The 48,586-nt window shown below is 42.8% G+C and carries 23 protein-coding genes (1 of these 23 running past the window's edge); 12 read left to right on the top strand and 11 right to left on the bottom strand.

Translation table 11 applies throughout. The features are described 5' to 3' along the window. The first annotated feature begins 295 nt into the window (after positions 1-295). Both EAE90_RS23820 and EAE90_RS12555 read left to right on the top strand, forming a co-directional pair. Complete coding sequence (locus EAE90_RS23820; protein WP_246550665.1) at positions 296-1,195, top strand: hypothetical protein; 900 nt, start codon at positions 296-298, stop codon at positions 1,193-1,195. Further along, positions 1,192-1,707 (top strand): DUF2247 family protein, encoded by a 516-nt coding sequence (locus EAE90_RS12555; RefSeq protein ID WP_105399873.1) that lies wholly within the window; start codon positions 1,192-1,194, stop codon positions 1,705-1,707. Before EAE90_RS23820 ends, EAE90_RS12555 begins: the two co-directional genes overlap by 4 nt. A gap of 47 nt (positions 1,708-1,754) precedes the next feature. On the opposite strand, the gene EAE90_RS12550 is transcribed toward EAE90_RS12555, so the two are convergent. Next, a complete protein-coding gene (locus tag EAE90_RS12550; RefSeq protein ID WP_339921358.1) occupies positions 1,755-1,865 on the bottom strand; it encodes a SymE family type I addiction module toxin in 111 nt (36 codons plus the stop codon). 423 nt (positions 1,866-2,288) lie between these two features. Between EAE90_RS12550 and EAE90_RS12545 the strand changes: the two genes are divergently transcribed. Further along, on the top strand, positions 2,289-2,735 hold the full coding sequence (locus EAE90_RS12545) for a hypothetical protein (RefSeq protein WP_214053780.1): 447 nt from the start codon (positions 2,289-2,291) through the stop codon (positions 2,733-2,735). Between the two features lie 136 nt (positions 2,736-2,871). Beyond that, positions 2,872-3,216 carry a DUF7957 family protein gene (locus EAE90_RS12540; RefSeq protein ID WP_214053779.1) on the top strand — a complete coding sequence of 115 codons (345 nt, stop codon included), beginning with the start codon at positions 2,872-2,874 and terminating at the stop codon, positions 3,214-3,216. 765 nt (positions 3,217-3,981) lie between these two features. Here EAE90_RS12540 and rtxA (EAE90_RS12535) read toward each other — a convergent pair. The 4 genes from rtxA (EAE90_RS12535) to rtxH all read right to left on the bottom strand — a co-directional run bounded on the left by rtxA (EAE90_RS12535) (position 3,982) and on the right by rtxH (position 31,612). After that, entirely contained in the window at positions 3,982-16,203 is a 12,222-nt protein-coding gene (gene rtxA, locus EAE90_RS12535; protein WP_214053778.1) for an MARTX multifunctional-autoprocessing repeats-in-toxin holotoxin RtxA, read from the bottom strand. A 687-nt stretch (positions 16,204-16,890) separates the two neighbouring features. Further along, a complete protein-coding gene (gene rtxA / locus EAE90_RS12530; RefSeq protein ID WP_214053777.1) occupies positions 16,891-30,741 on the bottom strand; it encodes an MARTX multifunctional-autoprocessing repeats-in-toxin holotoxin RtxA in 13,851 nt (4,616 codons plus the stop codon). A gap of 38 nt (positions 30,742-30,779) precedes the next feature. Beyond that, the gene (rtxC, locus tag EAE90_RS12525; protein ID WP_214053776.1) at positions 30,780-31,241 is read right to left on the bottom strand and encodes an RTX toxin-activating lysine-acyltransferase RtxC; all 462 of its coding nucleotides are present in this window, start codon (positions 31,239-31,241) and stop codon (positions 30,780-30,782) included. A 20-nt stretch (positions 31,242-31,261) separates the two neighbouring features. Next, positions 31,262-31,612 (bottom strand): protein RtxH, encoded by a 351-nt coding sequence (rtxH, locus tag EAE90_RS12520; protein WP_214053775.1) that lies wholly within the window; start codon positions 31,610-31,612, stop codon positions 31,262-31,264. 323 nt (positions 31,613-31,935) lie between these two features. On the opposite strand from rtxH, the gene EAE90_RS12515 reads away from it, so the two are divergent. The 6 genes from EAE90_RS12515 to fldA all read left to right on the top strand — a co-directional run bounded on the left by EAE90_RS12515 (position 31,936) and on the right by fldA (position 39,826). Then, on the top strand, positions 31,936-34,041 hold the full coding sequence (locus tag EAE90_RS12515; protein ID WP_214053774.1) for a peptidase domain-containing ABC transporter: 2,106 nt from the start codon (positions 31,936-31,938) through the stop codon (positions 34,039-34,041). Next, positions 34,034-35,389, top strand: a complete 1,356-nt coding sequence (locus tag EAE90_RS12510; RefSeq protein ID WP_214053773.1) for an HlyD family type I secretion periplasmic adaptor subunit — start codon at positions 34,034-34,036, stop codon at positions 35,387-35,389. Before EAE90_RS12515 ends, EAE90_RS12510 begins: the two co-directional genes overlap by 8 nt. Before the next feature lie 2 nt (positions 35,390-35,391). Then, positions 35,392-37,536, top strand: coding sequence for a type I secretion system permease/ATPase (locus EAE90_RS12505; protein ID WP_214053772.1), 2,145 nt, complete (start codon positions 35,392-35,394; stop codon positions 37,534-37,536). Positions 37,537-37,726: 190 nt separating this feature from the next. Next, complete coding sequence (locus EAE90_RS12500) at positions 37,727-38,695, top strand: GlxA family transcriptional regulator (RefSeq protein ID WP_214053771.1); 969 nt, start codon at positions 37,727-37,729, stop codon at positions 38,693-38,695. Positions 38,696-38,833: 138 nt separating this feature from the next. Beyond that, positions 38,834-39,121 (top strand): LexA regulated protein, encoded by a 288-nt coding sequence (ybfE, locus tag EAE90_RS12495; RefSeq protein WP_049583800.1) that lies wholly within the window; start codon positions 38,834-38,836, stop codon positions 39,119-39,121. A 174-nt stretch (positions 39,122-39,295) separates the two neighbouring features. Beyond that, positions 39,296-39,826: a flavodoxin FldA gene (gene fldA / locus EAE90_RS12490; RefSeq protein WP_036776677.1), complete on the top strand. Its 531-nt coding sequence runs from the start codon at positions 39,296-39,298 to the stop codon at positions 39,824-39,826. Between the two features lie 4 nt (positions 39,827-39,830). Here fldA and EAE90_RS24270 read toward each other — a convergent pair whose 3' ends face one another. Beyond that, a complete protein-coding gene (locus EAE90_RS24270) occupies positions 39,831-39,953 on the bottom strand; it encodes a hypothetical protein (RefSeq protein WP_281422337.1) in 123 nt (40 codons plus the stop codon). A 239-nt stretch (positions 39,954-40,192) separates the two neighbouring features. Between EAE90_RS24270 and fur the strand changes: the two genes are divergently transcribed. Beyond that, positions 40,193-40,639, top strand: a complete 447-nt coding sequence (gene fur / locus EAE90_RS12485) for a ferric iron uptake transcriptional regulator (RefSeq protein ID WP_036776678.1) — start codon at positions 40,193-40,195, stop codon at positions 40,637-40,639. Positions 40,640-40,713: 74 nt separating this feature from the next. Here the strand turns inward: fur and EAE90_RS12480 are convergent, their stop codons facing one another. The 4 genes from EAE90_RS12480 to EAE90_RS12465 form a co-directional block, all read right to left on the bottom strand. Continuing rightward, a complete protein-coding gene (locus EAE90_RS12480; protein WP_214053770.1) occupies positions 40,714-43,389 on the bottom strand; it encodes a beta-N-acetylhexosaminidase in 2,676 nt (891 codons plus the stop codon). Positions 43,390-44,271: 882 nt separating this feature from the next. Further along, the gene (locus EAE90_RS12475) at positions 44,272-44,721 is read right to left on the bottom strand and encodes a cupin domain-containing protein (protein WP_214053769.1); all 450 of its coding nucleotides are present in this window, start codon (positions 44,719-44,721) and stop codon (positions 44,272-44,274) included. Between the two features lie 454 nt (positions 44,722-45,175). Continuing rightward, the gene (locus EAE90_RS12470; protein WP_214053768.1) at positions 45,176-45,496 is read right to left on the bottom strand and encodes a hypothetical protein; all 321 of its coding nucleotides are present in this window, start codon (positions 45,494-45,496) and stop codon (positions 45,176-45,178) included. 542 nt (positions 45,497-46,038) lie between these two features. Beyond that, positions 46,039-46,803 carry an iron-containing redox enzyme family protein gene (locus EAE90_RS12465; RefSeq protein WP_214053767.1) on the bottom strand — a complete coding sequence of 255 codons (765 nt, stop codon included), beginning with the start codon at positions 46,801-46,803 and terminating at the stop codon, positions 46,039-46,041. 446 nt (positions 46,804-47,249) lie between these two features. Here EAE90_RS12465 and EAE90_RS12460 point away from each other — a divergent pair, with 446 nt between their 5' ends. Continuing rightward, positions 47,250-48,143, top strand: a complete 894-nt coding sequence (locus EAE90_RS12460; RefSeq protein ID WP_214053766.1) for a LysR family transcriptional regulator — start codon at positions 47,250-47,252, stop codon at positions 48,141-48,143. Between the two features lie 258 nt (positions 48,144-48,401). On the opposite strand, the gene glnS is transcribed toward EAE90_RS12460, so the two are convergent. Beyond that, a protein-coding gene (glnS, locus tag EAE90_RS12455; RefSeq protein ID WP_214053765.1) for a glutamine--tRNA ligase crosses the window boundary here: on the bottom strand, positions 48,402-48,586 show its 3' end. The gene runs 1,483 nt beyond the window's last position; only the last 185 of its 1,668 coding nucleotides appear in the window; its start codon lies beyond the right edge, outside the window; its stop codon occupies positions 48,402-48,404.

Here is a 48,586-nt window from a genome sequence, read left to right as displayed (position 1 = left end):
TATTATTTTAGAAAAAGAAACAGTGAAAAACATTGTCACTTCGACAATAAATTATTATTACTGCCTAAAGTAAAATCCCATCCATGTGAACTGTACCCCAAATGTTAGACAATCATCCGGCATTTAAGAGGGGGCAGTTCATTACGTCTGGGAAAAGTAGCTTACAGGCTGAAAAGTCGCGTCGGGGCGTTGTGGGTCGAGCTTCAAACACCACTGGAAAAAACGGGTTGTAACCGACTGAGTGCGCAGGGAAAATCGGTGTTCGGTAATCAACTTCGCAATGGAATGCGTTGTTGTGGAGAATAATGCTTTGAGCTTGCCAAAAGGCATGGCGGAATACGGTCGGGCACAGAGTTCACTCGCCATGCAAATGCTCAGGGAAGGGGCGACCCCGGATGAATTGTCGGAAGCGTTGGCGAAACAAGCGAGAGGCACGCACCCGGAAGGGCAAGATCCGGCTAGAGGGCTGATTGTGGCGTGGGGGAACTTCTTCGGTGTGCCGTTAGATGTGGTGATGTCCAATGAAAAAATGACGCCGGAGAAAGCGGCTGAAATTGTGGCCAGCGGTGTGCCGACCAGTGAAGCGAAGGTGATGCAGTATGTGGCGGCTAAGGCATTCTTGGCACTGGCTAAAAATCCTGTTTCGGGTAGCAAAGCAGAAGGTTCATCACCGCAATGGAAAGTAGGAGAAGGGAAATTTAGTCCGAAGGATAAGGGCACGGTGACGAATGTTGAGCATCCGGTTGGTAAGTTTGATGGAAAGTCACTACCTAATGGAAAAGAAAACATTACAAGTGACAAGACAATCAAAAATGACGTATTAGAGCATCAAAGGGTTGGGAGTGGCGAGAAAGGAACTGGTAGTGGAAATAAAGTAGATCAACTACCTAATAAAACTGTTGTTGATATTGATGGGAAAGAAATATCTGTTTATCCGAATAGAAGTAAGCCAACAGCGACACAAGAATTTCCTTCAGTAACTAAGGCTCATGGTTTCAATGATATTGTTGACAATTATGCTGGCTTAGCAACACAAACGAAATTGAAAAATGGAGCCACTCTTTATCAATTGCCAGGAAAATTAAATGGGGTTGAAGGACGATTTGAGTGGATAGTAGATCCAAAATTAGGTGGTGTAAGCCATAGAATGTTTGTTACTGGCGGAACAGTGAATGGAGTGCCATCAAAACCATGATGAATGATATGTACTTGTTAGCTAAAAAAATGGAATTACTTGATTGGGGAATGATTTTTCTTGGAGCCAAGGGAAACCCTGTTGGTCGTTTATCTGCTCCTAATATAAGTGAGTTTGCATGTAATGAATTAACAAAACTTGATCTGTCTGATTCAATTCTGGTCGAGGTGTCTGAAGCTGCATTTTGCACAGAAATCAATCGTGAAGTGATCGATAGCTTAGAAGTCATATGTGATAAAAAAAATATAAATATACAGTTATCAGAAAGGAAATGGAGATATGTCGCTTTATATATCCTATTACTTAATGAATTGCCTGATGATTACGTATATGGTCTTCTCAAATTAAACGAGTTTTGGAACCTTTGGGGAGATAGTGTTGATTCACCGAATATAGTCCAAGGTGTTGGTAATAATCTTTCACCAACAGAGTACTATTCGGACGAGAATTACCACCTATTAATAGAAAAGCATCGTAACTGGTTAGATAGAGAGATTAAGCAATTGCAATAGAGTTGATACAGATCCCAGCCTAAGCGCTGGGATCTTCCCTTTAGCCGTCAATTATTCTCAACAAGCCGGATAATCAACTGCCCGTGCTCAACACTGACCTGTACCGGCTGCCCGGTGGCAAAGCCCGCTTCTTCCAGCCAGTTGCTTTTAAGGTGCACACTGACAATGGCCCGGCGGGAAAAACTGGCCTTCGGGGGCGAAAAGCGTGTCAGGGAGTTTTAGGTTCGGCGACAAAGCAGCACTGGAAAAAATGGGTTGTAACTGACTGAGGGCATTAAGAAAATCGTCGTTCGGCGGTCAACTTCGCAATGGAATGCGTTGTTGTGGACAATAATCATCTAAGCGTTGACCAAAATCGTTCAAGGAGTTAGGAACTGGTCAACTATCAGGAGGATACCAGTTGTCGTTCTGTTGTCAGGGATAAGTATCGCCAAGAGGTAACTCTTTTTACTCAGAACATTGGTATCTTGGTGAAGTAGACAATAGATGCTAATACCTCATCGATGATGAAAGTTATCTTGAAAAATGCCGTTAAAGAGCTAGCTTCTTCACGGTAATACGCAGTTTAAGGATAAGTGAGCATGATTGTATATATTCCGTTGATTTTGATGGTTTTGAGTCTGTTGGGGTTTCTTGCCTGCTTCATCTGTTTTGGCTTGAGCAGGAAAGTTTCACTAAGAAGTGTAAAATCTCCATTGCTCTTTTTTGATTTTTGTTTTTTTAATAAAAACAAACTTACTAATTTTTCCATGATAATATTATTTGTTATTTATATATCTGGAATTTGGTTTGAATTTATTAAAAATGGAAACTTAATTTCCTTTGCTGGCTATTTTATTGGAGTATTTGCAATTCTTATTTTTCTTATTCATTGCAGGTTTTTCTCAAAAAGAAAATTTGCACATAGAAATAATATTGAATTCATAAAAGAGTTTGTTTTTGAAATGGAAATAAGCCTTCAAAATACGTCATTATGGTTATCTAGGTTATTTTATATTGTTTGGCTTTATTTATTTTTTTCTACGTAATTGTTGTAGACAGTAATGCATTTAATATGGGAAGTCTGTTTGGTTATAAAGGAGGAGAAACTCAGTTTAATCTTATAGAGCAAAGGATAGGTACATTTACTAATGAACGGGCTATTCAAAAAAATAGGAGAACAAAATGGTTATCTTAGCTAACAATAACAAGATTGATATCAATGGATACCTAGTTATATTTAATCAAAAAATCATTAAAGCGATAGAAATCGATAATGGTTCTGTTCTTGTCTTAATTGATATTCCTATAGGAGATGATGGACTAAATAATTTATTTTCTTATACAAAGAACGGAGAGTTTCTTTGGCAAATAGAGCCTTCGAATTTACAAAAAGAAGGTCAAACAAGTTACCCATACGAAGGGTTGAATGTTGTTGAAGGGCAATACTTTGTTGTTGATTTTTATGGAAGAAGAATATTTTTCGATCCTTATACTGGTCTATTCTTATCACGAGATGTTGTAAAATAAGATATGGATAATAACGCATTAGCGATCAGTTTGATTCATACATGAGCTAATATAGGTATTTAACATACTTCTAATGGTAGTATTAATTTCAATTATGTTGTTTTTGTGCATTGGACTGGCTCAAGCTATGTAAAATGTGATGGTTCAAAGAATGGTCGAGTAAAGTTTTTCTTTATTAAAAATATTTTATGGATATTAGTTATATTTTTATGAATTTAACTATTTTTTATTATCAGATAGTTGTGTCGTTTTTTTATAGATGGAATATTTCTTTTTTCACTTGGAGATGTAAATAAGGTTATTAAAAACAGGGGTATTTATCGGGCTAATAAGTTATTGGTTTATACCCGTCATCTTTCAAGTTGCTTCTTTGTTGGCTGCACTCTCTCACCCCGGTCACATAGTTCTCTATGCTCCCGGGGATTCGCTCCCTTGCCGCAGCGATGCATCTTGAAATCCATAGGGTATATTCGAGTTAAAAGAACATTTATAAAGTAATGGGTAAAATTAAACTATTTTACAAATAACATTCAATAATAACAGGTGAGTTTTTGTAATTAATATTTATTGCAAAAATATTATAGTCAAAATTACCCCGGCCTTGTGAATTATTTACAAAAATCAGGCAATTCAAATCATTCGTTCATCAAGGTCTAAGTTCTGTATTTTACTGGGCTAAGACTATTTAATCTCTACTTAATTCTTAGGCCCACCTATTCAGGTGAGCCATTTTTACTTTTATTAATTAGCGTTATAGCGAGTTAATCAGGCAAATTTCCCCTTGCCAATTGTGGTATCTGCCCAAGCCGTGGTAATAGCCATTTTCTCCCTGCTATCCAGCCCTTCGATAAAACCGTTATCACCGGCTGTTGGGGCAAAACTGCTCATTGCCTGAATCAAGGTGTCAACTGCATTGTCTGAAAGTGCCGTAAATTCACGCTCTCCTGATGCATCCTTATGTCCCATCTGCACCACTAATTTGGCACGGTTGCCATTAAAGTAATGACTGAAGGTGACTGAACCCACCGATTCAAACAGGCTCTGAGCGGTTTTATCCTGAGTACGGCGATTCACTGATAACACGAGATCGTATCCACTGCGCTGGAACCACAAGTTTTGCCAGTCAATATCGTTAAAGACAATCATATCTTCTGCATTGATATCATCAATCTGATTGTCAATCACCTTACTACTGACCACAAAGCTGTCTACCCCCGCACCACCCCGGAAGTGGTTCTGGTATCCCCCCAAAACCAGTAGATCTTGACCATCACCGCCATCAAACTGGCTGAATTTCGAAATTGTGGCCGCAATCAGATGGTCATCACCTTCTCCACCATTAATTACCGCATGATAGCCCATCAGTTTAATTACATCGTCACCCATGTTGCCATCAATTCGGTTGTCATTACCAAACACCCTGCCAAAGTCATTGCCTTCACCTAGCTCAACCCGGTTGTTATTACCGATAGTCACCGCATAATCCTGATCTTCCCCAGTATCCACCTGGTTGTAGTTACCAGAAGTGACAACGTAGTCATGCCCGTTACCGGCATCAATAACGCCACCTTCACCAAAAACAAATGTCTGATCATCCCCCTCACCCATGAATACATGGTTAATGCGTCCGGCTACTACTGCGGTATCATCGCCATTACCGCCAAACATCCAGTTTTCACGTCCCATCAGAACGCCGAGGTCATCACCTTCTCCGCCGGTAAAGATGTTGGAGGTGCCGATTGAGTAATAAACATCGTCACCGCGTCCCCCCCAGAAGTTGTTGTTATCTCCCAGATAAGCACCGAGATCTTTACCGTCACCGCCCCAGTTGAAGTTGTAGTTCCCCAACGATATATGGATATCGCTATCCCCTTGCAAATGACCGCTGTTACGCAAGAAATCAAACGTTTTCTGCTCCATGTTGAGCAAATCTGCGGTTAGATTCTCTTTTAAGTTGGTCACTAACGATTTCATCTCTTGTTGTTTATCTTGGCTGAATATCGTCGCAAACAAGTTAGGTAAGTTCAGCGAATTAAAACCCAATGCACGATCTGGTTTGTTATTAGCCTGAATATTCTCACTGTTAATAGCGCCCGGTACACTCTTTTCCCGATTTTCATCAGGCGCTTTCTCTTTCAGCCCATGACTGACAAGAAATGATTCAATACCATCGGCACTCATATCGGCGTTCTGTTTCAATCCATCAATCAATTTATCCGGATCAGTGAAAACTCGGAGTTGATCGCCACCAAACTTGTGAATAACTTCCAGCATCTCTCGCAAAATAGCCTTGCCATCAACCGGCTCACCAGTACGGGCAACAATCTGCCCCTCCGGGGTGTAATCCACACCAAAAATATCCGCTAAAGTGGTATCGGCATTCACACTGGCTAACCGCCCAAGCAATTTGTTTTTAAGCTGACGCGGTAAGTCCTGTAGATTGTAAGTAAATGTTGTCTTCACCAAGCCCGTTGTTGAATATTGCTGTGTCATCAGACCAAACAGAGAACCTAAGTTGGTATCCAGAATCGATTGAATATGGTCGCCGAACATAAAGTTCCAGCTACCGGTTGTAACCTGAATGTCCGCCCCCTGACCACCTATTGCAAAATTGAAAGCCAATTTCTCATTAGCTTGACGGAATTTATCCACACGACTCATTTTTTTGGTATCAATATTGTTGCCGTGACCACTTAACCATTGGTGGTATTTTTTGTTCAATGCCGCTTCTGTGTCACTTTTCAAACCACGGCTACTGCGCTCAAGCTGCGAATCCAGATCAACCAATGTCTTGTAATCCACACTACTGGTTTGGTCTAAACCGGACATGTCCCGCACAAATTTTTTCGCACCAGATAGCGTCCACTGTTGATTTTGCGCCGCCAACCAGTTCCGCTCTTCGCCAGAATGGGCAATAGATTTCAGTACACCGGTAATGCGGGCAGCGCCATCAAATGGATTAACTAACGGTGGCGTAGGGATGGATTTATCCATCATGACAATCAAGTCATTACTGCGGCCTTGGTTAAAGCTGACGTTACGGTTGCCAATAAACATCTGGGCTCCTTCAAGTGCTTGATAACCATCCAAATTAACGCTGTGCTTACTGTCACCATCCCCGATGTGAACCATCACATTGTTGTCGCCAAAGGCCAGTGATTTAAAGCCGCCAGTACCCACTTTAATACCTACGTTCGATGTTCCCCAGTTGATCGCAGTAAATTCACCGTCACCCACGTTTACCTGTATATTCCCAGCGTAACTCAGTGGCTCCGATTGAGGATTTGAACCAAGCTCTACCCTGTTTTTGCGTTTCCCTGGCGCGGTGAAAATATCATGGTTATCCGCAATTGCCCCTCTGGTTACGGAATCAGCTTCGGTGTACCCCACTTTAGCAAGGTTAATATCGCTTTCAGCCACCCCTCGACGCAATTTTTCTGTTGTCGTCGTTAGCTCACCCTGTTCATTCCAGCGTAACACCAGTTTGTTATCGTCCAACTTGTTAGCCCACTGATTATTTTTATCGCGGGTAAATTTACGACCTGTTGCATCAACCGCCACTTCACTACGACGCGCTGAAACATCACTACGGATGCCCTGTTTATCTAAGGCGGTAATAAAACGATAGGCAAAACCATTCCGTTTATCATCACTAATCAGTGAACAACCCACGATGCTGATACGATCAGGTTTACCCGCCCGGTCAAAGTTCTGACTGAACTGTTTCAGTTTTATTGCCAATTCATCAGCACTGTAACCACTCAAACGAGTGTTATTTTGTGCCGACCCGTTACGGCCATGACCAACAATCTGCCAACGTAATTTGCCTGATAATCTGGCAGGATCACCATAAACGACATGATATTTACCATCAGCATCAAGTTTCACCACTACGCTGGATGCTGGGTGTTTACCCGCCAGATTGATCGCTGCTTTCGCTACAGTCGGGTCATTTTCCATTTGAATAATGATCTGGCTACCAAAACGTGTCCCACGATTGTCGCTCTTTCGCAGCGAGCTATTCACCACATCCCGATTTCTATTTTGAAAATCGGAGAGCGTCGATACAATCCTATCAGCATATTGGCTCATTAAAGCACCGCTCTCGACATGACCATAAAAGGTCTGTTCACCCGATACGCGATAACCAGCAGCGGTCAATCTTGTACGCAGCTTTTCCCCTTCATGCCCTAAACCTTGATTGTCAGTTAACAACATGATCGGCGTATTGACTGGCAAGCCTTTGAGGTTTTTTTCTACTGAAAATTGTCCGTTCATCGCTTTTGCCAATGCCCCAATCACACCACCGGGGTTTGGTATGTCATGCGCGGTTATGGTTTTAGTCATACTCGATATTGGCCTGTCGAGTAACAGACCTGACACAGCTTGATTATTTTGCGCCGCATAGCGGGCAAGATCAGCCGCCACCGGCCCACCGACGGAATAACCATGAATGATAATATTACCCGGCTTAATACCGCGATCTTGCACCAAATAGCGAAACATCGTCCGGGCATCTTGATAAAATCCTTGTTCGCCTGGATTACCATCACTACCACCATAACCCCGCATGTTGATAGCAAGCATATCAATGCCCTGATTTTGATAGTGGCTTTGGATATCATAAGCTTGCTCTTCCGCAGATAAACCTGAACCATGAAGGAAAAGCACGACTTTTTTCTCTGTTGCCATCGAGGTGTCATCGGGTTTTATGTCACCCTGATGATAATATCCCGTTAAACGTCCCCCTTCGCCTTTTAGGGTAATTTTGCTTGATTTGCCATTAGCAATCGCATCATTAAGCATGGTCTGCGTCTCATCACTGATATAGCGGCGATCTTCTTTAAAACCATACAGTTCGTTGCTAAAGAATCGAGTCAATGGGTTTAAAGAGTCCGAATCCCGTGGCGCGGTACCATCATCCTCAATTAATACCGACTCTGATGCTCCATTTTTGCCCGATAACGCCTGTAATACTTCCACCGGAGAGTCATTCTGTTCTCTCTCAGGGGTATTTTCTCGATAAAGGTGTTGGGTTTTCTCAAATGCACTATTTAATGCCTGATTTATCCACAACTCGCCTTTATCCCCGGCGATATCCATCAGATCCATATAACTGGCGGTGTAGTTTTGCAGTACCTGCCTGCGCTCATCACCGCTCTCCTGCAACGCTTTGTAAACCACCAAACTTTCATTAACCGAATGACCACCATCAAATACCAGGAACACCAAAGTATTAAGATATGCCTGCTCCTGCGAGAAAGTGGGATCTTGACTAGCAATATAGTTATTGAGATGGACCATGATATTGGTCGATCCAGATGCCCCTGTCACCACGGAATGCCCTTGTGCCAAGGCGTTACGCTCAAGCGTTGTTTCCTGTCCAGGCGTCAGCACTCTGCCCGCCGCCACCTTTCTGCCATACAGGAAATCTTCATATTGATCACCGGATGGCTGGTAAGGCAGTGCAATACCATAATCATTGGTTTGCTGTTCAGTTAACTTCACTTTATAGGTAACATCCGCCATATTAGTTAACTTACTACTGGTGGAACGCGCCTTATAGATCTGATCCCGATAGAAAATGTCCGCTTCCGCTTTCCATTGAGATAAATGTAACCCCATACCATCAGTGTTCGACATTTTTACTGCCAGAAACGGAATTTTGATCATTTCAAAACCGTTATCCACCTTGGTCATCATGACCTTAAAGTTATCAAAGGTCGGTTTTTGCAGGAATGCGGTCAGTTCAGGCACCCGACTGAACCAAGGGCGAATATCTTTTTTAATTTTTTCGGCAAAAGCTTGCATCCTGATAGCAATCTGTCCGTCGCGGACGGTGGAACCAACAGTGCTTTGCATATACAGCTCAAACTCCTGCACCAAAAACTGACCTATCTGCCTGGAGGTGGCTATCACATCCGGGGAGGCGGTTTTCATCAATGTATGCGCCAGCTCAGAATCAAAACGACGGCCAAATAAGTTGTCAATATATTGAGTGGTCGACTTTTCTCTGTGAGCATCAGCCTGTAATGACAATACCAAACCATGTAACTCAGGGTATGCGTGTAACTGGCTGATCGCATCGTTAAACAACCGGATGGTTTCTTGAGATGTGACTTGTCCGGTGAGCCATAGCTCCCTGGCCCGTTTAATCAAAGGCCCCGATTCCGGGATATTCGCGGCTTCCAATCGGCTCATGAAAACAATGAGGCTTTCACTTTCGGTTTTAGGCGCCTCCCGTTCAGCCGTTGAGTTCTTCCGCGTTAAAGGTGTAATTTTCCATTTAACAAGTTGGTTAATTTCATCTTGGGTAATATTACTTTTCAAACCGATAATACGTCCGGTTCCATCAAATATGACTTGCTGCTTAAGATGTTCAGCATGTTGAGGCGCCACGGCGATCCCAAGGACGCCGACGGATTCAGCTCGTTGGGCCTGCAAGTGTTCCATCATCCGGCCCATCCTAAAACGTATTAAGTTCACTTGACTGATACGTAGAGCAAATTCTTTTGGGTTCCGCTGTTGCCAATGAGAAAGCGCCTGTTCAAACTGCAACACATGTTCTTCATCAAAATGGCTCATCGTTTTATAGAAAATATCACGTACAGCAATAAGTGCTTTACTAAGCTGCCTTTTCCGCCCCAATGTTCGTACATTAGGGTTGATAAATAGCTTATTTCCCTCTTTCAATAAATTAAATTTCGCACTTTCAAATATAGCGGAATTTTTCTGCTCTACTTTGGCATCATTCCCCAACGATTCCAGATTAATGCCTGAAATCCGCGGCACTTTTCTGACATGCTCGCCTAAACTGTTCGACCTTGGCGTCACCATATCGTCAGATGGTACTTTGGCAAACTTTGAAGTAGTTAAAACGCCGGTATTTTCCGCACGAATACCAGCATTTATCTGTAGACGATCAACCGCTTGTTTAGCGCCATCCAGCGCTTGTAGCTCTTCTTCAGTCAATCCTTTGTAGAATCTTTTTTCAGCTTCCGGTATTAATTCAGGATCAATATGGCTACCGGTTTCCCCTGCTCCTGTCGATTGGTAGGCATTGCCAGACAAACCACTACCACCGGCACCGGTACGCTCAGGTTTAGAATCGCTCTGTTTTGCCCCTCTGGCATTTTCTTGTACCTGGGTAATCTTATTTTCAGCCGCAGCAATATCACGTTTACCCCGATATTCCGCCCCTTGATAAGCGATATTTGCGTTATTTTCCGCCTTTTCGGCCCGTTGTTGTTGCAATAATGCTTCTTCTTTTCTTAATTCCGCTTTTTCCTGAGCCTCTGCAATATCTTGTTTTGCACTGGCATGGTGCTGCTCACTTTGTGCTACACCGGCCTCGGATTTCTTAACAGCTTCTTCTACTTTTCGTTGGTTATCCGTAATAGACCGTTGAGCATTAACTAATTTTTTCTGGGTAATAAATTTGGTGTAATTCAACTCATCCTGGGCACGGTTCAAAAATTGGGCAGCAAACTGATTGCGCCATTGATCACCTGATTGGCCGCTGTAATCGGCATAGTCATCAAGCACTGCCAAACCTTGCATCATGGAAACCAGTTCATCAGTCTCCGCCTGCGCTTCTGCTGCTATCGCATTACGCTGTGTCAGCCCATTTTGGCTAACTGCTGCCTGATCCGTTAATTCTAATTGGGATTGTGATTTCGCAATCGCCGCCAGCTGTTTCTCTTTTTCCTGTTCTAATAGTTGACGATCTTTTTCCGCTTTTTCTTTATCACTTAGCGCATTTTGCGCCGCTTTATCCTGTTTCACATGTTCGGTAATAATATTGGCTTGTCGTGAGCTCTCAGATTTTGCAATAACGTTATCCAGAATATAGCCTACGCCGTCATTCAAACCGGTTCCTTTAAACTCAATTCGATTACTGCCCGCTTTTGCTATCAGCTCTAGCGTTTTATTTTGCCATTTCGCCGCGTCGCCAAAAGTCGAAAATACAAGTTTGCCATTCCAGAAAACATCCATACCATTGTTGGCTGAATAAGCATCGGGACGATTGGCAAAATCAAAACTCAGCGAAATCACTTCTCCCTCAGAACGGTTTTGCAGGTCCTGGTAAATAGTGGTGTTTTTATCAACATCAAGTTCACTGACTCGTTCGCCATAACGGGTATTATTAGGCCCCTCAGTACTCACTGGGCGATACGCCGCAATATCATTAGTTGATTGCCAATCCCCCTTACTTTGCTCAAAGTCATTATTGACAATCAGTGACGTTTCAGATTTCACAACGATATTATCTAAGATGTAACTAAATCCATCATCCTGACCTGTACCTTTAAATTCAATCCGGTTAGTACCTGCTTTCGCCATTAAATCGAGTTTTTGGGTGCGCTGTATAGCTCGTGCTCCAGAAGTTGAGAATACAGATTCACCATTCCACAACACCACCATTCCGCTGTCTCTCAGATCACGCTCCACCATCTCAAAATGACTCATAAAATCAAAAGTCAGTGAAACCACTTCGCCTTCAGACAAATTTTCTAATTCCTGCCAAATTACGGTGTTTTTATCAACATTAAATTTACTGACTCGTTCACCATCACCGGTATTATCAAGACCGTAAGCACTCGCTGGGAGGTATGCCTCTATATCATTGGTTGACTGCCAACCTTGATTACCTTGTTCAAAGTCACCATTGACGATCAGATTTTCGTTCTGATCTAGCTTATCTGGCGCCGATAGCGTTTTTTGACTCAAAGTACCTTCTATTGAACTGACGTCAGGGGTCTCCACGGCTGTTATCGCACCATTGAAACAATGGCTTAAATCTGAACTTACCGGCGCAATTTCATCCATCTGAAAACCATCAATGGCAGAGACTTCCGCTAAATTAATCGCACCTCTGCCTTTATGGGTACCAGATGTGTTAGCTTCCTCCCCATGCACCAGATAATTGATCGCCTGACTGCCCCCCACACCTAATGTTGTCTGTTTGATATGCTCAAAGAGGGAAGAGAGTTTGTCGCTTTCTGAAGCAGAGAAGCTGTAGAAATCACCATTACCAATCTTAACCACCGCGTTATTACGCGCATAAGAGGCGTTGATACCCAGACCATCACCAACATGAATATTGGCATTGCCTTTACCCTTCATGACCGCAACATTAAGGCCATCCCCAACTTTGGTATTGAGGTTATATTTCCCCCATGCCACGTTAACCGAAACACCATTACCTACACGAGTGTTAATGTTAGCGTCACCATGAGCAGCAGTGACATTTAAGCCATTGCCCACTGTCGTCGTGACGTTAGCTTTCCCTTTTGCCGCCGTCACCTGTATACCGTCACCCACTTTGGTGATGACATTGCCTTCGCTCCATAAGGCGTTAAAGCTGTCGCCCTTCCCTACCTGAGTGACAATGTTAGCCTTACCTTTAGCCAGCACCACATTACGTCCATCGCCTACCTTAGTGATGATATTGGCTTGCCCCCAAGCACCAGTGTAATCATCACCGTTACCCACATGGGTGATAATGTTGGCATCCCCCTGCACCACGGTGACTTCTTGTCCATTTCCCACTTTGGTAATAAGGTTAGCTTTGCCTTTCGCAAAGTTGTAACGGTCGCCATTTCCTACTTGAGTCAGGATATTCGCCTCACCCCAAACCGCATTCACCCCAGCGCCATCGCCAATTTTGGTAATCAGATTGGCTTTACCTTTGGCAAAACCCACTGTCGTGCCTCCGCCGACATGGGTCATCACGTTACCTACATCAGAAATAAGCAGACCGACTGTGGTACCGTCGCCCACTTTGGTCAGAATGTTGCCTTTCCCTGACAGGATACCGGCGGTCGTCGCATCGCCGACATGGGTAATCACGTTCGCTTTCGCTGCCGCAACTACTCCCATAAAATCGTCACCCACTTTGGTGACAATATTGGCCTCACCCAGCGCTAACACGCCCGTTAAGCCATCGCCAACATGAGTCATTATATTGGCTTTACCAAACATGGCCGCCAGCGTTGTACCCTCACCGACTTTGGTCATGACGTTCAGTTCACCGGCAAACAAACCGATACTGGCGCCATTACCCACATGGGAATAGATATTGGCTTTCCCTATCATTAAGGCGGCGGTCAGGTCATTACCGACCTTGGTCAGCACATTGGCGCCGCCAATCATGGCGGCAAAGGTATTGCCATTCCCGACATGGGTAAAGATATTAGCTTTGCCGATCATCGCCGCCAGCGTCATGCCATTACCCACTTTCGTGGCGAGATTGCCCTTTGCCAGCATCAGCGCAACACTTGCGCCATCCCCAATATGAGTAAACACATTGCCTGCGGCTACCATCAATGCCAGCGCATCACCGTCACCCACTTTGGTAAAGACGTTCACTGCGCCGCCCATTAATGCCCAGGCATCCCCTTTGCCGACATGGGTAAACAGGTTGCCCGCGCCAATCATGGCCGCAATCGATGTACCATTCCCGACTTTGGTGAAGATATTGCCTGCCGCAGCCATCACGCCTAATGTCAAACCGTCACCAACATGGGTCAGCACGTTGCCGACGCCGAACATGATGCCGGTCGTGTCACCTTGTCCGACTTTGGTCAAGATATTCGCGCCACCGAGCATAACACCCGTGGTATTGCCGTCACCGATATGGGTGAGGACGTTCGCGCCGCCGCCCATCACCGCCAGCGCATTGCCTTGCCCTTTCTTGGTAAAGATGTTAGTTCCGCCCAATGCAATAGCAGTGGTGTTGGCCGTTTCAGTCTCATCACTGAGCTGGGTGATAATATTGGCGCCGCCGAACAGACCGGCAACCAGATCTCCCGCACCGAGTTTAGTCAGTACGTTAGCACCGCCTAAAAGTATGGAAGAGATATTCCCTGTTCCCGCCTGAGTGATGACGTTAAAACCACCCGCACCGGACCAGTTCCCATTGCCATTACCAATTTGGGTATGCGTGTTGTACCCGCCCAACATCAGCACCCGGCTGTTACCGCTGCCTTTGTGAATTGAGATATTGCCATAGGACAGAAGATGAGCCAGATATTGTCCATCCCCGACACGCACAAGAACATTTACCGCGCCGCCAGCGTAAACATCCATTTTCCCGCGCTGGCCTTGGTGAACCAGAACATTGGCTAAACCCGCTCCATGAAATGTCAGATCGCCCTTTTCACCACTTTTTACCACGATGTTAGCTGCACCAGCGCCATCAAAATTGGTATCGCCGAATTTTGAGCCGTGCAGAATAATGTTAGCCGCGCCCGCCCCTGTGAAATTAATATTACCGTGCGTCACATTGGATGTAATAACATTTCCACCACCGGCACCAATGAAATAAATATTACCGGAGCTATCACCGCCATTCTTTGATGATTTGATAAGATCTTGCTCTGAATAACCTTCAAGATCAGTTAAACTATCAGAAATATCATCTATTACATTTAAATCATAGTGAAGTTGACTTAACGTATAACCAGCCCCCATTGATCGATAACCGTGAGGATAGGAAAAACTTTCATCTGCTAAACGATCAGTATGATCACCTGTTTTATACCAGGATTTTGCAATATATTTCAGCTTCCCTGTTTCATAATCATTGGCTAATTTAACCTCAACCACTTTGGTATAAGGAGCCAAAAATATTGCATATACATAAGTATTTGGTTGTTCGTTTGATTTTACCGGAGAAACATCAATTTTCAGGCCATTAGAAGAGATCGCATATCCTCCTATTTTGGCGCTACCTAGGGTGACATCTTCCGCCTTGACGTTGGCGCCGCCAGCATAATTTACCCATTTATCGTTTAATAATGCCTCCTCAACACCTTGTATCGTGGTTTCTTGTCGATATACAAAATTAATATTGCCAAGCGTAATAGCACCTTCCCCTTTAACAGGGATAAATCCATTATTTACATTGATATTTTCTTTAGCAATATCCTTAAGATGATTACCTTCCTTATACCAAGAAGTAGCATAATAACAGAGCTTACCGGTATTAGGATTATTTTGTAGCCGTACAGACACAACTTTAGTATTAACATTATTGGCAATGGCAAAGAGATAAGTATCAGGCTCTACAGCAGATTTAATTGCTTTAACTTGCTGAGATTGTTGAATCCAGCGTCCCTCCATTGTTGCTGATGTCATAACAATATCTTTAGCCTGAGCAAATTCTATTTCATTTCTTGCACCTGCTCGGGTAATTTCGTTATAAGCTCCTGCACCAGTAAAATGAATATTACCGTGAGCAACATCAGAATAGAGTTTGTTATAACCACCCGCACCTTCAAGAGTAATATCGCCCTGTGTCTGCCCATACTCATCTTCACTATGGCGTATACGTTCAATGCGATTCGCTGCCCCTGCGCCATTTAAGATAATGTTACCTTCTCTGCCTCTACGTACGACATGATTATCAGCGCCAACACCATTCAAAATGACGTCACCGCTTTCTATCCGCGAATCGATACTATTCGCAGCGCCTGCGCCGTTAAATGTCACATCTCCTTGAGTACCCTCATAATGATTATACCAAGTACGGTCAATTTCATTAGCCGCTCCCGCACCGGCAAAATAGACATTTCCCTGATCAGTTTCATGCCATAATTTATTGTATCCACCAGCCCCTTTAAAACTGGTATCTCCAGATAAACCTTTACGAGTCAGTTTGTTATAACCAGCAGCACCCGAATAATATAAATTTCCTGTTTCACCCGTGTGATCGATAAAAGCCGTACCGGACGCACCGGCAAATGACAGGCCGCCATTTCCCGTTTTACGAATACCAGTATAACCTGAGGCTCCCTTTACCGAAAGTTCACCCTTCATATGGTATACATCGACCTTTAATGAACCAACAGTAACATCATCATCCCCGCCATAAGCATAAACTTCACCACCAACACCAATAGCAGTAATATTGTTACCGTCATTATCGTCGTAATATTTCCCAGTAAAGAAGTACTCTGCACTTCTATTTGATGATTTCCCCATCAATAGTCCTTTAATTTATTATTGAGATTAAACAGAAAACCACTGCACCTAACGAATAGGGCAGTTATTTTGAATATTCAAATTCTCATGAAACAGTGAAATCTTCTGACTTTTTAATAGCAAAAAATTAAATAGAGAAAAAAACGCTATTAAAATTAACATCAGATATTGTTTGCACGAATTTATCAGCCATACTTTTTTCCAAAAGTAATTTATTAATAAACCGGATATAACAAGGAAAACACCGAGTTCAGAAAAGTTTCAATTTGATGCATTTATAAACACCTTAAAACGAATCCATTGAGTGAGATAAATAAAAAATTCAAAAAAATCGTTAACGCAGATGTTTTTTTCCCGCGATAATATTGAAAATACAGAGAAGATAATAAAGTAACAACTAAACTAAGATATAAAATTTCATCAATTACGATCAATTATTTTATTCCATTTCCATAAATAACCACACAGATTATAACGATTAAAACAATATAAGTAAATGAGATAATAATATCCTACTTTTTTAGTCAGGAAATAATAATAACAAATGAAATTCATTAATAAAAATAACCATTAGTCAGTGAACAACCGATAATAGAATGAACATTCGTTATTCAATAGTAAAAAATGGCTCACCAATTCTGTGAGCCATTTTTATTACTCGTTTTCCTTTTATTCTAGCGAATTACATTACGCAAATTGCGCCTTGCCAATCGTAGTATCTGACCACGCCGTTGTAATGGCAATTTTTGCCTTATTGTCCAAATTTTCAATAAAACCATTATCGCCCGCTGTCGGCGCAAAACTGCTCATTGATTGGATTAAGGTATCAACCGCATTATCCGAGAGCGCCGTAAACTCACGCTCCCCCGATGCATTCTTATCCCCCATCTGCGCCACCAGTTTGGCACGATTACCATTAAAGTAATTGCTAAAAGTGACTGAACCTATTGATTCAAATGCCCCCTGAGCAGTTTTATCCTCAGTATGGCGGTTTACTGATAACACCAGATCATATCCGCTACGCTGGAACCACAGGTTTTGCCAGTCCATACCGTCAAAGACAATCATATCTTCTGCATTGATATCATCAATCTGACTGTCAATTACCTTACCGCTGACCACAAAACTGTCTACGCCGGTACCACCCTGAAAACGGTTCTGATAACCCCCTAATACCAGCAGATCCTGACCATCACCGCCATTAAACTGGCTGAACTTCGAAATAGCGGCCGCTATCAGATGGTCATCACCTTCTCCACCATTAATCACCGCATGGTAGCCCAACAGTTTAATCACATCGTTACCGGCGTTGCCGTCAATTTGGTTGTCATTACCAAATACTCTGGCAAAGTCATGGCTTTCACCTAACTCAACCCGGTTGTTATTACCAATAGTCACGACATAATCTTGATCTTCTCCGGTATCCACCCGGTTGTAGTTGCCTGAGGCGACGACGTAATCCTGGCCCTTATCGGTATTAATTAAGCCGCCTTCGCCAAAGACAAACGTCTGGTCATTACCTTCCCCCATGAACACATGGTTAATGCGTCCGGCTACCACCGCGGTATCATCGCCATTACCGCCAAACATCCAGTTTTCACGCCCCATCAGTACGCCCAGATCATTACCTGCTCCACCCGCAAAGATGTTGGAAGTACCGATTGAATAATAAACATCATCTCCACGGCCCCCCCAGAAGTTGTTGTTATCTCCTAAATAGGCGCCAAGATCTTTACCATCACCGCCCCAGTTGAAGTTGTAGTTCCCCAACGAGACATGAATATCGCTATCCCCTTGCAGATGACCACTGTTACGCAGGAAATCAAACGTTTTCTGCTCCATATTGAGCAAATCTGCGGTTAGATTTTCTTTCAGATTGGTCACTAATGACTTCATCTCTTGTTGTTTATCTTCGCTGAACATCGTCGCAAACAAGTTAGGCAAATTCAGCGAATGAAAACCAAATGCACGCTCTGGTTTGGAACTCTCCGTCTCCACAGTCGCTGGCGTGCTGCTCTGCGCTTTTTCATTTTCATCAGGCTCTTTCTGTTTCAGGCCATGACTCTCAGCAAAGGATTTAATGCCATCCGTCCCCATATTGAGGTGAGATTTCAGGCCGTCGAGCAATTTATCTGGATCAGTGAAAACTTTCAGTTGCTCACCACCGAATTTTCCAATGACTTCAATCATCTCTTTTAAAATAGCCACACCATCCACCGGCTCATCTCCACGGGAAACAATGCGACCATCCGCAGTGTAATCCACACCAAAGATATCCGCTAAAGTGGTATCTGCATTCACACTGGCTAACCGGCCAAGCAATTTATTCTTAAGCTGACGTGGCAAATCCTGCGGATTATAGGTAAACGTTGTTTTCGCTATGCCGGTTGTCGAGTATTGTTGAGTCATTAAACTAAACAACGAACCTAGGTTAGTGTCCAGAATCGACTGGATATTGTCACCGAACATAAAGTTCCAGTTGCCAGTGGTCACTTGAATATCCGCCCCTTGGCCCCCTACTGCAAAGTTGAATGCCAGTTTTTCATTGGCTTGGCGGAATTTATCTGCACGGCTCATTTTGCTCATATCAACGCTATTGCCATTACTACTTAGCCACTGGTTGAATTTCTTATTCAGCGCTGCTTCCGTATCACTTCTCAGACCACGGCTACTACGCTCATACTGAGAACCCAAATCAACCAGAGTCTTATAGTCAACGCTGCTGGTTTGGTCCAAACCAGACATATCCTGAACAAATTTTTTCGCGCCAGCGATTGTCCATTGCTGATCTTGCGCCGCTAGCCACTCCTGCCCTTCACCAGAATGGGCAATGTTTTGCAATACGCCGGAAATACGGGCTGCGCCATCAAATGGATTAACCAACGGTGGCGTTGGCAGGGATTTATCCATCATCACAATCAAGTCATTACTACGGCCTTGGTTGAAGCTGACGTTACGATTGCCAATAAACATTTGCGCTCCTTCAAGCGCCTGATAACCGGCAATATCGAAGCTGTGTTTACTGTCGCCATTGCCGATGTGCACCATCACATTATTATCTCCGAAGGCCAATGACTTAAAGCCGCCAGTACCTACTTTGATGCCGACGTTCGATGTTCCCCAATTGAGCGCCGTAAATTCACCATTCCCTACATCCACCTGAATATTACCCGAGTAACTTAGCTGGTTATTCGATATATGATTTGAATCGGTTTCAATTTTATTTTTGCGCTTCTCTGGTGCGGTGAAAATATCTACATTATCCACAATCGCACCTTTGGTTGGTATATCTGCATCCACCATACCGACGCGAGAAAGATTGATATCGCTTTCAGCAATATTACGACGCACTCGCTCTGAATGAGTTTCAAGTTCGCCTTTTTCATTCCAACTCAATACGACTTTGTTATCAGTCAGGTTATTGATCCATTGATTATTTTCATTCTGGGTAAATTTACGGCCAGTCACATCAACGGCAACTTCACTACGACGAGCCGAAACCGTCGTATGAATATCTTGCCCTTTTAAGGCGGTGATAAAGTGACGAGTAAAACCATCTCGTTTGTCATCACTCATTAGCGAACAACCCACGATGCTAATGTGGTCTGGTTTACCCGCCTGGCTAAAGCTCTGAGTGAATTGTTTGAGTTTTATTGCCAGCTCATCGGCACTGTAACCACTCAGACGAGTGTTATTCCGCTCTGATTCGCTACGGCCATGCCCGACAATCTGCCAGCGTAACTTGTCTGATGGTGTAAATTGAGAGGCATCACCATAGACAACTCGGTATTTACCCTCAGAATCAAGCTGAACAACTACGCTGGAATCTGGGTGTTTACCCGCCAGATTTGCCGCTGCTTTGGCGGCTACAGGATCATCCTCCATCTGGATAATGATTTGACCATCAAAGCGGGTTTCCCGACCATCGGTTTGTGGTGTTACCGCTACTGTTTGCCATAGCTCAATGGGCTTATGAGCTAACTCTACCGCTGATGTGGCTTGCAAACTATTAAGCAGTTGAATACGCGGCACATCGGCAACATCGTCATAACGCTTGCGCAGACTGATATCATCCGCTTGAGCCGTGAAGCGGTTATTTGCATCCACTTTAAGGGCCGGCAAACCGAGACGATGAGTCATGCCAGGCACAAAATGATCAATACCTTCATGGGATTGCAAATGGGCATCACCATAAATGGCAATAAATTTCTCTCCCTCAGCCAATTGTCCCAAACGCTTAACCGCCACATTGTTAGCCGCACCAGCACGATACATTAGGCCATGTTGTGATCCCTCTATTGCCGGACGAGTTGTGCTGTTGTTATCCAATGCAATGATTTTGATCCCTTTACTTTTGGCCTGCTCAAATAAGTTAGCAGGCAAATGTTTGGTCTCAATCATAGCGGCCAGTTCAGCGGACATATCTCCACCTGCCAGGAACTTATCTATCAACGGCTGAGCCAAATCCGAACGTAAATGTTCCAACCCAATAACGGTTACGCCATGCGCTTTCAATGCATCCATCTGCTCGTTGACAAAACGCAATCCATTAAGATCTGAACCATGACTCTCACCGATCAGCAACCCTTGACGATCCTTAAGCAACAGCGACAACTGGCTATCCAGATCTGCCCCATCACTAAGCTGGCGGTTGAGTTGTGTCAGTGCGTCTGAGGCATATTGTTTGTCCCAAGCCGCGACATCTGTCTGGCGGGAGCTGTGATATATCGCTTCTATCTGTGCCAGCCTCTCCTGTTCCAACTGCACCAAATAGGCAGGATTAGCAAACCGATTAAGTAAAATCGCTTCATGTGAACCAGCAAAATCGGGGTCCGCTTGCTTAGCGACTTCCTTAAGGAAATAAACCGCCATCTTCACATCTTCAGATCCCGTCATATCCAGCAGTTCATTGTAACTGTAGCCAAGATGAACCCGCTTATTCTGTTCATCAATCCGGGCATGAGCTAGTAATCCCTTATCTTGCGCTCTACTCAGACATTGTTTGAAATCATCAAACTGCTCCCCCAAATCCACATGGAATTTAGGATTAAAAGCAAGATCGGCAGGAATTTCCCCTTGATAACCTAACTTAGCCGCAAGATAAGGATCTTCTTTCACCCAACGCACCATCAGATCTGTCAGTCCTGGCATATCACCTCGGACTTCATTACGGGCAATCTGGTAGATCCGTAATGCCATCTCAGGTCGAGTTTGGGCTATCTCCAATACCGGGCTACGTACCTCCCGTAATGCATCGCTAAACATAATATCCCCTAGTTGCGTCTGTACGCTGCTTAAGGCGGTATTACGTTTAGAATCAGGATGTTCATCAAGGTAACGGGTAATACGTTGATACAGTTTGAAGCCCGCTGCTAGCTGCTCGTTTCCAATCAGATTATGAATGCGGTCAAGTTCATCCAGAATTCCCTGGTAGGAAGGGCCAATCGGTTTGGCAAAAACTTTGGCTTCTTTACGCAAGCCATCCTTGGTAATAAGTTCATTCAGTAATGGAGTGCCGCCATTTTCCACGGCGGCCATTTCCAATGCCTTATTTTTTCCAGATAATGCGGTTAAATCTTCTACAGGAGAGTGGCTTTGTTTTTTCACTATTGTTTCAAGCTGAGCTTCCTGAAGTGCCTGAGCATAGTTAAACAACTCAGTTGGCGTCCAGGTGCCAAGCTTTGGCAACCACTTATGACCGACAAGTTTATCTGCTCCCCCTGCTTTTAACACTCTGGCAACAACACTTGAACAGTTATTCATCAATAATTGATAATGCTCATCAGGGTTACTACTGATTTTATTCCATTCTGCCTGCATTGCCGCCACATCCAGACCTTCAAGGTTAATGCGGAATACGCGCCCTTGATCGGCTTCGCTGCCTTTGAAGTTCTCAATGTTCTTCAACTCACGCTCTTTAAATTGGCGTATGACATTAGCAATACGTTTTTCTGCCAGTTGGGGATCTTGTACATTTCTATCGGCTTGATATCGCAGTTCTTCCGCAAAAAGCCTGCCAACATCTGCCATTTCATATTCGCGATTATTCCACATTTCAACAAATGGCTGGTATATCTGTTCAGGAATACCGGATGATTGCAGCAATTCGGGATTCTCCAACGCCATCATAGCAAAGCTTTCAGTAACATCTTTGAAAGTTACATCTACTCCTTGTGCCAATTGCAGTTTTTCAATGAAACGTTGTAACTTACGATCACCATTCTCCAAACCGAATTTATCGTGCTCTTCGAAGGCCACATCAGCTTCAAGGGTTCTATGGTTCAATGACGGCCACCAACTGACATAATTTTTCTCATTGGTAGAACCTGCGGCGTCTACATTAACATGCGCACGCCCCTGACCAATTTGCATTGCCACGTGACCTAATTGGCTATGATCGCTCGGTTTCCAAACAAACAGTGTGGCGCTTATTGGCGATAAATGTTGCTCAATCGCCTGATGGATCTTTCTTAAACCAGAGATATCAATACCTTTACCATCGTTCGATAAATCACTGGCTTTCAGATTCGAGAAAACGGCATCTGAGACATCTTGACCATACTCTTTAATAACCGCGGCTTTGACTTGTTCAACCGCTTTATCAGAATTTTCCGCTTTCTGGTTAATATGAATATTGGCCTTACCCCGAGTGACAAAATCACCGTTTTCATCAATATAAAGGTGTTTTGAATCCTTAAGATTGGCACTGCCAAGCTTATCATACAGACTACTGAAATCGCCTTGCTCTGGAATTGTTACAGTGGATTCGGCAAGCACCATCGATTCTTTAAAGCGCGTGTCAATTTGAGACAACAAGGATTTCATTGCTGGTACACGACCTGAATCAGGATGACCTAAGAGATATCCTTCAACCTGTTGACGCAAATCGGATAATTTTCCAATCACATCCAGTTCATAGTCTTTTCTTCCCTGTCGGATATGGTGATAGCTCTCTAGTGCATCAATCACTTTTTGGTAACTGTCACCACGAATTTTACCCGCAACAGATGCAGCTTGCTGGAACTCACTCACTGACATCAATTTTGGCACGGGCTGCCAGATGCCATTCACTTTCTCGGTAAGAATTCGGGTATGTCCCTGATGATGAGATATAATCCGATCTTCAATGAAATATAACTCATCAGGTAATTGCGCATAATTGTCGTAATTAGCAAGAATAAAACGTTCAACTGCTTTAAGCAGATTATTACTGGTCGTATTTTTTACAATAATTCGCTTAAATTCATTGCCATTACCGGGCCATGAACGCACCTCAAATCCTTCATGACTCTTTTGCACCAATAAGTTACGTTCTGTACGTAATCCATAAAATGGCAATGCTTGATTCAACATCGTGTCGACAGCACTGAGCTTAATATCGAGATCAACAACGGTATCCGCTTTATAACCACTGGGGTTAACCGCCAGCCGTTTTTTCTGTTCTTCAATAGTCAAAGCATCAAACCGCGCCTGCACAGCAATACCCGCCTCTGTTAATTTGCGGCCAATCGATTCTGCGGGTAATCCTTTATATTCACTTGCCGGTTTATCCAACAATCGAATTTCACCCACTAATCCTTCACGTTGTAGTTTACGCAATACAGGTAATTCAACATTCCAAAAATAGTTGCCAAGACGTAAGCCTCCCTCAGAGATCAAATAAACATCCCCACGTGATCCTGCGGCATAAACCGAGCTCCAGAAACCAGTGTTGCTATACGTAGCAGCATCAATTGCCGCTCTTAGCGCTTTATGTTCACTATTTTCAGGATCGGCGAGGTACATAATTCCCCAGCGCATGAGTTGCTGATTGAGTTGAATCGCAAAAGCGTTTCCCTGCACGTCAACATCGTAAACAATTTTCTTACCATCCGGTTGTACCGACTCAAGAACGTCTCGATGCCTTCTAAAACTCTTCCCAGACCAGAATGAAACAATACTTTTGTCATCGCGGGCAGGTTCAAAGCTATAGCCATAACTGTCTAGTTTTGTAATAAACTCAACTCGCTTGTCCCAGTCATAATCCAGAGTAGCGTCAACAAACAGTTTCGCTAAAGACGCGATTTCATTTTCAGGTACTTTATTTTTGGCATTGGGATTTTTGAGATGCCGTTCAACAAAAGTCACTATCCGTTGCCGGGTTTTATCAGAAATATCTGCATTAACACGCTTAAATCCGGGAACAGGAATATATTCGTCCGATGCATTATTGTCACCATTATCAAGCCAACGGTAGATGTGGGCGACTTTTTGTGCACGACTGAGTATGGAAGAATCTATCGCTCTCTTTTTGCTGCCCCCCAATCCTTCCAGATCAATACCAGAAACTATCGGCGCTTTTCTAATGAGTTCACGCGTCTCATGTGAAGGAGGGGCCACAATGCTATCAGATTGTGTTTCAATAGACCGAGAAATAAGCGAAACGCCAGTATTTTTTGCACGAATTCCCGCGTTGATCTGCAACCGGTTAACTGCATGTTTTGCATCCTCCAACGCTTGCAATTCTTCTTCGGTCAGTCCTTGATAATGTTGATTTCTCGCTTCTGGCATCGATTCAGGATCAATATGGCTGCCAGTTTCTCCCGCCCCCGTTGACTCATAGGCTTTTTCTCCTGACAAGCCGCTGCCACTTGCACCTATGCGAACAGGTTTGGAGTCACTCAGTTTCGCCCCTTTAGCATCAGCTTGGGTCTGAGCCGCTTTACTTTCCGCTGACGCAGTATCACGCTTACCACGGCTTTCTGCATTTTGATACGCAATATTGGCGTTATCCTTCGCCGTTTCTGCCTGTTGCTGTTGTGAAAGCGCTTCTTCTTTTCTCTGATCCGCTTTGGATTGCGCGTCTACACCATCAAGCATCGCCTTATCACGATTTTGTTTACCTTTTTCGGCACCTGCTTCTGACAGCGCCACGGCATCTTTTACTTTTTGCTGGGTATTAAGAGTATCCCGATGTATATCCGCCAGTCGTTTTTCTAATGTAGGCTTGATATCATCCAATCTCTTCTGGATATCCTCAGAGATTCCACCCGCGTAGTCGAGATAATGGCTATCTAGCTCACGGCTATCATCAGTGTCATCTTTAAATTGTCTAAATTTGTCCGCTATTACAGTTAGCTCTTCAGTAACTGCCTGAGCTTCTTCTTTTATCGCATCACTCTGCACTTGCCCATTCTGGTTAAGCGCTTCCTGATCCGTTGATTCCAATTGAGATTTCGATTTTTCAATCGCTGCCAGTTGTTTCCCTTTTTCTTGTTCCAGGAGCTGGCGATCTTTTTCAGCTTTTTCTTTATCACTTAGTGCACTGCTGGCCGCTTGGTCCTGCCTGGCATGTTCAGTAACACTATTGGCTGGCAATGTACCTACAGATTTTGCAACAACATTGTCCAGGATATAGCCAATACCATTATTATCGCCGATACCTTTAAATTCGATACGGTTAGTACCTGCTTTGGCGATTAATTCCAGTGTTTCACTTTGCCATGCAGTATCACCATTAGTAACGGTAAATTGACTTTCACCATTCCAAATAACTTCCATGCCTTCATTAGGCATAACATCATTTGCTCGTTTTGCAAAATCAAAGCTTAATGAAATGACTTCACCTTCAGACCGGTTTTTCAGGTCCTGGTAAATGGTGGTACTGACATCCACATCAAGTTCACTGACCCGTGAGCCATGACCTGCGTTATCAAGACCATAAGCACTTGCCTCGTGATATGCTTCAACGCCATTGGTTGACTGCCAACTTTGATCACCTCGTTCAAAGTCACCATTCAAAATCAATGACATCTCAGATTTTACAACGACATTATCTAAGATATAACCTAACCCATCATTCCGGCCCGTACCTTTAAACTCAATTCGGTTGGTACCTTCTTGTGCGGTTAATTGCAGTGCCTTGTTTTGCCATTCAACTTCGTTGCCAGAGGTTGTGAAGATACTTTTACCATTCCATAGCACCTCCATACCTTCGCCTGAAGCAAGATCTGAACGTTTAGCAAAGTCAAAGCTCAGTGAAACCACTTCACCTTCAGACAGATTTTGCAACTGCTGCGAAATCGTGGTGTTAACATTCACATCAAGTTCACTGACTCGCTTTCCATGACCCGCATTATTAAGACCGTAAGCACTCGCCGCATGATACGCCTCAACACCATTAGTTGACTGCCAACCTTGATTACCTTGTTCAAAGTCACCATTGACGATCAGATTTTCGTTCCGATCGGATACCGATCGCGTTTTTCGATTTAACGAACCGGCTAAAGAACTTTCTATTACGTTAATATCAGGCGCTTCTACCGCTGTTACAGAACCACTCAAGCGATCGTTTAAATCCGAACCAATTTGATCAATTTCATCTATCTTAAAACCATTAATGGCAGAAACTTCGGTTAAGCTAATCGCACCTCTGCCCTTGTGAGTGCCCGATGTGTTAGCTTCATCTCCATGCACCAGATAGTTAATCGCCTGGCTGCCCCCCACCCCGAGTACAGTTTGTTTGATATTGTCGAAGAAAGAGGCGAGTTTGTTGCTCTCTGTATTACTCGATGCCACAGCCAGGCTGTAAAAATCACCATCACCAATCTTAATCGCCACGTTGTTGCGCGCATAAGAGGCATTAACACCTAAGCCATGACCAACCTGAATATTAGCGTTGCCTTGGCCTTTCATGACCGCAACATTAAGACCATCCCCAACTTTGGTATTGAGGTTATATTTCCCCCATGCCACGTTAACCGAAACACCATTACCTACATGAGTATTAATGTTAGCGTCACCATGAGCAGCAGTGACATTTAAGCCATTGCCCACTGTCGTCGTGACGTTAGCTTTGCCTTTTGCCGCCGTCACCTGCACACCGTCACCCACTTTGGTGATGACATTGCCTTCGCTCCATAAGGCGTTAAAGCTGTCGCCCTTCCCTACCTGAGTGACAATGTTAGCCTTACCTTTAGCCAGCACCACATTACGCCCGTCACCAACTTTAGTGATGATATTGGCTTCGCCCCAAGCGCCAGTGTAATCATCACCGTTACCCACATGGGTGATAATGTTGGCATCCCCCTGCACCACGGTGACTTCTTGTCCATTCCCCACTTTGGTAATAAGGTTAGCTTTGCCTTTCGCGAAGTTGTAACGGTCGCCATTTCCTACTTGAGTCAGGATATTCGCCTCACCCCAAACCGCATTCACCCCAGTGCCATCGCCAATTTTGGTAATCAGATTGGCTTTACCTTTGGCAAAACCCACTGTCGAGCCTCCGCCAACATGGGTCATCACGTTACCTACATCAGAAATAAGCAGACCGACTGTGGTACCGTCGCCCACTTTGGTCAGAATGTTGCCTTTCCCTGACAGGATACCGGCGGTCGTCGCATCGCCGACATGGGTAATCACGTTCGCTTTCGCTGCCGCAACTACTCCCATAAAATCATCACCCACTTTGGTGACAATATTGGCCTCACCCAGCGCTAACACGCCCGTTAAGCCATCGCCAACATGAGTCATTATATTGGCTTTACCAAACATGGCCGCCAGCGTTGTACCCTCACCGACTTTGGTCATCACGTTCAGTTCACCGGCAAACAAACCGATACTGGCGCCATTACCCACATGGGAATAGATATTGGCTTTCCCTATCATTAAGGCGGCGGTCAGGTCATTACCGACCTTGGTCAGCACATTGGCGCCGCCAATCATGGCGGCAAAGGTATTGCCATTCCCGACATGGGTAAAGATATTAGCTTTGCCGATCATCGCCGCCAGCGTCATGCCATTACCCACTTTCGTGGCGAGATTGCCCTTTGCCAGCATCAGCGCAACACTTGCGCCATCCCCAATATGAGTAAACACATTGCCTGCGGCTACCATCAATGCCAGCGCATCACCGTCACCCACTTTGGTAAAGACGTTCACTGCGCCGCCCATTAACGCCCAGGCATCCCCTTTGCCGACATGGGTAAACAGGTTGCCCGCGCCAATCATGGCCGCAATCGATGTACCATTCCCGACTTTGGTGAAGATATTGCCTGCCGCAGCCATCACGCCTAATGTCAAACCGTCACCAACATGGGTCAGCACGTTGCCGACGCCGAACATGATGCCGGTCGTGTCACCTTGTCCGACTTTGGTCAAGATATTCGCGCCACCGAGCATAACACCCGTGGTATTGCCGTCACCGATATGGGTGAGGACGTTCGCGCCGCCGCCCATCACCGCCAGCGCATTGCCTTTCCCTTTCTTGGTAACGATGTTAGCGCCGCCCAACGCAATAGCAGTGGTGTTGGCCGTTTCAGTCTCATCACTGAGATGGGTGATAATATTGGCGCCGCCGAACAGACCGGCAACCAGATCTCCCGCACCGAGTTTAGTCAGTACGTTAGCACCGCCTAAAAGTATGGAAGAGATATTCCCTGTTCCCGCCTGAGTGATGACGTTAAAACCACCCGCACCGGACCAGTTCCCATTGCCATTACCAATTTGGGTATGCGTGTTATACCCGCCCAACATCAGCACCCGGCTGTTACCGCTGCCTTTGTGAATTGAGATATTGCCATAGGACAGAAGATGAGCCAGATATTGTCCATCCCCGACACGCACAAGAACATTTACCGCGCCGCCAGCGTAAACATCCATTTTCCCGCGCTGGCCTTGGTGAACCAGAACATTGGCTAAACCCGCGCCATGAAATGTCAGATCGCCCTTTTCACCACTTTTTACCACGATGTTAGCTGCACCAGCGCCATCAAAATTGGTATCGCCAAATTTTGAGCCGTGCAGAATAACATTCGCTGCCCCTGCGCCCTTAAAATTAATATTTCCCCGCGTGACATTAGATTTAATAACGTTTCCACCACCCGCACCGTTAAAATTAACGTAACCACTGCTTGTGGATAACTTTACCAAGTCTTGCTGGCTATATTCTTCGCTATGCACTAATCGATGGGAGGTACGGCGCACCGTATTAACGTCATATTGAAGCTGGCTTAACGTGTAACCGGGGCCAATAGAGGTATATCCGTTAGCATAGGAAAGCTCTTCATTAGCCAAATTACCCGTATGGTCGCCTGCTTTGTACCATGCTGTTGCTTTGTATTTCAGTTGCCCTGTATCAGGATCGTTTTTCAACTGAACTTCAACAATTTTGGTATATGGCTCCATTACTTTGGCATATACATAAGTATTGGGCTGCCGGTTCGATTTGACTGCGGAAACATCGACTTTGCTACCATCAGAAGAGATCGCATATCCCCCCATTTTGGCATCGCCTAGCGAGATATCCTCTGCTTTAACCATCATGCCGCCCGCATAGGTTATCCACCGATCTATCAATAGGTTTTCCTCGACAGCATGAATCTCGATAGGTTGCTGATGCTCAAAAACCAAACTGGAGAGACGGTAAGCCCCATTAGCGTTTACCGCGACAAATCCATTGCCTGACGAAATTTCTTTCGCAGCAAGATCTTTAAGGTGATTACCTGCTTTGTACCAAGAAGTGGCATGATAACCGAGTCTACCCGTGGTGGGATTATTTTGAAGCTGGACTTTGCTGATTTTAGTGTACATTTTGTCAGCAAACGCAAAAAGATAGGTATCCGGTTCGACAGTTGATTTAATACCTGTAACTTGCTGAGACTCCTGAATCCAGCTTCCTCCCATCGTTGCCGTCGTCAATACGATTTCTTTAGCTTTAGCAAATTCCAGTGTCTCACCATCGGAATCGCTATTCATGCCTATTCTGGTGATTTCATTGTAAGCACCGCTACCGGAGAAATTAATATTGCCATGCGCGACATCAGAATAGAGTTTGTTATAACCACCGGCACCTTCAAAAGTAATATCACCGAGGGTCTGTTCATACTCGTCTTTATTTTGGCGTATACGCTCAATGCGATTCGATGCCCCCGCACCACGCAAGATAATGTTACCTTCTTTACCCTTACGTACGATGTGATTATCAGCACCTGCCCCATTAAATGTAACGTTACCGCTCTCTACTCGTGAGCTGATGCTGTTTGCAGCGCCTGCGCCATTAAAAGTCACATTTCCCTGAGAATCTTGATAACGGTTAAACCAGGTATGGTCAATGTCATTGTATGCCCCTGCGCCGGCAAAATCTAAATTTCCCCGGTTAGTTTCATGCCATAACTTATTGTATCCACCAGCCCCTTTAAAATTTGTATCACCAGACAAACCTTTACGAACCAGTTTGTTGTAGCCCGCAGCACCCGAATAATTTAAATTTCCCGTATCACCCGTGTGATTAATAAAAGCCGCACCGGCAGCCCCCGCAAATGACAAACCACCATTTCCCGTTTTACTAATGCCGGTGTAACCTGAAGCTCCCTTTACCGCAAGGTCACCATCTGTGTGGTATACATCGACTTTAAATGAACCAACAGTAACATCATCATTTCCGCCATAAGCATAAATTTCACCACCAACACCAATAGCAGTAATACTATTACCATCATTATCGTCGTAGTATTTTCCTGTAAAGAAGTACTCTGTACTTCTATTTGATGATTTCCCCATCAAAAATCCCTTTAGACCATATAAAGATCAAATAAAAATTAAACAAAAAACCACTGCACCTGACGAATACAGCAGTTGTTTTGGACATCAAGTTTCCCGCGGACAGTACAAGCTTTCTGACCTTTCCACGGCAAAAAGACACGGCGGCGCAAATCCCTGGCAACTTCACGTCCGTGACCAAAAGGCGCAATCATTTCGGGAAAAAAGATATGTGGACCTGAACGCCAGTCCGTGTGGGTAAGCTCTCTTTCTCCCGAAAGAAGCTCATCTCGATTCTGCTCAGATAAAAAAGCCCAGTTACAAAAGGCGATTGGGCGCCCGTGTTCATCTTCGTAATAGCAAAACTGATTCAGCTCAAATGCAGGCAAGATACGCTGTTGCCACTCGGACACCAGGTATCTCCGATGCAGAGGAGAATGCTGACTCAGCAACATGACTCCTCCAATCATCGCTTGAATTTCTGCGTTATTCAGTTTCACTGGTTGATGTATAATCGCCATGCGCTAATCAACCAGAGATCTTATTTTGTATTTTTAGATGGACGTTTTTTAGCATTAGCAGGTTCTTCTGCTATAGATTCTGATCCAATTTGTTCTTCGGCTACTTGTGGAGCAGGTAAAAATCCTGCTGCAACCAATTTGTCAAATTCAGCCGCCATTCGTGGATCTTCCAACATATTTTTAACCATCGAAACCATATACATAAATCCCGATGCTGGCATATGGATAACTTGCTTTAATTCAAGTTCATTATCATTTTCTGCCATTATCCCATTCGCCATACGATTAGGTTCTTGACCCACGAAATAAAGAGAAAAAACGCCTTTGTTATAATTAACGCTAGAGATAGTTTGTACGAATTTTTCAGACATATTTTTATTTACCAAAAATAAACAATTTGTTAATGAGACTATACAATGTTTACAACAAGGAAAGCATTCAATTCAGGGATATCCTGAGTTTGTATATCTATAAATACATTAAGAGTAAATGAATCAATAAAATAATATAGAGACAAAACTCAAAATCAATATTTATATACAAAAAGTCCTTTTACCCCCCACATATAGTCCCATTTACCCACACTGGTACTGGCAATAAATATAAGATAATAACCCAATACTTAAATACCGCACAAACCAACATAATATTCTGTTTTAATTAATATTTTTGTGAATTTTAAAGATGTTTTTTCATGAATGAAATTGAGAAATTGACCATAGCATCATTAAGATTAATATTGATGATATGTAATGGAAAAGAAAATATTATTGATATTGATAACTTAAAAAGCTCTAGTTGTTACCATTCCTATATAAAGGATATAGAGAAAAAATTTAACTTATCTCTTTCAAATAAAAATTCCGTAAGCAAAAAGTATCATAACATACCCTTACCCGCAATCTTGTTTGATAATAATGGCCTACCTTTTGTTTTAGCCAAATCGAATAAAGAGAGTTCATTAATTCAGAGGATTGATAAAGAAAATCCCGAAATATGGTCCGAAGAAAGGCTAATAAAAGAGTGGAATGGAAAATGGATTAAAATTAAACAGAAACAAGCCAAATTTAACATCAGTTGGTTTATTCCAGAATTCCTGGCACAAAAGAAAAATTTGGGCGAAATACTGCTATTTTCCTTTGTGTTACAAATTCTTGCGTTAATTTCACCTTTAGTTATTCAGGTGGTTATGGATAAGGTCTTAATCCATCAAGCGTTATCGACACTTGATGTATTAGTCTTTGGCTTAATTATTGCCGGCATCATTGAGGTGATTTTACGTGGATTGCGCGAATACCAATACGCTCATACCGCCAACCGCATTGATATCAAATTGGGATTAAAACTGGTCCAACACCTGTTCGGGCTACCTTTACTCTTTTTTAAATCCCGTCAGGTAGGAGCAATTGTCACACGAGTGCGTGAACTGAATACCGTCAGAGAATTTCTGACTGGTTCAATGTTCACCTTATCTGTCGATCTGCTGTTTATGTTTATTTTCATCTATGTGATGACGCTGTTATCCAGCACATTGACTTGGGTTTTTCTCGCTACCTTTCCTTTTTACGCCATTTTGGCATGGTGGCTAACCCCTCGCATGGAAAAAGCGGTTGAACAACAGTTCACCCATGCAGCAATAAACACCTCTTTTCTGACTGAAACGGTTTCTGGTTCTGAAACCCTAAAAAGTCTGGCGGTAGAACCAAGATTCGTTCGCCGTTGGGATAACCAGACTGAGAAGATGGTGGATACCAGTTATGCGGTACAGCAACTGAGTAACCGTTCAAACCATATTGTGATGCTACTGCAAAAAGTCACCAATGCAGCGATTCTCTGGTTAGGCGCGTCAGAGGTTTTATCACTGCAAATGACCATTGGTCAGTTGATCGCCTTTAACATGATGGTAAATCACACTTCTCAACCATTAGCCAGACTGGTGGAATTATGGGGACAATTTATCAGAACGCGGGTGGCCGTCGATAAATTAGGCGATATGTTAAACCTGCCAACCGAACAGCAATCTGGTCGACAACAAATCACGCTGCAAGGGGCAGTCTCATTGAACCATGTTGTCTTTCGCTATCAACCTGATGTTCCACCGACGATTAAGGGATTGACTCTCAACATAAGAGCCGGAGAAACCATCGGTATTGTGGGTGCTTCCGGTTCCGGGAAAAGTACGTTAGCTCGTTTATTACTCCGCCTATATACCCCAGAAACAGGCGCAATCACCTTAGATGGGATTCCATTGCAAAATATAAATATTGAAACGCTCAGGCAGCAAGTCGGCGTGGTTCTGCAAGAAAATTTCTTATTTAACAAAACAGTATATGAGAATATTGCCCAATCAAAACCCGATGCCAATCTGGAAGCCGTAATTAAAGCCGCCAAACTGGCGGGCGCCCATGAATTTATTCTCAAGCTCCCGATGGGATATGACACAACTATCGCAGAAGGCGGGCAATCTTTATCCGGTGGTCAGCGTCAACGGCTTGCCATTGCCCGAACTATCCTGGCTAACCCCAAAATTCTTATTCTTGATGAAGCCACCAGCGCCCTTGATGATGAGTCTCAATCACTCATTCAATCCAATATGGCGGAAATTGCTCAAGATAGGACGGTTATTACCATCGCACACCGCCTTTCAACTGTACGCCATTGTGATCGCATTATTGTTCTTAAGCAGGGAGAAATTATCGAACAAGGCTCTCACGTTCAATTGCTTCACCACGGCAAGCAATATCGAAAGCTCTGGCAGTTACAACAAGAATTAAAACAAGAGGCGCCTTGTCATGATTAACGCTTTAAAGGATAAGATTAAAATACGGTTACGTTCGTGTCCGCAACATTATGATTTTTTACCGACACATTTAGCGTTATCGCAACGTCCACCTTCACCGTTTGCCCGTTACACGGCAATAATGCTCAGTGTCGGTGTCATCATAGCCTTGCTCTGGGCCTATCTGGGCAAGTTGGATGTTCAGGCTACAGCCACCGGCCGTCTGCTCGTCTCAGGTCGCTCTCAGATAATTCAAGCTTATGAACAGAGCCGAGTGACCGCTATCCATGTTCAAAACGGACAGCGGGTAACAAAAGACGCCCCACTTCTGACATTGGACACTCTCGGTGTTAATCAAGATATCGCTCGGTTACTCAAGCAGATCGAATATCAAGCCCATGAAAAAATTCGTTATCAGGCTTTAACTGAGGAACAGACGCCAGAAGAGCAAGAACTATTTCAAACATTACCGATATCTCAACAAACACAAGTTGTTGAAAACTATTCCCGTGAGAAAAGAGAGTATGAAGCGAGCGTAACAAATCTGAAAGCAGAGATGAACGTCAATCTCTCTTCTCAACAATCACGGAAAAGCGATATCAATGCGCTCACTAAGCTCCGGCAAAATATTAGCCAACGTTTAAAAGCGCGCCAGACTTTAAGTCAAAAACAAGTTATCAGTAAAGTTGAATACCTTGAACAGGAAAAAGAGTTTCTGGAAACAGAACGTCTGATTACTCAACAAAATGCAGAACTTAATGTGCTGCAATCGCAATATATCAGCCTTGAAGAGCGCTTAAATAGCCTGAAAACACAAAAAGAGCGTGAATGGTTTGATAAAAGAAAACAGGCCGAGGTTCAATTGGTTGTTTTAGAGCAAGAACTGGCAAAAGCTCAAGTACGAGAACAGCTTGAAATTATTCGTTCTCCCGTAACAGGAACCGTTCAACAACTCAGTGTGCATACATTAGGCGCAGTTTTGCAACCGGCGCAAAATTTAATGGTGATCGTTCCTGATGACAATGTGCAATTGGCAGAAGTGCAAATTCTCAATAAAGATGCCGGATTCGTTCACCCAGGGCAACAAGTCACCGTTAAGGTAGACGCTTTCCCCTATACACGTTACGGCACGATTGATGGTGAACTGCTGAGTATATCCAGAGACTCAACCACCGATGAGCGGTTAGGGTTGGTCTTCCCTGCTCAGATAAGTCTTAAAAGTAATAATATCGTCATAGACAACGCACGTGTTGACATTACCCCAGGTATGTCAATTGTCGCTGAAATCAAAACTGATCAACGCCGCGTTATCGATTATCTCCTTAGCCCAATCAGAGAGTATCAATCTGAAGCCTTGAGGGAGAAATAATCGTGAACATATTACCTTCTTCTATTACCGATTCCGGTGACAACCCCCATAATCAGGCACTGGACTGCATTGTCTATGTGGGAAAACAATTTCATAAGTCGGCCACTATTGATCAACTTCAACACCGACTGGGTTTTGATTCTTTATCTCTGAATGATTTGCAACTGCGCGAAGCCGCTGACGCTATTGGGCTACACAGTAAAATTGAGCAATTAACTGCCAATACAGGGCCAACGTTGCCCTTACCGGCATTGATTGAACTGGAACAGCAATGGTGGGTACTGATTGAGATCAGCAACACCCATATTACTGTTCTCAATCCTGCGACTGAACAAACGCGGTCGCTCTCTTTATTTGTTGATAATAAAGAGCATGCCTATAAGATCCTGTTGATCGCCGATCAGGAATTAACTAAAAAACAGGTCAAATTCGGCCTGAGCTGGTTTTACCCCTCTATTTTCCGCCAGAAAAGTCAGATAAGAGATCTATTTTTATTTGCCATTGTCTTGCAACTATTTGCGCTGGTCAGTCCGATTCTGTTTGAAAACATTATCGACAAGGTATTGGTAGGACGAAGTTTATCCAGCCTGCATGTATTAGGTATGGCTATGCTCGCTATCGCCCTTGCCGAACCTTTGTATAGCTTTATGCGCAACACTGTGTTTGGACACATGGCAAGCCAGATAAACTCTGAACTTTCCGGGCGATTGTACCGTCATCTGACAAGCTTGCCGCTACAATATTTTAAGCAACGGCAAACCGGGCAGATTATTGCCAGAGTCAGAGAAATGTCTCAAATCCGCCAGTTTTTGACGGGTTCTACCTTGATGCTGCTGTTAGATCTGATTTTCGTCATCATGTTCATTGGCGTCATGTTTTACTATGCCAAGATATTGACCTGGATCGTTATTGGCTCCCTCTTTGTTTATTTCGTATTCTGGCTGATCACCGGACCAATTATTCGCCGCAAAGTGGAGGCAGAATATGAAACCGATGCGAATGCAACGAGCTTTCTGACCGAAACCGTAACAGGCATTGAAACCATCAAAACCACCGCTACTGAAAAGCGTTTTTTACATCAGTGGCAACGCATTCTCAGCCAACAATTGACTAAAAGCTTTGCGGCACAGAAAAGCGGTTTAATTGCCGGGCAAGGCATCGATTTTGTCCAAAAATTTACTGCCGCAATCCTCTTATGGTGGGGAGTGACAGAAGTTTTACGTGGTGAACTGACGCCAGGACAACTTATCGCTTTTAATATGCTCGCCGGACATGTCACCCAACCTATCCTCCGGCTGGCACAAGTTTGGCAAGATTTTCAACATACGTTAATCGCTCTGAAACGTGTCGGGGATATTCTTGATGAGCCAATGGAGAACAGCAAACAAGGATTGGCTTCTGTACCTAAGCTGGCAGGCCAGATTGAATTCAGAAACATTCGCTTCCGCTATCATGACGACACACCGGAAGTTCTGGCAAATTTATCGTTATCAATAAAATCTGGTCAATTTATTGGTATAACCGGACCATCGGGTTCAGGTAAAAGTACACTCACCCGTTTACTACAAAGGCTATATGTACCTCAACATGGGCAAGTTTTAATTGATGGTATGGATCTGGCTATTGCCGATCCTGTCTCTTTACGCCGCAATATGAGTGTTGTGCTCCAGGAAAGTATCCTCTTTTCCGGCAGCATCATCGATAACATCCGACTATGTAAACCCAACGCCACTGATGCAGAAGTCTATCGCGCCGCTGAGTTATCTGGCGCCATTGAATTTATTCAATCGCTTCCTCATGGTTTTGCTCATCCGGTCGGGGAGAAAGGAGCAAATCTCTCTGGTGGTCAAAGACAGCGCATCGCATTAGCAAGAGCCCTCTTGGTTAATCCGACTATTCTGATCCTCGATGAAGCCACCTCAGCATTAGATTATGAGTCTGAAGCCGCAATCATGGCAAATATGGATGAAATATGCCGTAACAGAACCGTTATTAGCATTGCCCACCGGCTCAACACGATTCGTCATGCCGACAAAATTTGCGTGTTAGATCAAGGGCAAATTGTCGAATTTGACTCACATGACCAACTACTTCAACAAGGCGGCCTATACGCCCATTTATGGCATCAACAAATTGGTGAAAGCTGAATTGACATTCAGCTTAATTTCTAAAAAAGAGGAAGCATAAATTTTGACTCAAAATGTGTCTATTTTTATTTATTTGATTAATAAATTAACAAAATGTAAATAAATTATTTAAATTGTAACGTTCAGTTATTAATATGTTAGATAAATCGAATATCTTTATACATCTTAACTTTTAAGTTGGAGAATTCTTATGGATAGGAATCCAGTTTCGTTAAGCGCTTTGGCATTTTCAGGAGGATCTCTAACTTCTATTACCGGCCCAATAGAAATTTTAACCACCGCCGCCCACTTGGCCGGCGCGCCGGAACCAGAAATCAATATCATTACCCAAGATAATCAAGATGTTATCGGGCTAGGCGGTGTTCGACTAAAGCCCAATAAACTCATAGGAGAAATTAAACAAACAGATATTGTCTTGGTGGGGGCAATCGGGCTCCCCTACAACGATCTCGATTCTTGCACGCAAGAAACCTTAGATTGGCTGCAAATGATGGAACAAAAAAACATCCCTATCGTCTCTATTTGTTCTGGTTCATTCATCCTGGCTAAAGCTAATTTACTCAATAACCGTAAAGCCACTACACACTGGCTATTTACCAACCTATTTAAGGATATGTTTCCACAAGTACAGTTACACTCGGAAATAAAAGTCACCAGAGATAATAATATCTTTTGTACATCTGGCACCTATGAATACAACGATGTCATGATGCATATTGTTGAACAGATATATGGTCAAAACACCAGAGAAACCTGTAGCCAGCTTATATTTGGCGACATGGAAGGTCTTCCTTCGCATACTTTGGCAAGTTTTGTCCCCTATCGCCAACACTCAGATACCTTAATCCACAAACTACAAGACTGGATGCATTCTGCCCCATCAGACCGATTATCGGTTAGCAATTTGGCCGATAAAATTCATCTGTGTGAAAGACAGATGAAGCGGCGCTTTAAGACTGCCACCGGCCAGACGCCTATTCAATATATCCAACAGATTCGACTATCTCTGGCGAAATGCCGGTTAGAAAAATCGAATAAGACCATAGAAGAGATCAGCCATGAAGTTGGCTATGAAGATACTCGTTATTTCAGAGAGTTATTCAAGAAACTTAATGGGTTAACACCAATAGAGTACCGCAGAAAATACCAGCACCGCTAAAACGCAAACTCAATCACAATCCTTTACGGATAAGCAGTGACGCCGCTTTTATCTTTGTCAGGCAGTAGCGATACACTAGAAGCTGGGGTATCATGGCGTGCTATATTTTATGGTATACGCCCTTTACTAATTGAATTTATGGCAAAAGAACAAATGGATCGCACCACTCTGGATTTGTTCGCAAATGAACGCAGACCGGGGCGCCCAAAAACCAACCCACTTTCCAGGGATGAACAACTCAGAGTCAACAAGCGTAACCAACTTCGCCGTGATAAAGTGCGTGGTCTGCGTCGTGTGGAACTGAAAATAAATGCTGATGCAGTAGATGCGCTTAACTTTCTCGCACAGCAACGCAACATCAGCCGCAGTGAACTCATTGAGCAAATTTTGCTGGCTCAGTTAGCAGAAAGCAACATCACGACTTGATAGCATTGAAGGCACGAAATCACACAAACTTGACAGAATTGTCCTGACTGTTTAGTCAAAATAGAATTTTGTTTTTTTATTAATACAATCAGAATCTTTTTCACTGATTTTTAACATTTTATACGTATATCTCATATAGAAATACACAAATAAAACAAGAGGTTATATTATCCTATGGCAATTATAGGTATATTTTTCGGCAGCGATACCGGCAACACAGAAAATATTGCCAAAAAGATCCAAAAAATTCTGGGTTCCGACATTGCAGAAGTCCATGATATCGCCAAGAGCAGCAAAGAAGATATCGAACAGTTCGATATTCTGCTACTGGGCATCCCTACCTGGTACTACGGCGAAGCACAGTGCGACTGGGATGATTTCTTCCCTACACTGGAAGAGATCGATTTTGAAGGCAAGCTGGTTGCCCTGTTTGGTTGTGGCGATCAGGAAGATTACGCGGAATATTTCTGTGATGCGATGGGAACTATCCGTGACATTATTGAACCCCGCGGCGCCATTATTGTTGGTCATTGGCCAACTGAGGGCTATCACTTCGAAGAATCAAAAGGTCTGGCTGATGATAACCATTTTATCGGGCTTGCTATTGATGAAGACCGCCAACCAGAATTAACAGAAGAGCGTGTTAATGCCTGGACCAAGCAGATCTACGAAGAGCTGAGTTTGTCAGAAATTCTTGCAGGATAGCGGCCTATCCCAGTAAGCGTAATGGATGCAGGCCATTTCTTATCAATAGTGAACCCACGGTAGGTGAGAAGTGACTCGCTTCACTCGCCCCTGTGGGATCGCGCTCAAAGGCTACTGTTTTTATCAAAACACGGCTTAAATCCGCTTTTTATTACGAAGAATGGCAAAAGATAGCCTAAACACGATAAATAGTAAGGTTATTCCTGCGTTTTATAAATGATTATTCTGGCAAAATGTGTAATGAAAGTTCGGGTTAACGTGGTTTTCATTTTCACTAGCCATGCCTATAATCATATTCTGATAACTAACTGGTACTTTTTGAAGTATCGCTAAGCTCACTTTACTGAGTAACAGGACTGAATCCGCATGACCGACAACAACAAGGCATTAAAAGATGCTGGACTTAAAGTTACACTTCCTCGTTTGAAAATATTGGAAGTGTTACAGGAGCCTGAATATCACCATGTCAGTGCGGAAGATCTCTACAAAAAACTGATTGATAACGGTGAAGAGATTGGACTTGCTACTGTCTACCGCGTGTTGAATCAGTTTGATGATGCCGGTATTGTCACCCGCCACAACTTTGAGGGCGGCAAATCGGTTTTTGAACTCACTCAACAACACCACCACGACCATTTAATCTGCCTGGACTGTGGTAAAGTCATTGAATTCAGTGACAAATATATTGAAAGACGCCAGAAGAACATTGCTGAGCGTTATGGGATTAAACTTTCAAACCACAGCCTTTATTTATATGGTCACTGCTCTGCCGGTAATTGCCGCGAAGATAGTAGTGCACATGACGAGAAGTAATTCACGCCTGAACAGCTAATTTTTTATCTACCTAGAGGGGAACCCATCAGGGTTCCTCCTTTGCTACAACATTATCATGCCTTTACGTTATCAATTCGGCTGTAACGTTTACCATCCGGGCTGACAGAACGGATCAACACATCGCCTCTCACTCTTGGGCGTTTATGGTTGTTATAAACTTCCCAGTTACGACCGCCATCAATCGAATACTGGATTACCAATCCAGGCAGAGCAACATTAGCCCGCAAAATACCCCGTTTTACCTTAGCCCCCGGAACCGGCAGACGGTAAGCAATACCCGCTTTATCCAGTTTACCAAGCTCACGTTGTCCTATCAGGTTAGCGAACCGAGTCCAGTCACGATTAAGCGCATCTACATCAACTTTATACGTTTCTCCTCGCTTATATACCTGGCCTGGAACATAATCCAACTCCCAACCGGCCCGGTGCCATGCCCGTTCTGCCAGCGGCAACAAGCGTGGATAAATCATATATTCCATCTGCTCATCAGTACGGACCGTTTCACTCCATCCTTGACCTGAAAGCCCATAAGCGCCCGGCCACGGTTTATCACTTTTCGCACGGAATGTATTACCATCACGGTCAACGGAAGTTTCAGCATTTTGTGGCATGTTATTAGGCGCAAAACTAAAGATCTTAGCTTCGTCGTTAAAACGAGCCGCCCAATAATAGCCACGCTCCTGCGGATGAACTTCATACGGCATATCCAGATAAATATAATCTGGGTTAGATATCACCACTTCGTAGCCCTTATTCGCCCAATCATTGACTGAATCAAAACCGCCGTCGTAGAGAGTGTCCCAGAAATTCACCCCAACACGTTTAGTGGCAAAATCTTTAGCACTGCCAGCATGTTTTAAACCATCCTGCCACGCCTGCATCCTCTCGATACCATTAGCATTCACAATTTTGCTCACTTCAATTGCGAAATAACTGGCAATATGATCAATATCTTTCACAACACCCTGTTCTATTAACTTCTGACAAACCTGAGATTTAGACCACGGTTTATCTTCCGCACTTTTATCAATAATGCCCTTACCCGGTACGATAGGGCCATTTTTATCCTGGAATCCGTCTCCTAAACGGATATTCTTCGCTTCATCTCCGCCGAAATGCCAAGTCTCCAATGGCGAACCCGCTGCTTGATGCATAGCGGCAATCTCACCAATGACTTTCTCGACAAACCGTTTTGAAGAATCCATACATGGGTTCAAATAACTGCGACGATCATAGAGTTGAACAGATGTTGCTCTGGTGGTATCCGTTGGGTCCAACAAACGATACTCATTCGCTCCTTTCACATTCCCCTGAGCAATCAATTTCTTATAGCGGGCTTCCATAGAAACAACAGCGGCACGAGCATGGGCTGGCATATCAATTTCAGGAATAACATCGATATAACGAGCTTTGGCATATTTCAGAATATCAATATAGTCTTGACGGCTGAAATACCCGCTGCCCATATTGTTGTTATCGGGGCCTGAACCCAGTTGCGGCAACAAACATTGAGTTTCACTTAAATCATGACACCGCTGGCTGCCAACTTCCGTCAACTCAGGTAATCCAGGAATTTCCACACGCCAACCTTCATCATCAGTTAGATGAATATGGAATTTATTCAGCTTGTAACTTGCCATTTGGTCAAGCAAACGCAGAACGGCCTGTTTACTATGGAAATTACGCCCTACATCAAGGAGAACCCCACGATATTCAAAGCGGGGCGCATCTTTTGCCATCAAAGTAGCAATTTTCCTATCGCCATCAACAGGAATTAATGACAACAAAGATTGAAGACCGTAAAACACCCCCGACTGGTCAAAAGCAACAATTTGCGCCCCATTCTGGGTAATATTCAGCCGGTAAGCTCCTTTAACCTTCCAATCATCGGTAAAATCTGAAGAGACAATTTGGGTCGCAACGAGATAGCCACTATTCTCTAATTTAATTCCTTGATCAGTAAACCGTTTTCTGACAAGAATAACCGCCTCGTCATTTAAACCACCTAATTCCAGTCTTACTCCACCAGATAAATCAGCATCCTCGGTAAAAATCTGAACCTCTTTTGGTGTCGGGATAATTTGCCCACGCAACTTTTCTGATCCAACCTTTTTGATCCACAAATTCTTCATATAACGATTTTCAGGCGTCATCAGAATATTGTTATCTGTCTGTGTGCGTTTCCACTGATCACCGGTGAAAGCAGATAAAAATTGACTTAGATCTTCTGTATCCGTATTAACCAGCACTTTAGGTTTCGCATTACCTGACGTTGCATACCAGCGGGGTAAAAAATCAGTGCTGTAAATCTGCCAGTATTCTCCAATAATCGGCAGTTTTACCTGCTCATTGGCTTTAATACCGGTGAATTTTTCGGTTGGCTCCAGTCTATGTAAATCGCCCGTGATGCGCGTGATTTTGAACTGTTCATTATCCACACTCAGGACCTGGCGAATACTGTGGAAATAAATCGCCCAGTCAGAAGAGTCAATCACCTGATTACCATTGGTTAAAGTAATATCCACTCGATTACATTTAGCCCAGTCTGCCCCCAATACCGCACAGTTAACGCCATGATCTCCTGCCTGATTATCAATAACTTTATAATTAACTTTTAATTGACTCAGTGCATCAACTACTTGCTGTGCTGTTTGCGAGGCATATGCAGAGCCCATAAGTCCAACTGTTGCAGTCAGTGCTGCTAATGTATGCAATTTAAATTTCTTCATTATTACCTCTTTCAAACACAAAAGTTATGTAAGGTAAGTCGCTGCTCATAAACACTAAGAGCGACAACAACGAGCCATGAGAAGACAATAAATAATATGATGATGTTGAATTTAATCTCTTTCTCACTTTGGAAAAATAAATGCCAATCTTGCGCCATATGTAACCATAAAATTACTGTCAAAAATGTAAATCGATTTATAAAATATAAAAATCTCACATTAAGAAATAAAATTAAAGTCACTTAATCAGCATCTATAAAGGTTATTTTTCGCATCATGAATTATCAATGAAAAAAAAGAGATTTTTTTTAAAACATGACAGAGAACACATTACAAAAAAACAACAATAGTTATATACCTCATTGATATAAAAATAAAAAATAATACAAAAACGAAAGATTAACAATATAAAAAACGTACTAAAAAATAGATTAATTAATACAAATATTTTCCAACTAAAATAGATGTAAAATTATTTACCAATGATAATATTTAAAAAAATAAACTACCCATTGTGATTTATTTTTATTATAGAGAATAGTTAAATAATCAAAATTTAACTTAATTGAAAACGTGGTAATTGAGGTAAAACCCATATTTTATCTAAATTAAATTAGCAGGAATTACCCTTATTCTCATTCAGTACATGACAGTAAATATCTTATAAAATACCGGGACATTGTTAATATAGCCGTTATCTTTCAAGTTGCCTCTTTGTTGACTGCGCTCGCTTACCCCAATCACATAGTTATCTATGTTCCCGGGGATTCACTCCTTTTGCCATCGCGGTGCATCTTGAAATCCATAGGGTATAAGCTTTTATCCCGGTTAAATCATTCTCTGTTTTTAAATACAATCTACATAACCTAAAATTACTTGAATTTAAAGCTCTTCACGAATAGCAAGACCTAAGTTTTGCAACATTGGCGCATTCTCACATGCAATATAGAATACTTCCTCAATAGCACTACTGTTAACATGTTGATGCCATGCCCACACAGGTACATATATCGCATCACCGGCTTTCCACGAAATATGTTGTTCACCAATGAGTGAATACCCCTCACCATTAACGATATATATTATGGTTTCATAACTGTGTCTGTGTTTACGGGTTGATTGTCCAGGTTGTAATCCCCCCAGAGTCATACTGAGAACTTTACTAGGTAAATTAACCATCGCCACTTTATGGCGTCTTTCATTCGAGAAATTCAAATCTTGACTCAATTCAGAATTCAATACATCTTCATGAATCAATTTAGCAGGCTTATCTTCAATTAACTCTCCGGGAACTTTGCCAAAGTCGCCAGATGAGAAAAACGTTTCTTTCACTATAATTACCTCCAATATTGTAGCTTATTGTAAAATTTGCATTCTGAAATAACACCAGAAATACTTTATCTTACAAATACCTTAGCCATCATTTCTGTCTATGTATCTATTAATTCTGACAAAAGTGCAATAAATTACATAAAAATTATCGATAAATTTTTTAATAAAATCAAACCGCATCATTCCGCATAATAGCAATAACAATGGCAACGAGTGATACAGAAATATTTCCTTAAGTCAAAATATATTCTCCTTAATAATAATTTATGGCAATAAACATTTCAAGCCCAAGATGTCAGTTAAAAATTTTTTGTATATCTGTGAACTATCGCCTTATCTTCTCTTTTCATATAAAAAATAGTTACAATCATGATTTATTAATTATTCATTAAACACTATTTTATTTCCCTAACAGCTAAACCCTACAAGCCTCTTTCCCTAAAAATTGAGATACTTACTTTGTTACTTTCTTAAGTAAACATTTATATGTTATATCTTCTGGATTATTAAGCATACGATAAATTTCCTCTCGAAAAAAGTCACTTTCAAGAATAAACAAAAGATTATAATTCAAGAAAATGGCATCAAAATTTTCACTATTTTCTAATATTTCAGACATATCGCTATTTCCCACAGAAACGAATTTATTTACCCTATATCGCATTATACTAAACGAGGTATTGTCCATCGTTTCCCCAATATCAGCAGCATGTGGACAGTATCCCTCTAATGCTATCCTGGCAAAAATAACTTTTACGCTGTAACCTAATTCCAAAAAATAGGCAGCTTAAATTCTTAGTAAAAATACCGGTGGGCTGAAAATGAGTTGGTGGGAACACATCTTTGTGAATGTTAAAGAACCGCTCCATACGTTCAAACTCAGAGACATCGGAAGATTCAACAAGAATCAACTTTTTTATTTATTTCATATTTATCAATAGCTTTAGTAGGAATACTCCTTAACTTACGTTTCAGAATTTTACCTATCGTCTGCATAGAAATTTGATCAAAGCTACTCGCAACAACCACATATTCTCTAATATAGTATTTCTTCTCAGCCTTTTCCAATATTAGCTACATAATTTGTTGTCCAACAACCTTACATTTAAAATTAACTTTCCATTCAATAGAATAGATAATAACTAATTTGTTTTTGACATCATATGAATTCAATCCAATAATTATTACGTTATATATGATCACAAATGTTTATATCGCCTCTTTCGCCAGAAATATATCAACACTTTATACTGATATTTCATCACTAGAAACCAATCAAGTACTTTTTCTGTACATGTCATTATGACGCAAAGTACCTCAATCACATTCGGATAAAAGTGTCGTTACATCTGTATTTACCCTGATATTACTTTGATATAGCTCATTAAGCATCGCAATGCGAAAATGCACCATTTCTTCACCCACTGCAATAACATCCACTCTACGGTAAGGTTTCTCTTCAACCATTCGATCAATAATTTTTCTCATCGCAATGGCATGATCTTCATCCTCTTCAACATGAATTCTAAAGAAATGCAATGCATCATCAGGCGCCTTTATAAATTGCAAGGCATCCAAAATTGGGCCATAAACCAAAGGTACGATCGCCTCAGCACCTAAACACAGGGCCGCAAGCCCTCTTAGAGAATCATCACTGCGGCAGTGGCGAAACATGGCATTAATCAGTTGCTGAGTACTGTTAAGAATCGGGTCACTTTTAGGAACAGCGTTAATAGCTGCCATCGCCTTTTTGTATAACTCTGCGTGAGATATCTTTGCAGCATCGGTTCCTGTTAGCTCTTCCAATAAATTGTGAGAAAGCAACACAAAATCTTTTTGGTCTGCTAAACCTCCCATCAATGAACAGAGATAGCGAGTGAAATATTGTGAATAGTAATGGTGCTGGATCATAAACTTTCTTAATAAACTCTGGTCCACTTGTCCAGAACGGCAAGCCACCAGAAATATATTCGAATTAAGCTCCTCCAATAGCTCTTTAGAGAAAACGTCTTCCCACAGTGGAGATAGAAAATAACCGGTTTCTTTTTTAAGTTCGTTTTGAGTGTTGATAGCAAGTTCCATAATAAACCTTTTTAGTAACATTCAACCGATGAAATAGATAATATATAGACTCTTCTCAAGCCAAAAATAGTCGTTCTATATTTATGTAACTCTATCAATCTGTTAACACAGATTGTTGCAATGCCGTAGGTAAGAAATAGATGTTAATTGGCCCAACCTTGCTCTAATGTGCTTCCATTACGCACCATATTCAAAGGGATAGCTACGGCCATAAAACAAGACGAGCGCAATTTTATTTACACTTGTCCCGTTATCCATTTTGGTTTTCATGACCATTTCGATTTTCAACTTTAAATATGTGCGGTTCATCGCTATATGGCAGCGAAAACAAAATGAATTTTATTTCATACTACAGATTCGCTAATAGTGGATAAATAGACCTAAAATCACTTCTGAAGTGACTTTCTTGTCACCAATGATGACCTAAAAAAATTCCAGGAGGCCAAATGAATAATTTGAGTGGATTTATAATCTTCATCCATGTAGCCGAAGCTCGTAGCTTCGCAACGGCAGCCCGGCAACTCGGACTCTCTCCTTCATCTGTTAGCAAAAGCATCTCCCGCTTAGAAGAGAAATTAGGTGTCCGCCTGCTCCAACGTAGCACTCGTAGTGTCAGTTTGACGGCTGAAGGCTCATTGTTCCTTGAGCGCTGCAAACGTATTCTGGACGAAATTTCCACTGCGGAACATGAGCTATTAAGCTCCATCTCTGCCCCTCAAGGCCGCCTGAGAGTGAGTTTGCCATCACTCAGCAGCCTGATGTTACCCGTATTATCTGCTTTTGCCACTTGTTACCCACAGATAGAGCTAGAACTGGATTTTAGTGATCGATTAGTTGATGTTATCGATGAAGGGTTCGATGCTGTGGTTCGCACTGGAGAACTCAACGATTCACGACTCATGAATAAACGTATAGGGTCTAGCCGTCTTGTCTACGTTGGCGCTCCAAGCTACTTTGCACAACACGGTAAGCCATCACATCCCGGAGAGTTATTACACCACGCCTGCTTGATGCACCGTTTTCCAACTACCGGCCTGTTGGAAAAATGGCCTTTGCGCTCAGGAACATCCGAAGTAGACATTCATCTCCAAGCAAAGATAACCAGCAATCATGTCGAAACATTGCTACACATGGCGATCCAAGGTCACGGCATCGCCTGTTTGCCTGATTTTACCGTTAAACAAGCCTTGTCTAACGGTGAATTGTTAACCATTCTGGATAAGTGGGCGGGTACTTCGAGCACCTTCCGGGTTCTCTGGCCATCTAACCGTTGGGTATTACCTAAAGTCAGAGCTTTTGTCGATTTCATGGCAGATAATTTATTCCCAAAAGAGAAATAAAATATTTATCAACAAGTTATAGAGGCGTTTATGTATGAGAATGATTATAATAACTACGCCTATTAATAACCATGTTTATAATAACCACATATAATAATTACATAATGAATTGATATTTTTGATTTTATTCTGTAATCCCGATAACTGGTTTACCCATAACTTAACCTTCTTTAGCAATGACAAATTTAGGCTCAAAAAACTGTACCTCAACGGCTGGATTTAAGTGTCCAACTTATGAGGTACAGTTCACGATCTTAATTAATCCTGAGAAATTTTTGCCCAGGTATCACGCAGACCAACGGTACGGTTAAATACCAAATTTTCTGCACTGGAATGACAACTATCAGCGCAGAAATAACCTTCACGCTCAAACTGATAAGTTTGTTCTGGTTTAGCATCAGCTAAACTTGGCTCAGCAAAGCCCTGACGGATCACCAGTGACT

The sequence above is a fragment of the Photorhabdus caribbeanensis genome (genome assembly GCF_018448885.1).
Lineage (GTDB): Bacteria > Pseudomonadota > Gammaproteobacteria > Enterobacterales > Enterobacteriaceae > Photorhabdus > Photorhabdus caribbeanensis.
This window is presented reverse-complemented; position numbering and strand designations above follow the sequence as displayed.

Coding starts and splice junctions, on each gene's coding strand:
- EAE90_RS12555 (WP_105399873.1), top strand. CDS start 1,192: ATGATGAATGATATGTACTTGTTAGCTAAAAAAATGGAATTACTTGAT.
- EAE90_RS12545 (WP_214053780.1), top strand. CDS start 2,289: ATGATTGTATATATTCCGTTGATTTTGATGGTTTTGAGTCTGTTGGGG.
- EAE90_RS12540 (WP_214053779.1), top strand. CDS start 2,872: ATGGTTATCTTAGCTAACAATAACAAGATTGATATCAATGGATACCTA.
- rtxA (WP_214053778.1), bottom strand. CDS start 16,203: ATGGGGAAATCATCAAATAGAAGTGCAGAGTACTTCTTTACTGGGAAA.
- rtxA (WP_214053777.1), bottom strand. CDS start 30,741: ATGGGGAAATCATCAAATAGAAGTACAGAGTACTTCTTTACAGGAAAA.
- rtxC (WP_214053776.1), bottom strand. CDS start 31,241: ATGGCGATTATACATCAACCAGTGAAACTGAATAACGCAGAAATTCAA.
- rtxH (WP_214053775.1), bottom strand. CDS start 31,612: ATGTCTGAAAAATTCGTACAAACTATCTCTAGCGTTAATTATAACAAA.
- EAE90_RS12515 (WP_214053774.1), top strand. CDS start 31,936: ATGAATGAAATTGAGAAATTGACCATAGCATCATTAAGATTAATATTG.
- EAE90_RS12510 (WP_214053773.1), top strand. CDS start 34,034: ATGATTAACGCTTTAAAGGATAAGATTAAAATACGGTTACGTTCGTGT.
- EAE90_RS12500 (WP_214053771.1), top strand. CDS start 37,727: ATGGATAGGAATCCAGTTTCGTTAAGCGCTTTGGCATTTTCAGGAGGA.
- ybfE (WP_049583800.1), top strand. CDS start 38,834: ATGGCAAAAGAACAAATGGATCGCACCACTCTGGATTTGTTCGCAAAT.
- fldA (WP_036776677.1), top strand. CDS start 39,296: ATGGCAATTATAGGTATATTTTTCGGCAGCGATACCGGCAACACAGAA.
- fur (WP_036776678.1), top strand. CDS start 40,193: ATGACCGACAACAACAAGGCATTAAAAGATGCTGGACTTAAAGTTACA.
- EAE90_RS12480 (WP_214053770.1), bottom strand. CDS start 43,389: ATGAAGAAATTTAAATTGCATACATTAGCAGCACTGACTGCAACAGTT.
- EAE90_RS12465 (WP_214053767.1), bottom strand. CDS start 46,803: ATGGAACTTGCTATCAACACTCAAAACGAACTTAAAAAAGAAACCGGT.
- EAE90_RS12460 (WP_214053766.1), top strand. CDS start 47,250: ATGAATAATTTGAGTGGATTTATAATCTTCATCCATGTAGCCGAAGCT.